The organism is Oleiphilus sp. HI0043 (genome assembly GCF_001634935.1).
The window spans coordinates 1-56,083 of the sequence record NZ_LWEY01000113.1 but is presented as its reverse complement, the minus strand read 5'-3'; the positions used below and the strand labels follow the sequence as shown (position 1 = coordinate 56,083).

General features: G+C 45.4%; 56 protein-coding genes, 1 rRNA gene and 1 other RNA gene. 47 read left to right on the top strand and 11 right to left on the bottom strand.

Annotation, left to right across the window (positions count from 1 at the left end; translation table 11 throughout):
* The first annotated feature begins 80 nt into the window (after nt 1-80).
* A 5S ribosomal RNA gene (rrf, locus tag A3729_RS02395) occupies nt 81-195 on the top strand.
* Between the two features lie 260 nt (nt 196-455).
* On the opposite strand, the gene A3729_RS02390 is transcribed toward rrf, so the two are convergent.
* The gene (locus A3729_RS02390; RefSeq protein WP_197475491.1) at nt 456-1,016 is read right to left on the bottom strand and encodes an acyl-CoA thioesterase; all 561 of its coding nucleotides are present in this window, start codon (nt 1,014-1,016) and stop codon (nt 456-458) included.
* Between the two features lie 103 nt (nt 1,017-1,119).
* A complete protein-coding gene (locus tag A3729_RS02385; RefSeq protein ID WP_068516429.1) occupies nt 1,120-2,115 on the bottom strand; it encodes a putative solute-binding protein in 996 nt (331 codons plus the stop codon).
* A gap of 322 nt (nt 2,116-2,437) precedes the next feature.
* Between A3729_RS02385 and A3729_RS02380 the strand changes: the two genes are divergently transcribed.
* From A3729_RS02380 to A3729_RS02325, 12 genes are all read left to right on the top strand, one after another.
* Nucleotides 2,438-3,985: a 2-isopropylmalate synthase gene (locus A3729_RS02380; RefSeq protein ID WP_068516426.1), complete on the top strand. Its 1,548-nt coding sequence runs from the start codon at nt 2,438-2,440 to the stop codon at nt 3,983-3,985.
* A 5-nt stretch (nt 3,986-3,990) separates the two neighbouring features.
* A complete protein-coding gene (locus A3729_RS02375) occupies nt 3,991-4,821 on the top strand; it encodes a hypothetical protein (RefSeq protein WP_068516424.1) in 831 nt (276 codons plus the stop codon).
* A gap of 1 nt (nt 4,822) precedes the next feature.
* Nucleotides 4,823-5,284, top strand: a complete 462-nt coding sequence (rimI, locus tag A3729_RS02370; protein ID WP_082880447.1) for a ribosomal protein S18-alanine N-acetyltransferase — start codon at nt 4,823-4,825, stop codon at nt 5,282-5,284.
* Nucleotides 5,285-5,391: 107 nt separating this feature from the next.
* Nucleotides 5,392-6,972, top strand: a complete 1,581-nt coding sequence (gene prfC / locus A3729_RS02365) for a peptide chain release factor 3 (protein ID WP_068516418.1) — start codon at nt 5,392-5,394, stop codon at nt 6,970-6,972.
* The gene (locus A3729_RS02360) at nt 6,973-7,758 is read left to right on the top strand and encodes a TatD family hydrolase (RefSeq protein WP_082880417.1); all 786 of its coding nucleotides are present in this window, start codon (nt 6,973-6,975) and stop codon (nt 7,756-7,758) included.
* A gap of 194 nt (nt 7,759-7,952) precedes the next feature.
* The gene (gene rplM / locus A3729_RS02355) at nt 7,953-8,381 is read left to right on the top strand and encodes a 50S ribosomal protein L13 (protein ID WP_068516415.1); all 429 of its coding nucleotides are present in this window, start codon (nt 7,953-7,955) and stop codon (nt 8,379-8,381) included.
* Between the two features lie 12 nt (nt 8,382-8,393).
* Nucleotides 8,394-8,786, top strand: coding sequence for a 30S ribosomal protein S9 (rpsI, locus tag A3729_RS02350; RefSeq protein WP_068507251.1), 393 nt, complete (start codon nt 8,394-8,396; stop codon nt 8,784-8,786).
* A 298-nt stretch (nt 8,787-9,084) separates the two neighbouring features.
* Entirely contained in the window at nt 9,085-9,678 is a 594-nt protein-coding gene (gene petA, locus A3729_RS02345; RefSeq protein ID WP_068516412.1) for a ubiquinol-cytochrome c reductase iron-sulfur subunit, read from the top strand.
* Entirely contained in the window at nt 9,678-10,889 is a 1,212-nt protein-coding gene (locus A3729_RS02340; RefSeq protein ID WP_068516409.1) for a cytochrome bc complex cytochrome b subunit, read from the top strand. Before petA ends, A3729_RS02340 begins: the two co-directional genes overlap by 1 nt.
* Nucleotides 10,889-11,647, top strand: coding sequence for a cytochrome c1 (locus A3729_RS02335; protein ID WP_068553551.1), 759 nt, complete (start codon nt 10,889-10,891; stop codon nt 11,645-11,647). The genes A3729_RS02340 and A3729_RS02335 overlap by 1 nt, the downstream gene beginning before the upstream one ends.
* Before the next feature lie 168 nt (nt 11,648-11,815).
* On the top strand, nt 11,816-12,445 hold the full coding sequence (locus tag A3729_RS02330; RefSeq protein WP_068516402.1) for a glutathione S-transferase N-terminal domain-containing protein: 630 nt from the start codon (nt 11,816-11,818) through the stop codon (nt 12,443-12,445).
* Between the two features lie 32 nt (nt 12,446-12,477).
* Nucleotides 12,478-12,885, top strand: a complete 408-nt coding sequence (locus A3729_RS02325; RefSeq protein WP_156490427.1) for a ClpXP protease specificity-enhancing factor — start codon at nt 12,478-12,480, stop codon at nt 12,883-12,885.
* A 28-nt stretch (nt 12,886-12,913) separates the two neighbouring features.
* Here the strand turns inward: A3729_RS02325 and A3729_RS02320 are convergent, their stop codons facing one another.
* From A3729_RS02320 to A3729_RS02310, 3 genes are read right to left on the bottom strand one after another with little or no spacing between them, the layout of a single operon-like run.
* Nucleotides 12,914-13,507 (bottom strand): SIS domain-containing protein, encoded by a 594-nt coding sequence (locus A3729_RS02320; protein WP_068633073.1) that lies wholly within the window; start codon nt 13,505-13,507, stop codon nt 12,914-12,916.
* Between the two features lie 42 nt (nt 13,508-13,549).
* Nucleotides 13,550-13,912, bottom strand: coding sequence for a YraN family protein (locus A3729_RS02315; protein ID WP_068507997.1), 363 nt, complete (start codon nt 13,910-13,912; stop codon nt 13,550-13,552).
* 4 nt (nt 13,913-13,916) lie between these two features.
* Nucleotides 13,917-15,740 carry a penicillin-binding protein activator gene (locus A3729_RS02310; protein ID WP_068516394.1) on the bottom strand — a complete coding sequence of 608 codons (1,824 nt, stop codon included), beginning with the start codon at nt 15,738-15,740 and terminating at the stop codon, nt 13,917-13,919.
* 56 nt (nt 15,741-15,796) lie between these two features.
* Between A3729_RS02310 and rsmI the strand changes: the two genes are divergently transcribed.
* The 19 genes from rsmI to lpxC all read left to right on the top strand — a co-directional run bounded on the left by rsmI (nt 15,797) and on the right by lpxC (nt 36,281).
* On the top strand, nt 15,797-16,633 hold the full coding sequence (gene rsmI / locus A3729_RS02305) for a 16S rRNA (cytidine(1402)-2'-O)-methyltransferase (protein WP_068633074.1): 837 nt from the start codon (nt 15,797-15,799) through the stop codon (nt 16,631-16,633).
* Nucleotides 16,634-16,761: 128 nt separating this feature from the next.
* Nucleotides 16,762-17,436: a hypothetical protein gene (locus A3729_RS02300; RefSeq protein WP_068633071.1), complete on the top strand. Its 675-nt coding sequence runs from the start codon at nt 16,762-16,764 to the stop codon at nt 17,434-17,436.
* Between the two features lie 56 nt (nt 17,437-17,492).
* Nucleotides 17,493-17,859: RNase P RNA component class A (gene rnpB / locus A3729_RS02295), an RNA gene on the top strand.
* 298 nt (nt 17,860-18,157) lie between these two features.
* Nucleotides 18,158-18,601: a division/cell wall cluster transcriptional repressor MraZ gene (gene mraZ / locus A3729_RS02290; protein ID WP_068516386.1), complete on the top strand. Its 444-nt coding sequence runs from the start codon at nt 18,158-18,160 to the stop codon at nt 18,599-18,601.
* A gap of 31 nt (nt 18,602-18,632) precedes the next feature.
* Complete coding sequence (rsmH, locus tag A3729_RS02285; RefSeq protein WP_068553776.1) at nt 18,633-19,574, top strand: 16S rRNA (cytosine(1402)-N(4))-methyltransferase RsmH; 942 nt, start codon at nt 18,633-18,635, stop codon at nt 19,572-19,574.
* 13 nt (nt 19,575-19,587) lie between these two features.
* The gene (gene ftsL / locus A3729_RS32055; protein WP_197470004.1) at nt 19,588-19,989 is read left to right on the top strand and encodes a cell division protein FtsL; all 402 of its coding nucleotides are present in this window, start codon (nt 19,588-19,590) and stop codon (nt 19,987-19,989) included.
* Between the two features lie 24 nt (nt 19,990-20,013).
* Nucleotides 20,014-21,735 carry a penicillin-binding protein 2 gene (locus A3729_RS02275; protein WP_068516380.1) on the top strand — a complete coding sequence of 574 codons (1,722 nt, stop codon included), beginning with the start codon at nt 20,014-20,016 and terminating at the stop codon, nt 21,733-21,735.
* A gap of 1 nt (nt 21,736) precedes the next feature.
* Complete coding sequence (locus A3729_RS02270) at nt 21,737-23,266, top strand: UDP-N-acetylmuramoyl-L-alanyl-D-glutamate--2,6-diaminopimelate ligase (RefSeq protein ID WP_068633069.1); 1,530 nt, start codon at nt 21,737-21,739, stop codon at nt 23,264-23,266.
* Complete coding sequence (gene murF, locus A3729_RS02265; protein WP_068633067.1) at nt 23,259-24,650, top strand: UDP-N-acetylmuramoyl-tripeptide--D-alanyl-D-alanine ligase; 1,392 nt, start codon at nt 23,259-23,261, stop codon at nt 24,648-24,650. The genes A3729_RS02270 and murF overlap by 8 nt, the downstream gene beginning before the upstream one ends.
* Complete coding sequence (gene mraY, locus A3729_RS02260; protein WP_068633065.1) at nt 24,650-25,732, top strand: phospho-N-acetylmuramoyl-pentapeptide-transferase; 1,083 nt, start codon at nt 24,650-24,652, stop codon at nt 25,730-25,732. The genes murF and mraY overlap by 1 nt, the downstream gene beginning before the upstream one ends.
* An 8-nt stretch (nt 25,733-25,740) precedes the next feature.
* Complete coding sequence (gene murD, locus A3729_RS02255) at nt 25,741-27,084, top strand: UDP-N-acetylmuramoyl-L-alanine--D-glutamate ligase (RefSeq protein ID WP_068633063.1); 1,344 nt, start codon at nt 25,741-25,743, stop codon at nt 27,082-27,084.
* The gene (gene ftsW / locus A3729_RS31260) at nt 27,081-28,298 is read left to right on the top strand and encodes a putative lipid II flippase FtsW (protein ID WP_231872175.1); all 1,218 of its coding nucleotides are present in this window, start codon (nt 27,081-27,083) and stop codon (nt 28,296-28,298) included. The genes murD and ftsW overlap by 4 nt, the downstream gene beginning before the upstream one ends.
* On the top strand, nt 28,291-29,373 hold the full coding sequence (gene murG / locus A3729_RS31255) for an undecaprenyldiphospho-muramoylpentapeptide beta-N-acetylglucosaminyltransferase (RefSeq protein ID WP_068633061.1): 1,083 nt from the start codon (nt 28,291-28,293) through the stop codon (nt 29,371-29,373). Before ftsW ends, murG begins: the two co-directional genes overlap by 8 nt.
* On the top strand, nt 29,366-30,883 hold the full coding sequence (gene murC, locus A3729_RS02240) for a UDP-N-acetylmuramate--L-alanine ligase (RefSeq protein ID WP_082865279.1): 1,518 nt from the start codon (nt 29,366-29,368) through the stop codon (nt 30,881-30,883). Before murG ends, murC begins: the two co-directional genes overlap by 8 nt.
* A complete protein-coding gene (locus A3729_RS02235; protein WP_068516364.1) occupies nt 30,880-31,851 on the top strand; it encodes a D-alanine--D-alanine ligase in 972 nt (323 codons plus the stop codon). Before murC ends, A3729_RS02235 begins: the two co-directional genes overlap by 4 nt.
* Nucleotides 31,852-32,673: a cell division protein FtsQ/DivIB gene (locus A3729_RS02230; RefSeq protein WP_068515626.1), complete on the top strand. Its 822-nt coding sequence runs from the start codon at nt 31,852-31,854 to the stop codon at nt 32,671-32,673.
* A gap of 90 nt (nt 32,674-32,763) precedes the next feature.
* Complete coding sequence (gene ftsA, locus A3729_RS02225; RefSeq protein ID WP_068516361.1) at nt 32,764-33,999, top strand: cell division protein FtsA; 1,236 nt, start codon at nt 32,764-32,766, stop codon at nt 33,997-33,999.
* A 73-nt stretch (nt 34,000-34,072) separates the two neighbouring features.
* Nucleotides 34,073-35,239 carry a cell division protein FtsZ gene (gene ftsZ, locus A3729_RS02220; RefSeq protein ID WP_068516357.1) on the top strand — a complete coding sequence of 389 codons (1,167 nt, stop codon included), beginning with the start codon at nt 34,073-34,075 and terminating at the stop codon, nt 35,237-35,239.
* 130 nt (nt 35,240-35,369) lie between these two features.
* Nucleotides 35,370-36,281 (top strand): UDP-3-O-acyl-N-acetylglucosamine deacetylase, encoded by a 912-nt coding sequence (lpxC, locus tag A3729_RS02215; RefSeq protein ID WP_068512462.1) that lies wholly within the window; start codon nt 35,370-35,372, stop codon nt 36,279-36,281.
* 50 nt (nt 36,282-36,331) lie between these two features.
* Here lpxC and A3729_RS02210 read toward each other — a convergent pair whose 3' ends face one another.
* On the bottom strand, nt 36,332-36,805 hold the full coding sequence (locus A3729_RS02210; protein WP_068512459.1) for a DciA family protein: 474 nt from the start codon (nt 36,803-36,805) through the stop codon (nt 36,332-36,334).
* 175 nt (nt 36,806-36,980) lie between these two features.
* Between A3729_RS02210 and A3729_RS02205 the strand changes: the two genes are divergently transcribed.
* The 9 genes from A3729_RS02205 (at nt 36,981) to moaA (ending at nt 46,535) form a co-directional block, all read left to right on the top strand.
* Nucleotides 36,981-37,913, top strand: a complete 933-nt coding sequence (locus tag A3729_RS02205) for a M23 family metallopeptidase (protein ID WP_068516356.1) — start codon at nt 36,981-36,983, stop codon at nt 37,911-37,913.
* 73 nt (nt 37,914-37,986) lie between these two features.
* Nucleotides 37,987-38,487 (top strand): type I-F CRISPR-associated endoribonuclease Cas6/Csy4, encoded by a 501-nt coding sequence (gene cas6f / locus A3729_RS02200; protein WP_068633059.1) that lies wholly within the window; start codon nt 37,987-37,989, stop codon nt 38,485-38,487.
* Nucleotides 38,488-38,591: 104 nt separating this feature from the next.
* The gene (gene vapB / locus A3729_RS02195; protein ID WP_068553782.1) at nt 38,592-38,816 is read left to right on the top strand and encodes a type II toxin-antitoxin system VapB family antitoxin; all 225 of its coding nucleotides are present in this window, start codon (nt 38,592-38,594) and stop codon (nt 38,814-38,816) included.
* Nucleotides 38,817-39,233: a type II toxin-antitoxin system VapC family toxin gene (locus tag A3729_RS02190; RefSeq protein ID WP_068553783.1), complete on the top strand. Its 417-nt coding sequence runs from the start codon at nt 38,817-38,819 to the stop codon at nt 39,231-39,233.
* A 595-nt stretch (nt 39,234-39,828) separates the two neighbouring features.
* A complete protein-coding gene (gene secA / locus A3729_RS02185; protein ID WP_068633057.1) occupies nt 39,829-42,564 on the top strand; it encodes a preprotein translocase subunit SecA in 2,736 nt (911 codons plus the stop codon).
* Nucleotides 42,565-42,600: 36 nt separating this feature from the next.
* Nucleotides 42,601-43,833: a bifunctional glutamate N-acetyltransferase/amino-acid acetyltransferase ArgJ gene (gene argJ / locus A3729_RS02180; protein ID WP_068516350.1), complete on the top strand. Its 1,233-nt coding sequence runs from the start codon at nt 42,601-42,603 to the stop codon at nt 43,831-43,833.
* A 91-nt stretch (nt 43,834-43,924) separates the two neighbouring features.
* A complete protein-coding gene (locus A3729_RS34325; protein WP_082865281.1) occupies nt 43,925-44,965 on the top strand; it encodes a Nudix family hydrolase in 1,041 nt (346 codons plus the stop codon).
* 49 nt (nt 44,966-45,014) lie between these two features.
* On the top strand, nt 45,015-45,503 hold the full coding sequence (moaC, locus tag A3729_RS02170; protein WP_068516348.1) for a cyclic pyranopterin monophosphate synthase MoaC: 489 nt from the start codon (nt 45,015-45,017) through the stop codon (nt 45,501-45,503).
* Between the two features lie 24 nt (nt 45,504-45,527).
* Entirely contained in the window at nt 45,528-46,535 is a 1,008-nt protein-coding gene (gene moaA / locus A3729_RS02165; protein ID WP_068516344.1) for a GTP 3',8-cyclase MoaA, read from the top strand.
* A gap of 16 nt (nt 46,536-46,551) precedes the next feature.
* Here the strand turns inward: moaA and A3729_RS02160 are convergent, their stop codons facing one another.
* Entirely contained in the window at nt 46,552-47,172 is a 621-nt protein-coding gene (locus A3729_RS02160; protein WP_068633055.1) for a class I SAM-dependent methyltransferase, read from the bottom strand.
* 238 nt (nt 47,173-47,410) lie between these two features.
* On the opposite strand from A3729_RS02160, the gene ribA reads away from it, so the two are divergent.
* Complete coding sequence (ribA, locus tag A3729_RS02155) at nt 47,411-48,028, top strand: GTP cyclohydrolase II (RefSeq protein WP_068508589.1); 618 nt, start codon at nt 47,411-47,413, stop codon at nt 48,026-48,028.
* Here the strand turns inward: ribA and dxs are convergent.
* From dxs to A3729_RS02140, 3 genes are all read right to left on the bottom strand, one after another.
* Complete coding sequence (gene dxs, locus A3729_RS02150) at nt 48,025-49,947, bottom strand: 1-deoxy-D-xylulose-5-phosphate synthase (RefSeq protein WP_068516339.1); 1,923 nt, start codon at nt 49,945-49,947, stop codon at nt 48,025-48,027. The genes ribA and dxs overlap by 4 nt on opposite strands.
* A gap of 96 nt (nt 49,948-50,043) precedes the next feature.
* Complete coding sequence (locus A3729_RS02145) at nt 50,044-50,949, bottom strand: polyprenyl synthetase family protein (protein WP_068516336.1); 906 nt, start codon at nt 50,947-50,949, stop codon at nt 50,044-50,046.
* 32 nt (nt 50,950-50,981) lie between these two features.
* Nucleotides 50,982-51,230: an exodeoxyribonuclease VII small subunit gene (locus A3729_RS02140; protein ID WP_068515370.1), complete on the bottom strand. Its 249-nt coding sequence runs from the start codon at nt 51,228-51,230 to the stop codon at nt 50,982-50,984.
* A gap of 291 nt (nt 51,231-51,521) precedes the next feature.
* Here A3729_RS02140 and pomA point away from each other — a divergent pair, with 291 nt between their 5' ends.
* From pomA to A3729_RS02125, 3 genes are read left to right on the top strand one after another with little or no spacing between them, the layout of a single operon-like run.
* Nucleotides 51,522-52,280 carry a flagellar motor protein PomA gene (pomA, locus tag A3729_RS02135; RefSeq protein WP_068516334.1) on the top strand — a complete coding sequence of 253 codons (759 nt, stop codon included), beginning with the start codon at nt 51,522-51,524 and terminating at the stop codon, nt 52,278-52,280.
* Nucleotides 52,281-52,340: 60 nt separating this feature from the next.
* Complete coding sequence (locus A3729_RS02130) at nt 52,341-53,336, top strand: flagellar motor protein MotB (RefSeq protein WP_068553495.1); 996 nt, start codon at nt 52,341-52,343, stop codon at nt 53,334-53,336.
* Nucleotides 53,337-53,376: 40 nt separating this feature from the next.
* Nucleotides 53,377-53,985 carry a PilZ domain-containing protein gene (locus A3729_RS02125; RefSeq protein ID WP_068516205.1) on the top strand — a complete coding sequence of 203 codons (609 nt, stop codon included), beginning with the start codon at nt 53,377-53,379 and terminating at the stop codon, nt 53,983-53,985.
* A 23-nt stretch (nt 53,986-54,008) separates the two neighbouring features.
* Here the strand turns inward: A3729_RS02125 and A3729_RS02120 are convergent, their stop codons facing one another.
* Nucleotides 54,009-54,803: an NRDE family protein gene (locus A3729_RS02120; RefSeq protein WP_068516208.1), complete on the bottom strand. Its 795-nt coding sequence runs from the start codon at nt 54,801-54,803 to the stop codon at nt 54,009-54,011.
* A gap of 68 nt (nt 54,804-54,871) precedes the next feature.
* Here A3729_RS02120 and A3729_RS02115 point away from each other — a divergent pair, with 68 nt between their 5' ends.
* Together A3729_RS02115 and lgt are read left to right on the top strand one after the other, a co-directional pair.
* The gene (locus A3729_RS02115) at nt 54,872-55,657 is read left to right on the top strand and encodes a sulfite exporter TauE/SafE family protein (RefSeq protein WP_068516211.1); all 786 of its coding nucleotides are present in this window, start codon (nt 54,872-54,874) and stop codon (nt 55,655-55,657) included.
* 33 nt (nt 55,658-55,690) lie between these two features.
* A partial coding sequence (lgt, locus tag A3729_RS02110) for a prolipoprotein diacylglyceryl transferase (protein ID WP_068633053.1) occupies nt 55,691-56,083 on the top strand: 393 nt, incomplete at its 3' end.

Below are 56,083 nucleotides of genomic sequence, written 5' to 3'. Positions count from 1 at the left end.
GATTAAATTAGCTATTACTTGCTATTGTTAAAGACGCAGAATTAAGTGTTGTTGATGAAGTATCAGCAACCGAAGTTTTGCCTGACGACCATAGAGCTTTGGAACCACCTGATCCCATCCCGAACTCAGAAGTGAAACGAAGCATCGCCGATGGTAGTGTGGGAGGTCCCATGTGAGAGTAGGTCATCGTCAGGCTTCTATTAGAAACCCCAGTAGGTCGTCCTACTGGGGTTTTTTATTGTCTGGTGAAAAGGCAAATTTAGAAAAAATATGAAAAAACCTTGGAGATATACGTCTTCAAGGGTTTTTTGTTAATAGTTATAGCTCTGAATTAAACTTGCTACTATCTGACCGTGTTAGTAAGTAAATCAGGTGCCGCTGCTTATTATGTAGGTGTTCACGCTGGCTGTTGTAAGCAACACGCGTAAAACAGAGTTTTTATACCGGCATGGTATTTAGCTTTGCCGGTATTTCTCGAACTCTACGTTGATCTGCTCTTCAGTCATATGTTCCGTATTACTGATCCACTTATCGTGAATCTCTTTCAGCCGCAGATCATGTTCTTTACGAAGCTCCCTTCTTACTTTTGCTGCAATATAGCGCTGTTTTTGCTTATCTGCTTTAAAGTCGAGTGGCGGAACTTCTGTGGGCTTTCCATCCTCACCCATTGCTACCATAGTAAAATAGCAGCTGTTGGTATGGCGCTTCTCGTGAGAGTGAATATCTTCAGCAACGACTTTGACGCCTACTTCCATTGACGTGCGTCCGACGTAGTTTACAGAAGATAAAAAGGTGACGAGTTCGCCAATTTTAATCGGTTGGCGAAAGTTAACTTGGTCTACAGAAAGGGTGACGGCGTAATGGCCGCTATAGCGTGATGCGCAGGTATAAGCGACCCGGTCTAGTAGCTTTAATAGTGCGCCGCCGTGTACGTTACCTGAAAAGTTAGCCATTTCAGGTGTCATTAGCATAGTGAATATTACTGGCTCATTAGTGCCATATTGAATGTCAGACATAAGTTTGCTCCTCTAATGGTGCTATTGTAGACCTAAAGAGAAGCACTGATAATAAAAAAGGCCCCTTAAAAGGAGCCTTTTTATAATCTGCTAAGCTATTAGCCTATTCAGGAGTTGCACACTCACTTGCAGATGGGTTTTCAGCACAACGGATTTTCCAAAGCAGCTTGAGCGCTTTAGGGTCCATTTTACCTTCAGCTTTAAGTGCTAGACGAATGTCACGGCTAAACTTAACTAGCTCTTTTTTAGTCTCTTCGTTAGTTTTGATCCAGTACTTAGCTGGTATTTCTTTTTCGGCATCAGCAACTAGTTTATTGATAGCTTTCAAGCGGCCAACAACGTATTTACGCATTTTGTTACCAAAGTCTGCTGGGAAGTTGTCTTTCTTGGTGATTGTTTGAAGCATGCCGTAATATAGACGGTAGTCAAGAATGCCACCTTTGTCGCCAAGGCCGTGGTATAGCTCAAAAGTGTTGTAAGCTAGTGCTGGCATGAAAAGGATATCAATGTTGCCGTTGTTGAACTGGCCAGAGAACGTTGCCAAAGAAGTGCCTACAGGTGATGCGCCGGCCATGTTAGCAAGCTTGTGAGTCTGTGGGTCTTCATTAAGAACTGAAATCTTCTTGCCGCTGAAGTCTGCAACTGTATTGATGTTCTTATCGTTTACGAACGCGAACATAGAGCCAACAGGCCATGCAGCAACTGCTTCATATTGACCGTTTGTCATGATTTTGCCAGCCTTAGGGCTTGCAAGAGTAGCAAGAATTTTACCAAGACCAGAGTCGGAAGTGATACCGCCAATTGCATCAAGTGTCCCTGCGAAAGGAACAAATTGACGTGATAGGATTGCACTCAAGTGAGCGCCGTCACATACACCAGCTTTGAAGTCGTTAGCAGCAACTTTTTCATCGGTATAAGCGATAAACTCAAGATCTAAACCCCATGCGATAGCTTTTGGCTTTAAATCTGAATAGAAAGTCATTACTGGGCCGTTCTTCCCTACTGGATCCCATGTACAAATTGTTTTCTTTTCTAGCGCTGACGCTAGCGTACTAAAAAGAAAAATTACTGCGGTAAATAGTATTTTCTGTGCCGTCATCTTGACGTATCCCCAATTAAAATTACAAGTTCAAAGCGAAGCGCGAATTTTCGTCTATAATCGCGAGAAGTTCAATGGTCTTTGCTTTATTTGATAGACCAATTCGCAATATCGAGCATATGATAGTTTACTAGGTTGTTTACTCTAGACACTCTATAGGCTCGCTACTCTGTAGAGATATCGAAATAACGTGAATTCTTACTGACTGAGCATTGTTTAACTTAGGTCTTGTCGCTATAGTTAGCGGTTTGATTTAATAAGCTGCAATGTATTGTATTAGCTTAGATAAACTCTTTAGGATATTGATTTAGGAGCACGGCGAATGTCCGATAAAAATAAGCTTGTTATCTTTGATACGACCCTACGAGATGGCGAGCAAAGCCCCGGTGCATCGATGACCAAGGCAGAGAAATTGAGAATTGCTCGTGCACTTGAGAAGATGCGTGTTGATGTTATTGAAGCGGGGTTTGCGATTGCAAGTCCGGGCGACTTTGAGTCGGTTAAATCTATCGCTGATACAATAGTAGATTCTCGAATATGTTCTCTATCCAGGGCATTGGATAAGGATATCGATCGTGCTGCTGAAGCTTTAAGAGGAGCAAATGCGTCGCGTATTCACACCTTTATAGCAACCTCCCCGATCCATATGAAGTATAAGCTTCAAATGGAGCCAGATGCAGTTGTCGAGCAAGCTGTGCGAGCAGTAAAAAGAGCGCGAAGCTATACAGATGATGTCGAGTTTTCATGTGAAGATGCTGGTCGTTCAGAGTTGGATTTTCTTTGTCGTATTATAGAGCAAGCGATTAATGCTGGTGCTTCCACAATAAATATCCCGGATACGGTGGGCTATGCGATTCCCGAGCAGTTTGGTGAAACCATAAAAAACCTTATCGAGCGAATTCCAAATTCAGACAAAGCTATTTTCTCGGTTCATTGTCACAATGATCTCGGCTTAGCTGTTGCAAACTCTTTGTCTGCGGTAACCAATGGTGCACGCCAGATTGAATGTACTATTAACGGATTGGGTGAGCGAGCCGGAAATGCTTCTTTGGAAGAGGTTGTAATGGCAGTTCGTACACGATCTGACTTGTTTGACCTATCGACAAATATCGACTCTACACAGATCGTGCCTTGCTCGCGGTTAGTGTCGACGATTACCGGCTTCCCGGTTCAGCCAAATAAAGCAATTGTTGGTGCAAATGCGTTTGCGCATGAGTCTGGCATTCACCAGGATGGTATATTGAAGCATCGAGAAACTTACGAAATTATGAAGGCTCAAGATGTTGGCTGGCATACTAATAGTCTGGTTCTAGGTAAACACTCTGGCAGAAATGCATTTCGTTCCAGAATAGAAGAGCTTGGAATTTCATTGGAGTCTGAGACTGAGTTAAATCAGGCGTTTGCAGCATTTAAAGAATTGGCAGATAAAAAACACGAGATATTTGATGAGGATCTGCATGCATTGGTAAGTTCGACTAAATCTCTAGATCAGGTCGATCTCTATTCCTTGGTTTGTTTGTCAGTGTGTTCCGAGACAGGTGTTGTGCCTGTCTCAAAGGTTACTTTGCTCGTCGATGGAGAGGAAAAGTCTGCTGAGTCAGACGGTAGTGGCCCGGTTGATGCAACCTATAAGGCAATCGAGAAGATAGTTAACTCGGGTGCTGCGCAGCAATTATATTCTGTAAATAGCATCACAAGTGGAACCGACTCTCAAGGGGAGGTAACGGTTCGGCTAGAGAAAGACGGGCGTATTGTAAATGGTTTAGGTGCAGATACCGATATTGTCATTGCTTCTACAAAGGCTTATTTGCATGCGCTTAATTTACTTGAACGTCACGATCCACGGCAGCACCCGCAAGGCGATGTATAAGTAGTATGTTGGCGCTATCCGATAGGCAGTCGCACCTCTGTGCGATGGGGGTTCACCAGTGGTATGCCCGAACAAAGCTTTCCGGAGCTGCGCTGACGCCTGAAACGGTCCTCTTTCAGCCCGCGATAACAGATTTTGGTGAGTCAGAGTTAAAGCATGCTCCGCAGGATTCAGTTGCGCCAGAGCGCAATGTTACTGAGAGTTTGGCTGCAGTAGAGAGAGCTCACTCTGCCATGGATATTCTTAAAGCGGGTGGGCTTCGTCCTAACGGTGCTGAGGAACCGGTTCAAGAGAGTCTTGAGTCGCGAGCACCTGTAGGAAGACAGCAGTCAGATTCTGAAGGTGTTGATATTAGTGCTTTGCCTTCATTATCTGGTGATCGCGCCTTAGATAGTTTTTCTCTGGTTCTATATAGAACCAGTCATGGTTTGATAATTTCTGAGTCTTTGGAACCGGCAAGTCATCCAGTAGAGCTGACTCTGCTAAAAAATATAATTAAATCAAAAGCAGGCATGCATGACCTGCATGATAAGCCAGAATTCCAACAGCTGTTCAGTTGGCCGGTGTTCCGCTCTCTTAACTTGCAAAGTAAGCAAGGGGGGGATTTACCTGTTCTGCTGGCAAGTTGGATCAACTCCCATTGTGCTGAAGATGTAAAGAGTGTTCTGTATTTTGGGGCGGCGTATCCGCAGCTGAAGAAATTCTACGCCGAGCTAGTTTCATCCAGACCCGCTCTTAGCTTTAACGTTTTTAGTCATTCCCTGGCCGACATGCTTCGTTTCCCGCAGCGCAAGTCAGACACCTGGGTAGAATTGTGTGCTTACTTTGGTGAGTAAGTTGACTTCAATTTCCTTTCGAGACTTATGTAAAGCAGATTTAGACGCGGTCTTAAATATTGAAAGACGAGCCTACCCTTTACCCTGGAGTCAAAAAATGCTCGAGACCTCTCTAGGCAAAGATGACTGTTTTGGCGTAGAGCGGGCAGGGGTGCTTATTGGTTATGCTTTTGTTTCATATGTATTGGATGAAGCGCACTTGCTGAATATATGCATTGATCCTGCATATGCGAGAAAAGGCTTTGGTCGAAAGCTTCTTCAATACACGGTATCTAAAGCGATACAGAAGCAAGCAAATGTATTTTTTCTTGAGGTCAGAGAGTCGAATCGCCAGGCAATCGACTTATATTTCTCTGAAGGATTTAATGAGGTTGGTGTGAGACCAAATTATTATCCTGCTGCTCAAGGAAAAGAAAATGCCGTATTAATGACACTAGAGTTATCGGTCGACCTTCAAGTCTAAATTTTTCTCTTGCTGCGAAAAAATACTCAGACGTTTATAATCACAGAAATTTTTATTAAGGCTGGTTTTCGGACTGGCATGCCGAAATCTTAAGGTAAGTATTCTTAATGTCACAAATAACAGATGAAATCTCCACGCGTAGAACCTTTGCGATTATTTCTCACCCTGATGCGGGTAAGACCACCATTACTGAAAAAGTCCTGTTATTTGGCGCGGCGATTCAAAAAGCCGGTACCGTGAAAGGGAAGAAAAGCGGTCAGCATGCAAAGTCTGATTGGATGGAAATGGAAAAGGAGCGTGGTATCTCGGTAACGACCTCGGTGATGCAGTTTCCATTTAATAAATGTCTGGTTAATTTGCTTGATACGCCGGGGCACGAAGATTTCTCGGAAGATACTTATCGAACCTTAACTGCGGTTGACTCTAGTTTGATGGTGATTGATTCAGCCAAAGGTGTAGAGGAACGTACAATCAAATTAATGGAGGTTACGCGTCTTCGTGACACGCCTATTGTAACCTTTATGAATAAGCTCGATAGGGATATTAGAGATCCGATAGAGTTAATGGACGAAGTGGAAGACGTTCTAAAGATTGCGTGTGCACCAATCACCTGGCCTATTGGCATGGGTAAAGAGTTTAAAGGTGTTTATCACTTATATAAGGATGAGACAGTCCTTTATCAGACGGGGCAAGGTCATCAGATTCAGGATTCAAGAGTAATAAAAGGTCTCGATAATCCAGAGCTGGAAGAGGCGATTGGGCATTATGCAGAAGAACTTAGAGATGAAATTGAATTAGTTAAAGGTGCATCGCACGAGTTTGATCATGAGCTATTTTTAGCAGGCGAACTGACGCCGGTGTACTTCGGTACCGCTCTGGGTAATTTTGGTGTAGACCATATGCTTGAAGGCTTAACTGAGTGGGCGCCTGCGCCGCAATCACGAGCGACGAATGTGCGCCAGGTTGAGGCCGAAGAAGAAAAGTTCACAGGCTTCGTTTTTAAAATTCAGGCAAATATGGACCCAATGCATCGAGACAGAATCGCATTTATGCGCATTTGTTCGGGAAAGTATAAGAAAGGAATGAAGTTAAAGCATGTTCGCACAGGTAAAGATGTGCGTGTTTCAGATGCGGTGACCTTTATGGCAGGTGACCGAGAACATGCAGATGAGGCTTATGCAGGCGATATTATTGGTTTGCATAATCACGGGACGATTCAGATAGGTGATACCTTTACTGAGGGTGAGCAGCTTAAGTTTGCGGGCATTCCAAACTTTGCGCCTGAGCTTTTTAGACGAATTCGTTTGAAAGATCCTCTGAAGATGAAGCAGCTTAACAAAGGCTTGATTCAATTGTCTGAAGAAGGCGCTGTTCAGGTGTTTCGTCCGCTGAAGTCAAATGACTTGATAGTTGGTGCCGTCGGGGTGCTTCAGTTCGATGTCGTAGTGCATCGATTAAAGGCTGAATATAAGGTCGATGCTATGTATGAGCCGATCAGCGTTGCGACGGCGCGCTGGGTGTCGTGTGATGACCCGGTCAAACTAGAGGCGTTTAGAAAGAAATGCTTTGATAATTTAGCTTTGGATGGGGGGGATAACTTGAGTTATATCGCGCCAACGATGGTGAATTTACAGTTATCTGAAGAGCGCTACCCTGAAGTGCAGTTTAGAAAGACGCGAGAGCACTAATTGCAGAATGAGGTGATAGGTCCGGAGCTTTACGATACTCATTGTCATTTAGATTTTGTTGAGTTTGAGGGGCGGCAAGAAGCCCTGCTTGAAAGTTGTCGCCGGGCAAGTGTAACAAAGTTGATTATCCCATCGATTGATCGTGGATCATGGGAGGGGGTGCAAGGCTTATCGCTTGGCCATCCTCAGCTAAGTTATGCCTTAGGGTTGCATCCTCTTTTTATAGCTAGGCATTCTTTAGGCGATATTAGCAGGCTTGATGCGTGCTTATCCCAGCGGCCTGAGGGGCTGGTTGCTGTTGGCGAGATAGGGCTTGATGTAACGGCAGCAGATATGGCTCTGCAGTACAGCTTGTTTGAGGCGCAGTTGGCGCTTGCAAGTGATCATGGTTTGCCCGTTATCATGCATGCTCGAAAAACGCATTCCCAGATACTGTCCGCATTAAAGAAGTTTCCAGGGAAGGGGGTGATTCATGCCTTCTCCGGAGGCAAGGACTTGCTCGATCAGTATGTCGCCAAAGGGATAAGCATCGGTGTAGGTTGCGTTATTACTTGGCCAAGTGCCACGCGAACCCGATCCGCTGTTGCGACAGCCCCTTTGGGTAGTTTGTTGTTGGAGACGGATAGCCCGGATATGAGAGTTTCCGGGTTGAGGCGAGAGTTTGGTTGTCCTTCGGATATTCGTCAGGTTTTTTCGGCGCTATGTAATATTCGCTCTGAAAGCCCTGAAATCTTGGCTGCAGCCTTGAGAGATAATGCCGAAGAAATTTTTTATGCGGGGCAATGAAAGAAAAACTAAATTAGTTCTGGATTAATTGTGTTTAATTATATTATACTGCGCGCCCTAAAATTATCGGTGTAGCTTTGCGAGTACAGCCCCGTCTCAATATGTGAAACCGCGATAATTCGTGACATCCGAATGGCGAAATTGCCATCGAACTTGGATTTTGTAAAGGCTCATTGGAGCTAAAGGCGGAATAAATGAAAACGTTAAGTGCAAAGCCAGAAAGCGTAAAGCGTGACTGGTATGTAGTAGATGCTACAGGCAAAACACTTGGTCGCTTATCAAGTGAAATTGCGAGCCGTTTAAGGGGCAAGCATAAGCCAGAATACACACCTCATGTTGATACAGGTGATTACATTGTTGTTGTTAATGCAGAGAAAGTTGCAGTAACAGGTAACAAGGCTAAAGATAAGATTTATCACAGACATACTGGTTATATCGGTGGTCTTAAGTCGATTTCTTTCGAAAAATTGATCGATAAAGCTCCTGAGCGTGCTATTCAAGGTGCGGTTAAAGGCATGTTGCCACGCGGACCTCTAGGTCGTGAAATGTTCAGAAAGCTAAAAGTGTATGCTGGTGATGTTCATCCTCATACTGCACAACAACCGCAAGTTTTAGATATTTAACGGAAGGCGATTATGTCAACTACATATAATTATGGAACTGGTCGTCGTAAAACTTCTGCGGCGCGCGTATTTCTAAAATCTGGTGGCGGTAATATTGAGATCAATGGCCGTGCACTAGATCAGTTTTTTGGTCGTAAGACTGCTCAGATGGTTGTTCGTCAGCCTCTAGAGTTGGTAGAGATGGCCGATAAGCTTGATGTAAAAATCACTGTAAAAGGTGGTGGTACAACTGGTCAAGCTGGTGCGATTCGTCACGGTATTGCTCGTGCTCTAATGGAGTATGACGAAACGTTGCGTCCAGCACTGCGTGAAGCAGGTTGGGTTACTCGTGATGCGCGTGCAGTAGAGCGTAAGAAGGTTGGTCTACGCAAAGCGCGTAAGAAGCCTCAGTTCTCAAAGCGTTAATACGCCTTATTCAAGAAACGCTTGTCGGTTATGCTGGCAGGCGTTTTTTTTTATGTTAATCCTTATTTTTATTAGGGATATTGTAGCGAAAGTTGTTGAAGCGGCAGGTCAATTTAATTACTATCTGTGGGTTTTGAAGTGCGCGGTCTAAAATTTTAGTCTAGTGTCGATAAGATAAAGTGATTGGGCGTTATTTACGCAGGTATAAGTTACTTATACTGGGGTAGATGTTGCTGGGTCATCATAACTAAACTACTACGTAAATATTGGTACGTAGTTAATATTGGGAGATGCCTATATGAGTGATGGCGACGTTAATGCTGGCCGACGCCGATTTTTAATCGGTGCTACCTCCGTTGTTGGTGGGGTAGGGGCAATTGGAGCAGCGGTTCCGTTTGTTGCGTCTTGGAATCCAAGTGCAAAAGCAAAAGCTGCCGGTGCGCCAGTTAAAGCAAGCATTGGAAAGTTGGAGCCAGGTCAGAGAATGACTGTTGAGTGGCGAGGTAAACCTGTTTGGGTTATTCGTCGAACTCAAGAGATGCTTGATAATATTGAAAAGCTGTCTGATGAGTTGCGAGACCCTCAGTCTGAGTTACCTCAGCAGCCTGAATATATTAAAGGGGTGTTTAGATCTTCGCGCCCTGAGTATGCAGTCATTGTTGGTATCTGTACTCACCTAGGTTGTTCTCCACAATTCGTGCCAGAAGTGAAGCCTCAAGAATTTGATGCTAACTGGGTAGGTGGCTTTTTCTGTCCTTGTCACGGTTCTCGTTTTGATTTGGCAGGTCGAGTCTATAAAGGGGTTCCAGCACCTAAGAACTTGGAAATTCCTCCTTATAAGTACCTGGATGATGCAACGGTAGTTATTGGTGTTGATGAGGAGCAGGCATAATGCAAAAGCTAATTAACTGGATTGACGAGCGCCTCCCTGTTGTTGAAGCATTCGAAAATCACATGAGTAAATACTACGCGCCAAAGAACTTTAATGTTTGGTATATTTTTGGTGTGCTTTCAATGGTTGTTTTGGTTAACCAGCTTCTTACTGGTATTTGGTTGACTATGAGCTACAACCCAAGTGCTGAAGGTGCGTTTGCATCGGTTGAGTACATTATGCGTGATGTTGAATATGGCTGGTTGCTGCGTTACTTGCACTCCACCGGCGCTTCAGCATTCTTTGTTGTGGTTTATCTGCATATGTTCCGTGGCTTAATGTATGGTTCATATAAGAAGCCTAGAGAACTTATCTGGATCTTCGGTATGACGATCTATTTAGCTTTGATGGCTGAAGCATTTATGGGTTATTTGTTACCGTGGGGCCAGATGTCTTACTGGGGTGCTCAGGTTATCGTAAACCTATTTGGCGCGATCCCTTACATTGGTGAGGATTTGTCCTTGTGGATTCGTGGTGATTACCTGATTTCAGGTATCACGCTAAACCGCTTCTTTGCTTTGCATGTCGTGGCATTGCCTATCGTTATTTTGGCATTGGTTGTTCTGCATGTATTAGCTTTACATACTGTGGGTTCGAATAACCCAGATGGTATCGAAATAAAGCAGAATAAAGACGAAAACGGTATTCCAAAAGACGGTATTCCTTTCCATCCTTTCTATAGTGTGCACGATATTGTCGGTATTGTTGTTTTCTTGTTTGTATTCTGTGGTGTTGTCTTCTTCTTCCCTGAGATGGGTGGTTACTTTATCGAGAAGCCAAACTTTGAACCAGCAAACCCGCTGAAAACGCCTGATCATATTGCTCCTGTTTGGTACTTTACTCCATTCTACGCAATGCTTCGTGCTGTACCTGATGCATTCTTGGGTGTGGTTGTGATGGGTGCTGCAATAGCAATTCTGTTTGTCTTGCCTTGGCTGGACAAGAGCCCTGTTAAGTCTATTCGTTATAAAGGCTGGATCAGTAAAGTTGCGCTAGCGTTGTTAGTCGTATCATTTTCTATACTCGGTTATTTAGGTGTTGTTGTTGCGACGCCTGAAAGAACGCTATGGGCGCAGATTTTGACTGCTGTGTATTTTGCCTACTTTTTATTAATGCCTTGGTATACAAAGATTGAAAAAACCAAGCCAGTTCCAGAGAGGGTGACAGGATAATGAAACATTTATTAATTGCGGTTTTCTGTTCTGTTATTTCTTTAGGTGCTTTTGCTGCAGGTGGACCTGCAGCGCCTATGGATCACATCAAAACAGACATTTCAGATAATGAGTCTTTACAGAATGGTTTATCTTTATTTGTGAACTACTGTTTTGCTTGCCACTCAATGAAGTACGCTCGTTATGAGCGTGCTGCTGATGATTTAGGAATTCCTCATGATATTTTTGAAGAAAATATTCTCGTAGGTGATACCAAGATCGGCCAGTTAATGGAAATTTCCATGGCTGAAGATCAGGCAAAGGTTTGGTTTGGTAGTGCTCCGCCTGATTTGACTTTGAGTGCTCGTTTGCGTGGTCCTGATTGGATATATAACTACTTGCGTGGATTTTACGCCGATTCAAAGCGCCCTTATGGTGTGAATAACGTAATTTTCAAAGATGTGGGTATGCCGCACGTACTAGCTGGTTTGCAGGGTGTTTGTGCTGTCGCGCCAGAGTTAGGTGTTGAGCCTGTTGTTGATCCATTAAGCGGAAATATTGTTAAGAGTAGTGGTTGTTCTGAATATGCGACAGAAGGAAGCTTGAGTCCTGCTGAATATGACGAAGCGATCTATGATCTGGTTAACTTTTTAGAATATGTTGGTGAGCCTTCTAGGCTTCAAAGTGAGGCACTTGGCCGAAATGTTCTTATATTCCTAGCGTTTTTGTTTGTTTTTGCATACTTCTTGAACAAAGAGTATTGGAGAGATATTCACTAGTTAGCTAGAAAGAAGAATAAAAGCCGTCCATGTGTAGGCATGGAGGGCTTTTTTTGTTTCTATCCAAGAGAATTTTCACGACTGGCTTGTAAATCGTGTATAATTCTGCCCAAATTTAAAACTGTGCTATCAGTGCAGTAAATCTGATTTAAAGGTTGAGGTAAGTATATGGGTGTTGTGACCAAACGTTCGTCCATGACGTTTTTTTCTGATGGTGAGAGCCATTACAGTCACCGGGTAAGAATAGTCTTAGCGGAAAAAGGTGTCGCAGTTGACGTTGTTAACGTTGACCCAGATAACAAGCCTGCTGAGCTTTCTGATCATAATCCATACAATGACTTGCCTACTTTGGTTGACCGCGACTTAGTACTTTATGAGTCGGATATTATGATGGAGTACTTGGATGAGCGCTTTCCGCACCCTCCTTTGTTGCCAGTATATCCGGTTGCTCGAGCGCAAAGCCGCTTGATGATGTACCGAATCCGTAAAGATTGGAGTCGTCTGGCTGATGCAATTCTTGCTGATCCGCATGCTGCGAAGGCGAATGAGTATCGTAAGGAATTGAAAGAAAGCCTGATTGCTACAGCGCCGATTTTTTCAGAAATGCCTTACTTCATGAGTGAAGAGTTTACCATTGTCGATTGCTGTGTTTCTGCCTTGTTGTGGCGTTTACCGGTAATGGGAATTGAGTTAGATGATGTCCAGGCAAAACCGATTTCGAAGTATATGGATCGTATATTTCAGCGTGAGTCCTTTCAAGCTAGCTTGTCTGAACTAGAAAAAGAAATGCGACACTAAGTCGCTAAATAATGAGTAAAGGGGTGAGCGGAATGACTCCAAGTCGGCCATATCTGGTTCGAGCACTAAATGATTGGATTTTGGATAACGACATGACGCCGTATATCGTCGTTGATGCCGGTATCCAGGGTGTAAGTGTCCCAGAAGACTATGTCACGAATGGGCAAATTATACTCAATATTAGTCCTGGTGCGGTTAATGAGCTGTTAATTGATGGAGAGGCTATTAGTTTTCGAGCGCGTTTTGGTGGCGTTCCGATGCAGGTCTACGTTCCTATCGTAGCTATTATGGCGATTTACTCAAAAGAAAATGGACAGGGTATGGTGTTCGGGGCTGAGCCTGGTGCACCAGAGCCGCCGAGTCCGAATGACCCACAAGATGAAGGGAAGAAAGCGGCAGAACACCTGCCTCATAAGCCTTCTCTAAAGATAGTTAAATAAAGAGAAAGCCTGTTCTAGGCTTTCTTAACTAAAATGCGCCACCAAAAAGTTGATTTTCGATTTGGTGGCACATGGCATTAACTGCCATAAGTTGAGCTTCCATCGCTCGCGCTATCGAATTGGTGTTTAGCTGGATTTCAACATCCTGTCCCTGCTTTATCGCAGAAATTTTCCCATCTTTATGACCGATAAGTGTGATTACCTTGATGTCCTTTTCGTGCGCGGTTTGAATTGCTTGAACAATATTGCTGCAGTTGCCATCGATAGATAGTGCAATCAGGGTGTCTCCTTCGAAACCAATGGCTCTAATTTGCTGGGCATAGCTAAGGTTGTAATTGCCGTCCTTCGCAATAGCAGAAATAGTTGTGGAATCGATAGAAATATTGATCGCAGGAAGGCTTGGGCGTTCGAATTCCTGTTGGTTCATTAAGCAGGTTGTTAAAAGGCTTGCGATTGGTCCAGATAGACCGTTCCCGCAAATAATCAGTTTTTTATCGCTCAGAAGTGTCTGTGTAATTAGGTCGCAAGCTTGCTCCAGGTTTTCACTAAGTGCTTCAAGGTTTGCTGCGGCAGAATCAACAGCTTCACATAGGTAGTTTGATAGTGGTGATAGTTCGGACATTTCTAGTTAACCGTTTTAGGTGATTTAGGTAATAAACTGAGCTCAATAAGATGCATCGAATGCAGCTTTGTGCCAATGAATTTGCTCGGATAAGCTGTTCTCTTTCTGGCTGATAGATATAACATCAAATCGGCATGGCATATTCCATAGCTTTTTGTGAGAAAGGAATATGCTTGCAGTCTTAATAATCTTCTTTTGCTTGTGTGGGGTCACGGTTTCAGCTGCGATGCCATAGTTATTTCTTGCTCGATATCTGACTTCAATAAAGACTAGGGTATTCTTATCTCCCATAATTAAATCAATCTCACCAAACTTGGACCGATAATTGTTCGTTATGCTTTTCAGTCCTTGGGTGCGAAGGTATTTCTCGGCGATCTGCTCATAAGCAAGTCCTTTGCTAAGCATTTCCTTACTCCTTAATGGTAACTGCCTTTCCTTTTCTAAATTTTGCCCATTCTAATTGGCGATTAATAATGCCCTGCTCATCCATTGATAGCATGCCGGTGTGGCCTTGCATCTGGCTGCCTCGAACTTCGTGCAATAGCTGTAGTCTTGGGGCGATATTATAGCTGTCGGCTCCTAGCGCATAAAAGCGGCTATATTGCTCTGTTGACTCGGGGATAGCATGATTTATCTGGCTTTTGATATCTATTGTACTGCTAAGCATCCAGGGCATTTCGATAAACTCGATACCGTCCAGGTCTCTGTTGTCGTTGTTGTCAGATATGTTATGAATTTGAGAGCTGGCGAATACTGGCAGGTCGGCAGCGTAATGGTAGGCAAAGAGAGGTTTGATTTGACGTGCTATTTCGGGTTTGGCAATCATGACAAGTGCGTCGATATCTTGCCTTCTTCTGGGTAAAAACTCGAGCGCTGTGTTAGTGATTTTTCGAATTTTTCGCTTTCGATTCTGGCTGTCCTCAGTGCCGAGGAGGCGGGCGACGCTCGAAGCGAGAGATTTCTGATTTTTGTAAAATACGCTATCGATAACGACCCCGTCTAATGAAGAGAAGCTTTCTACAAAGCTATCGTATATGCGAAAGCCAAGATTATTCTCTGGCAGTATGATGCCGACCCGTTTCAGTGATTTGTCGTGTAGGCGTGTAGCAAGTTGTCTGGCCTCGGTCTCAGGTGCTAGACCAAGTTGGTATAGCTTATCTGAACCTGCGTTAGTCGCTGGAAGATAGTTTAAGGCGAGAGTTGGCGTGCTAATAATATCTAAGGAGTTCAGCGCTTTAAGAGAAGCTTTGTCTAGAGGGCCGATAATTAGGCTGCCTGTCTCAGGTGCTTGATTGTACAGTGACAAAATGTCTTGCGTTGCTGTGTCGAAAAAACGAACTTGTAGTGGTTCGTGGTTTGGGTTTTGTTTATTGCTGGCATAGTGTTGAGCCATGAAGCCGTCACGAATAGCTTTTCCAGCCAATTGAAGTGGCCCGCTTAAGGGCAGGGCAAGTGTTATCGAATCGGGGCGAGTGTTTGGGAGTTGTTTTAGAATGCTTAGCTCGTGAGGCGGATTCAGGCTGGCAGGATGGCTTGGCCACAGCTCGTTCCATGCCTGAAATGCATTATATTGGGCATCCAGGCTGATCTGATTTAGCTGGATTGTTCGAGCTAGATCTAACCACGCTAATGCGTCAGGGTTGTCGCCTGTGTAAATGTATTGGCTTAGGTCGGCTGTTTCAGTTGAGCGGAGTAGGTGCCAGATTTGCTCGTCTGTGTCTTGGTGATGCTCTGGATTAATTAGGCCGCGATGATCGATTAAGGTGATCGCCGCTTCAATAGTTAAATCTGTGATTTCATAAGCTTGAGATAATAAGTGCGAAAGCTCGATTTGCTGGTCGACATTCATGCCAGATAAACCAAGGTTCGGGATTAGCGGCAGTATTTTCTCAATGCGTGCTTTGTTCTTATTGCTTGTCGCTAACTTTAAGGACATTAAAAGATAGTCTTGAGCGTCAGCTTCATTGAGGTGCTCTATTTGAACTGACCCTAGTGCAGCATCGCTCTGTGCGTATAGGTTATTTTCCCAATAAGATTGTGCGGCTTGAAAAAATAGCTTGGATTGTTGTTTTGGGGAGGTGGACTTTAGTGCTAGTGAAATCAGCTCTTCCGGTTGTTTTGGAGCGGGAGATTCGACCTTTGTTAGTTTGCTTTGGTTTACTTTAGGCGATGTGCCACAGGCAGATATAATGACAGACAGGCAGACAATAATAGAAAAGTGAAGTGCTTTCATAGCGGGGTCTATGCTTAAATGTAGAATGTTCCGTATTTTATAGTGAGGTTGTGTTCTTGGAAAGTGCCATTTACATTGTTGCGACGCCAATAGGAAATTTGTCAGATATTACTTTGAGGGCAATTGAGGTTTTGAAAGCTGTTGACGTTGTTGCTGCGGAGGATACGCGGCACACAAGAAAGCTTTTGGAGCACTACGGTATTGCTACAAAAATGATATCCCTGCACGAGCACAATGAGTCTGAGAAAAGTGCTTATATCATTGGCTTGGTCAAAGAGGGGCAGTCGGTGGCGCTCGTTTCAGATGCCGGTACGCCGCTGATTTCTGATCCGGGGTATACATTAGTTTTGAGAGCCAAAGAAAGTGGGGTTCTCGTCAGGCCCATACCAGGCGCTTCTGCACTGATTGCTGCTTTATGCGCCAGCGGCGTTGCAAGTGACACGTTTATCTTTGAAGGCTTTCTGCCTGCTAAGAAAAAGGCTAAAGAAGAGGTGCTGCAATCTTATCTTGCTGAGCGGCGCACAGTTATATTTTATGAATCGCCTCACCGGATTTTGGTCACGCTTGAGGCTATGTCCGACGTGTTGGCAGGGCGAAAACTTTGTGTGGCTCGAGAACTAACCAAGCGATATGAGACGATTAAGTACGGTGAGGTGTCTGAAGTTCTGGCTTGGATGAAGGCTGACGAAGATCAAACTAGAGGAGAGTTTGTGTTGGTGCTTGAAGGTTCACAGGAAGAGCCTCTGAGTGTGAGTGATGAGCAAAAGCTCAAGCTTCTAGCGCGTTTGCTTCTAGAGCTGCCGCCAAAAAAGGCAAGTGCTGTCGTGGCGGATGTTGTGGGCGGAAGTAAAAAGGAAATATACAACCTGGCTTTAAGTTTGAAAGAGAAGTGATTGTAAAACCGACGACCGGTTTGCAATTTTGAAGGAATGATGTGATTCGATGTGCTTAGTAGATTGCGAAGGTATTCTTAATCGTGCAAAATATAAGCAAATAATTATCTAACGGATGTAGAGTCATAATGGATAGACTGTTCCGAAATATTTTTCTCCCAGTATCATTTTTGGGCTTGGCGACGGCTTTTCCTGTGCATGCTTTTGAGTTGCTTTCAGAAGGAGCGATGGGGACGGTTTCGGCTGTGTCAGCAAACTCGGCTGAAGATATTGTTAATATAGCTGGTCCTACAGCCGCGGGCTTGACGGTTGATGACGATTATGAAGTGCTGCCTTTTCAGACCGATATCACAATTGAGGATGCTAACCCAGATGAGGTGACTGACGTGCTTGAGTTTGCTTTGACTCAAGAGGTTGAGTCGTGGGCAAGTAATCTCACTATTCAAGACTCTCTAGTTGGAGCTGATACCTCCGCTGATGTGAGTTATGTGGATGAGCTTCCGCCTTCGTCTTTTGAAGATGCTGTTTTCCTTGTTCGAGATGATGAGTTTGATAGCATTGTTTTCGATTCCGATAGTGATCAAGAAGACAATACTAGCTACGAGTTAAGTCGTATAGAGCAAACTGTAACTGTCTTGGAGCAAAACCTGGGCTCGATTCGTTATATCGTTGAGAGGCAGGTAGACTTTGCAGCCACAATTGCTCCTCCGGATCGCGAGGGGCAGGAAGCGTCAATCGGCAGTGGCTATATCTCTGATCTAACGAGTATTAGTAATGTTCGCATTGCTACGGTTCGAGATTAGTTATATTTATCTATTCTTTTCTTGAATTATCTGTATTTCCGTAATACTGTTATTCCTGAGTTTGCCAGGCAATCGCTGCTTAGCTGAGTTTTCAGCATGAGGAGAGGAAAGTCCGGGCTCCACAGAGCAGAGTGCCAGGTAACCCCTGGGGGGCGAAAGCCTACGGAAAGTGCAGCAGAAAGTGAACCGCCTAAGTTCTAGCCTTGGCTAGGAACGGTAAGGGTGAAAAGGTGCGGTAAGAGCGCACCGCATGACTGGCAACAGTTCATGGCGATGGTAAACCCCTCTCGGAGCAAAACCAAATAGGAATTCGTTGGCGTGGCTCGCGCTGAATTCGGGTAGGTTGCTTGAACTAAATGGTGACGTTTAGTCTAGATGAATGATTGTCCACGACAGAACCCGGCTTATCGGCAAACTCTTTACTTTTCCTAGTTAAAAAAATCCCCATTTCTTGTCTTTTAATAAGAAAAAAATCTTACTCTTAAAGTGGTTTCTTAAGTTTTCACGCTATCTTTTTGTTGTTAAAAGATAAGAGTCTCTCTGTGCCTTCCGATTTTGCCTATATCTCTCTAAGTTATTGTGTTTTTTGAGTATTTTTCCCTTTGGCTACCCGTCTATTTTGCTTGATTTGTGGAGTTCTAGTTCCTATAGTGGGTAAAAGTAGAAAAAAGTGGTTAATTTTGGGTATTTTTCAGTTTTTTGTGGGTTTCGAGGCGTAATTTTGTTTTTAGGTAGTCACGCAATCAATATGGATGCTAAAGGTCGCATGGCGATTCCGACTAAGATTCGGGAATCGTTGGCGTCTTTTTGTGATGGCCGTATTGTTGTGACTGCGCATACTGAGGAGCGCTGCTTGCTCGTCTACCCAGAAGATCAATGGAAAGAGATATTGCCTCAAATTGAAAGCCTGCCAAGTTTCAACAAGATTGCGCGACGCACTCAGCGTTTGTTGATTGGTTATGCGACGCCTTTGGAAATGGATGGGAATGGGCGAATTCTTGTGCCGCCAACACTTAGAGAGTATGCAAATCTCGAGAAGAAGTTGATGTTGGTGGGTCAAGGAAAGAAGTTTGAGCTTTGGAGTGAAGACAGTTGGTTTAATTGGTTAGATGAAGCAGATCAGGATGATGATATTCCTGAGCAAATGCTGAATTTGTCTCTGTAATGTATATGTTGATTGAATTGGACACATTGGTATGAGTTGTGAGCAACATATGCACGAGACGGTGCTATTACAAGAAGCAGTTGACTTATTGGTGACGAATTCTTCAGGTGCCTATGTTGATGCAACCTTTGGTCGTGGTGGGCATAGCTCAAAAATACTAGAAGCTTTGGATAAAGATGGCTCGTTGATCGCTATTGACAAAGATTTGGAAGCAATATCTGCGGCACAGAGTCGATTTGTTGATGAAGAGCGATTTTCGATTGTGCACGGCTCCTTCGCAGATATTCGTGAGCATTTGAGAGTTTGTGGGCAAGAGAAAGTTTCGGGCGTGTTAGCGGATTTGGGTGTGTCATCTCCGCAGCTTGATAATGCTGAGAGAGGCTTCAGTTTTATGAATGATGGTCCGCTAGATATGCGGATGGATACCACGCGCGGAGTGAGTGCCGCACAGTGGATCAAAGAGGTCGATGAGAAAGAGATGGTTCAGGTATTTTTCGATTATGGCGAAGAAAAGTTTGCTAGGAAAATAGCTAGAGGTATCAAAGAGGCATTGCTGGGTCAGGAAATTGATACGACTGCAAAACTGTCGAAAATAGTGAAGGACGCGAACCCGTCTTGGGAAAAACATAAGCACCCGGCGACCAGGGTGTTTCAGGCTATTCGAATTAAAGTTAATGATGAATTGAGTGATTTAGAGCGATTGCTGGACGAAGCAAGTGAGAGTTTAGCAGTCGGTGGCCGTTTAGTTGTTATTAGCTTTCATTCACTCGAAGATCGTATTGTTAAGCGCTTTATGCGTGAAAAAGCAAAAGGTGATGCGCCTCCGCCGGGGGTGCCCGTTTTTGAAAAAGATATTGTTCGAGGCTTTAAGCTAGTTGGAAAGGCGATTAAACCGAGTAAAGCAGAAATAGAAAATAACGTTCGGGCGCGTAGCGCTGTAATGCGAGTGTTGGAGAGAGTTTCTGATGAATAGGCTTATGTTGTTAATGTCTAGATTGACGTCGGTAGTTCGCCACGGTGAACGCGGCGTTGAGGCGGTGCGGGAAAACTCTTCAGAGATGACGGTGATGGAGCGAATGGCTTTGGCCCTAGATGGCTTGCTTCATTTGTTAAGGCAGGTTTCCTTTAAAGGTTTTGTGGTGACCGGCATGTTGTTACTGATAATCGTCTTGTCAGCAATTGGTGTTGTGTACTCTTCTCACTTGAGTCGGCAGCTATTTGCAGAGCAAGCAATTTTGCTAGAAAAAAATGATCAGCTTCAGCTCGAGTGGGCGCAATTGTTATTAGAACAAAGTGCATGGAGCTCGCCTAATAGAATTGAGTCAGTGGCGCGCGAAAGCTTGGGTATGGAAGTGCCAGAAACTGAAAAAATCCAGTTAATTTACTAACTATAAATAAAAGAGTGCTGATTAGTGAATCGCTCAAAAGACATTTCTAAAAGCAATTTAGCCTGGCGGTATTGGTTTCTGCTGGGCTTTTTGGCTTTGTGTGGTCTCGCACTTTTTTATCGTGCGATAGACTTGCATGTTTATGAGCAGGCATTTTTAGCAGAGCAGGGTGATGCACGTACTATTCGCTTTGAAACGCTGGATGCTCATCGTGGCGTAATTATGGATCGCCATGGTGTGCCTTTGGCGGTTAGCGCTCCGGTTGAAACGGTTTATGCAGATCCTCGTTATCTGAACTTGAATGTTGCCCAAGCTAAAGCCTTGGCTGAAGCGCTTGGACAAAGCTATGAGAAACTGGCCGACAAGCTAGAGCGCAGCAAAAATAGGCACTTCATCTACCTTAAGCGAAAAATGGCGCCTCATGAAGTAAGCAAAGTGCTTGCTTTAAATTTAGATGGGATCTATAGCAAACGAGAATACAAGCGATACTATCCAGCGGGTGAAGTGGCTGCTCATGTTGTCGGTTTTACTAATATTGATAAGCACGGCCAGGAGGGGATTGAACTCTCCTATGATGACTGGCTAAGCGGCGAACCGGGAAAGCGCAGAGTCCTGAAAGACAGAAAGCAGCGAGTGATCAAAGATTTTGGTGCTGTAAAAACAGCTAGCCCAGGAAAGGATATTCGTTTGAGTCTAGATATGAGGATTCAATATCTGGCTTATCGAGAACTCAAGGCTGCCGTCGAGACTCATAAAGCGAAAGCCGGGTCGATAGTCGTACTCGACATTCACTCAGGCGATGTTTTAGCGATGGCAAATCAGCCCTCCTATAACCCAAATAATCGTAGCAATATAAATGTTGCGCATTTGAGGAATCGAGCGATCACCGATGTATTTGAACCGGGCTCGACGATGAAGTTAGCAACGATAGCCGCGGCATTAGAGACAAACAAATACACACTGAATACCCGCCTGGATACATCTCCGGGTTATTTGCGTTTAGGGCGTAAGTCAATTCGAGATCACAGAAACTACGGTGAGCTAAGTGTCCTTAATATTATTGCCAAAAGTAGTAATGTTGGAACCAGTCGTATAGCGCTGGATCTTAGTGGTGATGTCGTTTGGGATATGTTTAGCCGGCTTGGTTTTGGGCAGGGAACGGGAATTGGCTTTCCTGGAGAGAGTATAGGTTCTTTGCCAGACTCTTCGCATTGGCAGCCAATTGAAGTTGCAGCCATGTCTTATGGTTACGGTCTGAATGCTACCGCACTGCAACTTGCCCAAGCTTATATGATATTAGGGAATGGTGGTGTAAAGCACCCTTTGGGTCTTGTTTATCGTGAAGAGCATTACCCAGGAGAGCAGATTTTGAGCTCGGATGTTTCTGATTCCTTGAGAAAAGCTATGAAGGCTGTTGTTGCCAAGGGTGGAACAGGAACGCGAGCGCAATTGCCAATGTATGAAGTCGGAGGCAAAACGGGCACTGTTCACAGTGTAGGAAGCTCGGGTTATGAAGAGAGCCAGTACAAAGCGCTGTTTGCCGGCGTCGCGCCAATAGATAAACCCGAAGTCGCCATGGTGGTAGTGATCGATGGTCCGCAAGGTGCGGAATATTATGGTGGTGAGGTTGCGGCGCCAGTTTTTTCACGAGTTGTGAATGGCACGATGCGCTTGCTTGATGTCAGCCCCGATAAAGAAAGTTCAGCCTTGTCTTCTGGCAAATCAATTTTAGCGAGCAGAGGGTAGTATGCAAAATATCTATGCTCACTCATTGGTTGATTTGCTCCGAGGTATTTGTAATGTGCCTGCAGCGCTGGATACACGAGTTTCAGGTATTTCGATCGATAGTAGAAAAGTTCAAAAAGGTGATGTGTTCATTGCGATTGCTAGTGATGAAGCTCAGCTTGAGCTGTACGTTGCAGAAGCTATTGAACGCGGTGCAAACGCAGTACTACGCGATGGAAATACTAACTGCCGAATATATGAAGATAAAGCAGCGATAGAGATCTGCTTGCAGGGCCTTCGCCAGAGTATGGGAGAGATAGCGGCTCGCTTCTTCTTTAGGCCAAGTGAAGAAATTAAAGTAATCGGTGTCACCGGTACGAACGGCAAGACCTCAGTAGCAAACTACCTTGCCTCTTACATATCCCAAGGACCGCATAAGTGTGGCGTGATGGGAACCTTGGGTTATGGCTTGCTTGGTGAGGAGACGGAAGCTCTGGTTGCGACCGGTTACACGACACCCGATGTGATCGAGGTGCATCGGCATTTGGCTAATATGCGTGACGCGGGTGCAAAGTTTGTAGTGATGGAAGTATCTTCGCACGGCTTATGTCAGAACCGGGTAGATGGCGTCCAGTTTTATGGAGCAGTGTTCACCAATTTGACTCGTGATCACTTGGATTACCATGGTTCAATGTCCGACTACGCGCAAGCCAAGCAGAAGCTATTTCAGAACACGAGCTTGGCCTTTGCAGTACTAAATCGAGATGATGACCTGTTCAGCGATTTTAAAGCCGCTGTTACGCCAGGCACAAACATTACGAGTTATGCGGTTTCAAGTAAAGCTGCTGATGTTGCGGTATTGACGAACGAGCTTTCGTCATCGGGTATACACGCATTGATCAAGGCTTCAGTAGGTCAGGTAATGATCGACTCCCCATTGCTGGGCGAATTTAACTTAAGCAATTTGTTAGCTGTGCTTGCAGCTGCCACGGCGATGAACGACCTCGAAAGCGTTGAGTCGCGAGTTAAAAAGATTAAAGCGGTTGATGGCCGTATGGAAGTGCTTCGGTCTGTGAATCAACCTACAGTCGTAGTTGATTATGCACATACACCTGATGCTTTGGAAAATGTACTTAAAACGCTAGCGCCTCTTTGCAGTGGCTCTCTAAGGGTGATATTTGGTTGTGGTGGTGACCGTGATCAAGGAAAACGCGCCGAGATGGCAAGAGTTGCCGAAGCGCTTGCAGATGACATTGTCCTCAGTGATGACAATCCACGAGGAGAATCACCAGAAGCGATCATCGCAGATATTTTAGCGGGCTTTGCGCAGCCATCGAAGGTGGAAGTGATACACGAGCGACGAATGGCAATACAGAAAATGCTCGAAAAGTCAGTAGCAGATGATGTCATTCTTGTGGCGGGTAAAGGTCATGAAACGTGGCAAGAAGTGAAAGGTCAGCGCCACTACTTTAGTGATATCGAAACTGTGCGTGAATTGATTTCGGGAGCAGCTGTTCTTCCTAAGGCGCTAGAGGAGGTCATTAATGATTGATGTCATGACTTTCTCCTCTTTGGCTAAAGCTTTGCCGGGTACTTTATTGGGTGATGATACGGGCTTTACTTGCCTATCTATTGATTCACGTACCGTTAACGAAGGTGATGTTTACTTGGCCTTAAAGGGCGAAAGATTTGATGGGCATGAATTTATTGTTGATGCGCTGCGAAAGGGCTGTGCAGGTGTTATTGGCGAACAAGATTTAGCAAGTGTATCGCAGTATATCGAAGATGAGGGGATGACAGCCAAACAGATTTCATATTTACAAGTTAACGATACTGACAAAGCGCTTGCTTCAATTGCTTCACTTAATCGACAGAGGTTTTGCGGAAAGTTAGTTGGTTTGACGGGGTCAGCAGGCAAAACCAGTACTAAGAATATGTTGAAAGCTGTTTTATCAGAATACGGCAAGACCGCGGCAACGAAGGGTAATTTCAATAACGAAGTGGGTGTGCCGTTAACTTTGTTAGACATAAATGCTGAACACCAGTTTTCAGTTGTGGAAATGGGAGCGAGAGCGAAAGGTGATATTGCCTATCTAAGCAATATGGCCCGACCAGATGTTGCAATGGTTTTGAATGCTGGCAGCGCTCACATTGAAGTATTTGGTGATTACGAAGCGATCGTCGAAGGCAAAGGAGAAATTTATGACTCCTTAAGCGCTGACGGCGTTGGAATAATAAACTTCGATGACCCAGCCTATATGACTTGGTTAGAGCGCTTGGGAGGAAGGCAAAGTTTGTCTTTCTCACAGGAAAGTGAAAATGCGGATGTCTTTGCAAGTGATGTTGAATGTGAAGCCGAAGGAAGCTGCTTTACATTGAATTATCACGAAGAGAGCGTAAGGGTTGGTTTGCCTGTGCCAGGTTTGCATCAAATCCAAAATGCTCTCGCAGCAGCGACTGCTGCAATTGCTGTTGGATGCGACTTGGAAGGTGTAGCAAAAGGCTTGGCAAAGGTTGAGTCGACAGAAGGGCGTATGAACACAGCTTTCATTAATGACATCACTTTATTAGACGACAGTTACAACGCAAATCCGGCTTCGATGAAAGCAGCCCTTAATGTCTTGTCTATGCAGGCGGGGTATCGAATTGCCGTGCTGGGTGAAATGGCTGAACTTGGTGCGCATGCGCATGACGCGCATATAGATGTAGCGACTTATGCGCTTGAATTAGGAATCGAAGAGTTTTGCTTGATAGGGCAATACGCAAAACAGATGAGTGAAAGTATTGGTGAGAATGCATTGGTTTTTGAAGACAAAGCCTTGCTTGCAGAGCACCTAGTGAAAGATCAGCACAAAAATAAGATCGTGATGATCAAAGGGTCCAGAAGCGCAGCAATGGATGAAGTTGTAAATTTAATTAAGAGAAGAGTTCACTAATGCTGTATTGGTTGTCATCCGTTTTATCTGAAACATTTGGGTTCTTGTCGGTGTTTCAGTATTTAACCTTGCGAGGAATCCTAGGGGTTTTAACTGCCCTGATGATTTCCTTATGGGTTGGCCCGATGATGATCAAGAAGTTGAGCCATTATCAAATTGGTCAGTCTGTAAGGGACGATGGTCCTCAGTCTCACTTAAGCAAAGCGGGTACGCCAACGATGGGCGGTACTCTAATCATTGTTGCTGTGGCGATTAGTACTTTGATCTGGGGAAATCTGGGTAACAAATATGTCTGGATTACACTATTCGTGACACTGTCATTCGGTGCGATTGGTTGGGTAGATGACTATCGAAAAGTGGTTGAAAAGAACTCTAAAGGTTTACCAGCGAAAGCAAAATACTTTTGGCAGTCAGTTTGTGGTGGTGCTGCGGCATTGCTTTTGTACTTTACAGCAGATCTACCTCAGGAGACCGCGTTAATTGTACCGGTATTTAAGGATTTTGTTTTTGATTTAGGGCCCATGTTCATCGTCTTAAGTTACTTCGTCATCGTTGGGACAAGTAATGCCGTCAACCTGACGGACGGTCTTGACGGCTTGGCGATTATGCCTACGGTTCTCGTGGCGGGTGCCTTAGGTATTTTTGCGTATGTATCAGGTAATAGTGTGTTTGCGGAATATCTACATATCCCTTATCTGCCAGGTACGGGTGAGTTAATCGTTTTTTGTGGTGCCTTGTTAGGTGCCGGTTTGGGCTTTCTTTGGTTTAACACCTATCCCGCTCAAGTATTTATGGGGGATGTTGGCGCCTTAGCGTTGGGTGCCGCCTTGGGTGTTGTCGCTGTGATGGTAAGGCAGGAAATTGTTTTATTCATTATGGGGGGCGTATTTGTGATGGAAACCGTATCGGTCATTCTGCAGGTCGCTTCGTTTAAATTGACCGGGCGCAGAATATTTAGAATGGCTCCCTTGCATCACCATTTTGAATTAAAAGGTTGGCCAGAGCCTCGTGTAATCGTACGTTTCTGGATAATCACCGTGGTATTGGTATTAATTGGTCTTGCGACCCTGAAAGTTAGATAAGGCAAGCTGTGAATACAATTGTGACAGATAAGAAAGTCGTTATTGTCGGTCTTGGTAAGACCGGGCTTTCGTGCGTGCGCTTTTTAGCGTCGCAAGGCTGTCAGCTATGTGTCATGGATAGCCGTGAAGAGCCGCCCGGGCTTGAAGGCTTGCATGCTGATTATCCGAATGTTCAATGTATAACAGGTGGCTTTGACCAAGAGCTTTTGTGCTCAGCAACTGAAATCATTCTGAGCCCGGGAATTGCCCTGGCAACACCAGAAATCCAGGCCGCTATCAAAAGCGGTGTGCGAGTTCGAGGTGATATCGACCTGTTTGCTGAAGCCGCTAAGGCGCCGATTGTTGCGATTACCGGCTCTAATGGTAAAAGTACCGTCACAACTTTGCTGGGTGAAATGGCAGAGCAGGCAGGGCTAAATGTTGGTGTTGGTGGAAACCTAGGGACCCCAGCACTTGAGTTACTAGATAACTCAAGTGAGCTATATATTCTAGAACTATCCAGTTTTCAGCTAGAGACGACAGATCATTTAAGTGCAGAAAGCGTTGTTATGCTAAATCTCTCTGAAGATCATATGGATCGCTATGAGAGCAAAATTGCATATTTACAGGCTAAGCAACGTATATTTTTTGGCGCTAAAAAAGTCATTGTTAATGATGATGAGGTGCTCAGTCAGCCCTTACAAGCTGAAGGAATGGAGCTGCTTCACTTTGGCTTGAATAGAGCAGACTTAAATAAGTTTTCCTGTATGGACATTGATGGCCAGCGTCATCTAGTGAAGGGCTTTGACAGTATTTTGCCCGTAAAAGATTTGAAGATCTGCGGCGAGCATAATCTTTCGAACGCGCTAGCTGCTTTGGCATTAGGAACATCTGTTGGCTTGCCTATGGATGCGATGGCGAATGCTCTGAAAAGTTATAAGGGGCTACGTCACCGTTGTCAGCATATCAGGTCTGTAGACGGTGTTGATTATATCAATGACTCAAAAGGAACGAATGCGGGTGCAGCCCAAACAGCCATTAGCAGTATTGGTGCGAATTTAGATGGAAAGGTACTGCTAATTGCCGGAGGCGATAGTAAAGGTGCTGATATTTCCGGCTTGCTCGAGCCTATGCAAAAGTTTGGGAAACTGGCGCTGCTATTTGGACAGGATGCGGAGTTAATAGAAGCTGTTTTAAAAGATAAGGTTGAAACGCTTCGTGTTGCTAACCTGGAGCAGGCAGTTCAACAAGCCAAGGCTCGGGCAGAAGAAGGTGACGCTGTGTTGTTGTCTCCAGCATGCGCAAGTTTCGATATGTTCAAAAGTTACGAGCAGCGAGGCGATATGTTTGAGCAGGAGGTTTTGGCCTTATGACACTTTCTATCGCTAGAGCTGGCATGCCTGGATTGCTGCAAAGCAAAGACTCGCTTCGCATTGAGCCACGTACAGATCATGTCATGTTGTTCGTTAGTGTTCTATTGCTGCTGACTGGCTTGATTATGATTGCATCGGCTTCGGTAGATATTGCGGATGCCAGAAATGGAAACCCATTTCACTATGTGATTCGCCACGGCATTTTCATTGTCTTGGGTTGTATCGCCGGCGTATTTACTTACCAGTTGCCATCTTCGTGGTGGCAGAAGACTGGCTGGCTTGCGCTGAGTTTGTCTTTACTAATGCTTTTGGTGGTCATTCTCCCAGGCGTTGGTAAAACAGTTAATGGCAGTACACGCTGGATTAGTTTAGGTAGCTTGAATTTTCAGCCTTCTGAATTGGCGAAGCTTTTGTTGGTGGCTTATCTCGCAGGCTATTTAGTGAGACGTTTAGATGAGGTGCGTACAACATGGTGGGGCTTTGCAAAGCCGATGTTGGTCTTGGCTTTGGTTGCCTTATTGCTGCTTAGTGAGCCGGACTTAGGTTCTACCGTTGTAATTGGTTGTGCCTTTCTGGGAATGATTTTCCTCAGTGGTGCGAGATTAGGGCAGTTTATTATTCTGATTCTAGGCTGTTTAGCATCTGTGGCCTTACTGATTTATTCGCAGCCCTACAGATTAAAGCGTTTAGTGGGCTATACCGATCCTTGGGCAGATCCCTATGGTAGTGGATATCAGGTGATTCAGTCTTTGATCGCATTTGGGCGTGGGGACTGGTCGGGCGTAGGTTTAGGCAACAGTATTCAAAAGCAATTTTACTTGCCCGAGGCTCATACCGATTTCGTTTTTGCCATTATGGCAGAAGAGTTTGGTTTGATTGGTACATTGCTTGTTGTTTCGTTGTTTGTCGTTTTGGTCTACAGATCCTTACGCATAGGCTATTTGGCAGAAAAGAAAAAGCAATTATTCAGCGCCTATTTTGCCTACGGCATTGGCATCTTATTCGCGGTTCAGTCTTTTATAAACATAGGCGTCAATATGGGCTTGCTACCGACTAAAGGCCTGACGCTGCCATTGGTAAGTTATGGCGGTAGTAGCCTGATTGTGAGTTGTATGTGTATAGGCGTGTTGTTAAGAATTCACCGTGACCTGATGGCGATTGAAGATGAGCCAGACTCAGAACAGACCAAAGACAAGGAGCTTATCCATGCGTGATAAAACATTCCTTGTGATGGCTGGTGGCACTGGCGGGCATGTATTTCCAGCCTTAGCAACGGCAAAGAAACTAATGAGCCGCAATGAAAAAGTTGTTTGGCTAGGTTCAGTCGGTGGTATGGAAGAGCGAGTAGTGCAAGACGCTGGAATCCCTTTTTACGGTATTTCCGTCAGTGGTGTTCGCGGTAAAGGCATATTAAGCAAAGCTTTAGCACCCTTGAAGATCGCTAAAGCCGTTTTCCAGGCTTTATTAGTGCTTAGGAAAACAAGACCCGATGCCGTGTTAGGTATGGGAGGCTTCGCTTCTGGGCCTGGTGGCTTGGCGGCAAAACTCTTGGGTAAGCCTTTATTGGTTCACGAACAGAATGCCGTAGCAGGAATGACCAATAAAGTACTCGCGAAAATGGCAGATTCAGTGATGTCAGCTTTTCCTGAAGCCTTTGAAGATGCGAGTAAAGTTGTGCTGACTGGCAACCCATTGAGAGATGAAATCTGCGAGTTATTTTATTCAAGCAAAGACAGTGTTTCGAAATCTGGGCCGATCAGAGTGCTGGTGTTGGGTGGGAGCCTTGGAGCTGCCAGACTAAACGAAGTGCTCCCTGGTGCGATGAGCTCTTTGGGGGCAGAAATTAGACCGGAAATTTGGCACCAGACAGGGCGTAATAAGTCCGAAGGCGTGGCTGCAAGTTATGAAAAGTATGGTGTCAAAGCTCAGGTAAGTGAGTTTATTGATGATATGGCCGCAGCCTATCGCTGGGCTGACTTTGTGATCTGTCGAGCCGGTGCTTTAACCATATCTGAACTATGTGTGGCGGGCTTGGGAGCGATCCTCATCCCTTATCCTCATGCGGTCGATGACCACCAAACGCTCAATGCCCAGTATATGACCAAGGGCGGTGCGGCATGGTTATTAGACCAACAGGATTTGAGCGAGTCGACCTTGAGTGAGGTCTTGGCTCCTTTATTTAGTAAACCCGAGAGAATATCGATTTTGTCCGAGGCAGCAAGAAAATTAGCCAAAGCAGACGCAACAGAGAATGTAGCCAGTGAATGTAGGAGAGTCTGCTATGCCTGATAAACCAAATGCGAGTGTACTAAAGCATGCAGGAAGCATGGTATTGAGTGAAATTCCAGAGATGCGCCGTATCAGTCTGATCCATTTCGTAGGTATTGGTGGCGCGGGCATGTGCGGAATTGCAGAAGTGCTACGTAACCAGGGTTACCAAATCTCGGGTTCAGATTTAAATGAGTCAGCAGTGACAAAACGACTCGCTTCATTAGGAGTGAAAATCTATTTTGGGCATGATGCGGAAAATGTCGCACAAGCCGATGTAGTAGTGGTTTCTTCTGCGATTGATGAAAACAACCCGGAAGTGGCTGCAGCCAGAGAGCACCGTACGCCAATTGTTCCGCGAGCAGAAATGCTGGCTGAAATAATGCGTTATCGTCACGGTATCGCGATTGCGGGAACGCATGGCAAAACAACTACAACCAGTTTGATTGCATCGGTACTCGCCGAGGCAGGTTTAGACCCTACGTATGTGATCGGTGGTCGCTTAAATAGCGCGGGTACCAATGCAAGTCTGGGTGGGTCTCGATACCTGGTTGCTGAAGCAGATGAGAGTGATGCGTCATTCTTGCACCTTACACCGATGATTTCAGTGGTTACAAATATCGAAGCGGATCATATGCATACCTATGGTGGCGACTTCTCAAAGCTTAAACAGACCTTTGTAGACTTCCTTCATAACCTGCCGTTTTACGGTGCTGCGGTGATGTGTGTAGACGACCCAGTAGTAGAAGAAATAATGCCTCAGGTATCACGTGCCGTCCTTACTTATGGTGTGTCAGAAAGTGCGGATTATCGGGCGCATAATATTCGCCAAGACGGTATGCACAATCGCTTTACCGTACAGAGACCGGCGGGTATGAATGACCTGGATATCACGCTACAAATGCCGGGGCATCATAATGTTCTGAATGCACTGGCTGCTATCACTGTGGCGAGTGATGAGGGTGTTGAAGATGCCGCAATTCAAAGAGCCTTGGAAAGTTTCCAAGGGGTAGGGCGTCGTTTTCAGGTGTATGGCGACTACGCTGTTCAACGACAAGATACTGAAGCGAAGAGCGCTTCAAAAGTTATGTTGGTTGATGATTACGGGCATCACCCAAGTGAGGTGGAAGCGACACTCCAGGCGATTCGTGCGGGTTGGCCAGACAAACGATTGGTCATGGTTTTTCAACCGCATCGTTATAGCCGTACCAGTGACCTATATGAGGACTTCGTAAAAGTTCTCGCCAAGGTGGATGTGTTGCTCTTGATGGAAGTTTACCCCGCTGGCGAGACACCAATTCCAAGTGCTGATAGTCGCGCATTGTGCCGCAGTATTCGTCAGCGTGGTGGTGCTGAGCCAATTTATATCGATGGTGGTCACCAGGTAGATGAGGTAGTGCCGAACCTGGAAAAACTTTTGTCCACAGTGCTTCAAGACGGCGACTTATTACTTACTCAGGGGGCGGGTAGCGTCGGTCAGATAGCTATTCGTTTGTCGGAAGATGGCGAGTTGTTGGAGGCTTGTTCATGAGTTCAGTGGCGGACAAGCTAGGTAAAGTTGCCGTTATTATGGGAGGAACCTCGGCGGAGCGCGAGGTGTCTCTGAAAAGTGGTCAGGCTGTCCTGGATGGCTTGCTGCGTAAAGGTGTTGATGCCTTCAAACTGGATTTTGGTGGAGAGATTGAAGACCTGGTCAAACACATGCCTTTTGACCGGGCATTCTTAGCGCTTCATGGACGTGGTGGTGAAGATGGCACGATACAGGGTGTTTTAGAGACCCTGAATATTCCGTACTCCGGTAGTGGTGTAATGGGCTCTGCCATTGGCATGGATAAGACACGAACTAAGTACCTTTGGCAGGGGATGAATTTACCGACACCTAAGTTTAGTTATGTAGAGAAGTTGAACCCGGAAATGCTCACCCGCCTGGTTTCATTGATGGGTTTCCCGTTGGCAGTTAAACCTTCTCGTGAAGGGTCATCGATTGGTGTGTTTAAAGTAAATAATCAGACACAGCTGGAAGCCGCAGTAAGTAAGGCTCTGGAAATGGATGAGCAAGTGCTTTTGGAGCAGTGGATAGAAGGTGATGAATATACAGTTGGCTTGTTGAATGGTTCGCCATTACCGGTAATTGGCTTAAAAACCAGCCATACCTTTTATGACTATGAAGCGAAGTACGAGTCAGATTCTACACAATATTTATTACCCTCAGGCTTATCTGATGAAGAAGAGCAGAGTCTGGGGAATTTGGCGGAAAGAGCATTTAGTGCCTTAGGCTGTTCTGGCTGGGGGCGTGTCGATGTAATGCGCGATAGCAAAGGGCGCTTTTGGTTGTTAGAAGTTAACACCATACCAGGAATGACCAGCCATAGTCTGGTTCCTATGGCCGCGAAAGCTTCAGGTTTAGAGTTTGATGATTTGCTACTGGAAATACTGAAGTCAGCAGTGACAAACAAGCGCTTAAGCAAGAACAATAATAATGATAAAGGGGATAGTTAGATGGCACATAATGCTGCAATTCATGTAATGGGGCAGGGCGCTCAGTTGGCAGAAGGAAACGCTGTACGTGAAGAGACTGTTTTGGTGCTCAAGCGTGTTCTAACTGTGACGCTAATTTGTTTAGCGCTACTTGTATTACTGACTAAAAGAGACAGTCTGATACAAGTAGTTGACCACCCTATCTCATCGATCAAGGTAACAGGCGCGTTTTCTTATCTGAACGAAAGTGAAGTGACACAAGCGTTGAGTGGTTTAGTCGGCGCCGGATTTATAGCGACTGACTTAAAAGACGTTCAAACACGAGTAGAGGGCTTGGCCTGGGTTAACAGTGCGACTGTGAGTAGAGTCTGGCCGGGCGAAATCAAGCTGCTAATAAATGAACAAGTTGCGGTGAGTCAGTGGAATGACGGAGCGTTGCTCAATGCAGAAGGTGTTGTCTTTAAGCCTGCTGAACTAAGAAGTGATTTATTGGTTTTACCGCAACTGATCGGCAGTGAGCAGTTCAGTGCGTCGAAGAAAAATATGATGTATTCAACGCTCGGAGTACTACAGCAAGGCCTTAAAGAGTATGGCTTGGCTATTAGAGCGCTGGAATTGAAACCTAGAAATGTCTGGAATATGACCTTGAGTAATGGTGTGGCGGTCGCAATGGGTGAAATTAAGCTACAAGATCGCGAAGGGCAGCAGAACCTTGAAGCCAAGCTGGAACGAGTTGGTAAGGTTTTCAGCTCCAGAGCAAATATTGACGTGGCGAATATTAGCCGAATCGACGCTCGCTACCCGAACGGTGTAGCGATCAAGTGGCGATCCGGTAAAAAGTAAGAATTAGGAATGTGTTTGTGAGCCGGGCATCGGATGGCCTTAGGCTTCGCGAAAGCAAAGTTGGTACAAAAGTAACGTGGGAACACCAGAATGGCTGGCTCATTAGAAAATGAATTTACCGTGGGGTTGGATATTGGAACCTCCAAAATTGTTGCAATTGTTGGCAAGAAGAATAGTGAAGGACAGATCGAAATAGTTGGTATCGGTTCGCACCCTTCTCGTGGCTTAAAGAGAGGGGTTGTTGTCAATATTGAGTCAACAGTTAACGCAATTCAACGAGCTGTCGAAGAGGCTGAGCTGATGGCAGGGTGCCAGATTCACTCTGTCTATGCAGGAATAGCCGGGAGCCATATTCGCAGTATGAATTCGCACGGCATTGTTGCGGTTCGAGATCGAGAAGTTGTTCAGGCCGATATTGATCGTGTTATCGATGCTGCACAGGCTGTGGCAATACCAGCAGACCAGAAAGTGCTGCACATTCTCCCTCAGGAGTTTGTGATTGATAGCCAGGAAGGCATTAAAGAGCCTTTGGGTATGTCTGGTGTGCGTCTAGAAGCAAAGGTGCACTTGGTGACCTGTGCGGTTAACGCAGCTCAGAATATAGAAAAGTGTGTGCAGAAGTGTGATCTGGACGTTGATGACATTATTTTAGAGCAGTTGGCTTCAAGCTATGCGGTGCTCACTGACGATGAGAAAGAGTTAGGTGTCTGTGTTGTGGATATTGGTGGTGGAACAACCGACATCGCAATATTTACCGGTGGTGCGATTCGTCATACCGCAGTAATCCCGATAGCGGGCGACCAGGTGACGAATGATATTGCCATGGCACTGCGTACACCGACACAAAACGCGGAAGAGATAAAGATTAAATATGCCTGTGCCTTGACGCAATTGGCCGGTGCAGAAGAAACCATAAAAGTGCCTAGTGTTGGGGATCGCCCACCACGAGACTTGTCTCGGCAGGCATTGGCTGAGGTGGTTGAACCTCGCTATGAAGAGTTATTTACCTTGATACAGTCAGAGTTACGTAGAAGTGGCTTTGAAGATGTAATTGCCGCCGGGATTGTGTTAACGGGCGGGACGTCAAAGATGGAAGGCGTTGTTGAGTTAGCAGAAGAGATATTCCATATGCCTGTCAGATTAGCATCCCCGCAGGGTGTATCTGGTTTGGCGGATGTCGTCAATAATCCGATGTATGCAACGGGCGTTGGTTTATTGATGTATGGACTGAAGCAGAGGACAACGGATAGTGAGCCGATGATGAGGTCTGAGGGAGGCGAAAGTTTTATGGAAAAAATAAAAACATGGTTTACCGGCAACTTCTAAAAATTGCCTACAAAAACCAACAATACAAAGCAGCAACTAGCAGATTGAAAATATAATATTAGGAGAAAGAGTGATGTTTGAACTCGTAGAGAATGTTTCACAAAACGCAGTAATAAAAGTCGTTGGTGTCGGCGGTGGCGGTGGTAACGCAGTGCGCCACATGCTATCTGGCGATGTAGACGGTGTAGAGTTTATTTGTGCAAATACAGACTCACAAGCTCTAAAAGATCTAGAAAACAAAGCAGTTATCCAATTGGGTAGCACAATTACTAAAGGCCTTGGTGCAGGCGCGAATCCTGAGATTGGACGTCAAGCGGCTTTAGAAGATAAAGAGCGCATTGCGGAAACCCTAAAGGGTGCTGACATGGTATTTATTACTGCCGGTATGGGCGGCGGTACAGGTACGGGTGGAGCACCGATTGTGGCTGAAGTAGCGCGTGAATTAGGTATTTTGACGGTTGCTGTTGTGACTAAGCCTTTTCCTTTTGAAGGCGGCAAGCGTATGAAAATCGCTGAAGCAGGTTTGCAGGAACTGGCTGAGAATGTTGATTCCTTGATCACGATTCCAAATGAAAAACTGCTATCAGTTTTAGGTAAAAATACGACCTTGCTTGATGCATTTGGTGCAGCGAATGACGTACTTCAAGGGGCTGTTCAAGGTATTGCGGATCTAATTATCCGCCCAGGTATGATCAACGTTGACTTTGCAGACGTAAAAACAGTTATGTCTGAAATGGGCATGGCTATGATGGGTACCGGTTCAGCATCGGGTGAAGAGCGAGCTAAGGAAGCTGCAGAGGCTGCGATTAGAAGCCCGCTGCTAGAAGACATTAACCTTCAGGGTGCGCGTGGTATCTTGGTTAACATTACTGCGGGTGTTGACTTGAACTTGGGTGAGTTCTCGGAAGTGGGTAATATTGTAGAAGAATTTGCTTCAGACTCAGCAACAGTTGTTGTAGGTACGGTTATCGATCCTGAGATGACAGATGAACTAAAAGTAACAGTTGTTGCAACAGGTTTGTCAGCTGCAATGGATAAGCCGGTTAAGGTTGTTGACAATACGCCGACTAAAAAGGACGGTACGCTAGATTACGGTGAATTGGAGCGCCCAGCTGTAAGTCGCCGTCGTCCAAGCGTTGACCGCGTAGGTAATGCTGCGGTTGATACGAGCAAAACTGATGCGGCTCCAAGTGTTGATTACTTGGATATACCAGCATTTTTGAGGCGTCAAGCGGATTAATTATCCGCGCCTAATATTACATCTTGATGAATAGTTGAACGTTTTAGTTGGGAAATTCGGCGCATTCTGTTATTATGCGCCTGTTTTTTGACCAGTTCAGCAATTTATAAAGGTTGATAGAAATCAAAATATGATTAAACAGCGCACATTAAAGAATACAATTCGAGCCACTGGAGTGGGTCTTCATTCAGGTAAAAAGGTGTATTTAACGCTTATGCCTGCACCGATCGACTCAGGGATTGTGTTTTGTCGTACCGATTTGTCTCCAGCTGTGGAGATAGAAGCGCGTGCGGAAAACGTAGGTGAGACTTTGCTTTCAACAACGCTTGTTAAAGACGGCGTTAAAGTAGCGACTGTAGAGCATTTGCTTTCAGCCATGGCTGGTTTAGGTATTGATAACTGCCGTGTTGAGTTAAGTGCTGAAGAAGTACCCATTATGGATGGTAGTGCTGGTCCTTTTGTTTTTCTAATCCAGTCTGCGGGAATTGAAGAGCAAGAAGCGGCTAAGAAGTTTATTCGCATCACCAAAGAAGTGACGATCGAAGAAGACGGTAAGAAAGCGACGTTTGTGCCTTTTAATGGCTTCAAAGTTGGCTTTTCAATTGACTTTGATCACCCTGTTTTTCATCAGGGTACTCAAGATGCGGCGATTGATTTCTCGAGCACCTCGTTTGTAAAAGAAGTAAGCCGTGCCCGGACTTTTGGTTTTATGCGTGACTTTGAACGTTTGCAAGCAATGAATCTAGCTCAAGGCGGTAGTTTCGATAACGCAATTGTTGTTGATGACTACAAGGTCTTGAACGAAGATGGTTTGCGTTATGACGATGAGTTCGTAAAACACAAAATTTTGGATGCTATCGGCGACTTATACTTATTGGGCAATAGCTTGATTGGTGAGTTTAAAGGTTACAAGTCTGGTCATGACTTGAACAACAAGTTGCTGCGAAAACTCATCAAGGAAACCGATGCTTGGGAAGTGAATACTTTCGAAGACGCAAGTACAGCTCCAATTTCATATATGAAGCCAGTGTTAGCTGCTTAAGTGGCTGCATAAGAGAAAACCAGCGAGCCGGATATATTGATACTAATCTGCTAATCAGTATGTCTGGCTAACTGAAGTAAAATCTTTTTTAGTTTCAAATCATCAGTATGCTCAGCTTCTTCTCTTAGAATCTGGGCATTTTTTTTGCTTAAGTGTTTAGGTGTACTTGGCGTATCAATGGGTGCTTTGTTTGAAAATGCCCCTTTGGGTCGCACTTTGATTTTGATCTGCTCTATTCTCTCTGGGTGAATTTTTGCATTGAGCATAGATATCACCTGCTCTTGAGAGAAACGGAATTTGGTCATGAGCGCTGCAGACGAGCAGGTGAGGGTGAGCCTGCCTTGGCTAAAGGCGTTTATTTGAAACTTGCCTTTAAAAGCGCTTGGCAAGGTTTCGTCAAACAGAACTTCCAGCGACTTTCGGCTGGCGGCCTGTTTAATCAGAGACTGAAGATTGTTTGATTTCGCACTCAGTCTTTTCAAGCTGATTTTAGGGGCAAACTTTTGCTGCTTTGGTTGTCTCATAAACTTAAAAGTGTGACAGGCTAAATTGGCTTTGCTAAGTTCGGCGTGACAAGGCTCAAGAGCAAAGCGACTAGCGCTTGCAAAGAGCTTGATGCTTGGTCAAACTAGCGCAAATTGAGTCATGGAATGACATCATGGAATAGGGATATGCTAAAAGAACGATATAAGAAAAGCTATGAATATTATTTTTGTTGGTCGAAACCACGGAAAGTCTAAAACTTATCAGTTAGGAAATAAGCAGCTCGTCATTGTTGGTGCGCTATTTGTTTTTCTCATGGCCGTACTAGTGTTTTCGGGCTACCGTCTACAGACCTGGGTGGCCGGAGAAGCCGAGTCGACTTTAGATAAAGAAATAATTGTTGGTTGGCAGCAAGATATCAACGCACAAAAGAAACAAGTGACCAGGATTAAGCGAGCAGCTCAGGAAAAGGTTGATGCGCTAACCTTAAGAATGGGTGATATGCAGGCCAGACTGTTACGCCTTGATGCGCTTGGTCAAAGACTGACAGAAGTAGCGAAGCTAAAGAATGGCGAATTTGACTTCAGTGCGAGCCCTGCGCTAGGTGGCCCCACCGATGCAAAGCTGGGCGAGTCTTACGTGCTGCCAGGCATTGTTGAAAGTCTTGATCAGATTGACCGACAACTTACTGATAGTGAGCAGCAGCTAGAAGTGATTGACGCGCTGTTTGTTAGCCGCAAAACCCAAGAAGAATTATTTATTGCCGGCCGCCCCATTACCTGGGGATGGATGTCCTCAGCCTATGGCTACCGAACAGACCCTTTTTCAGGAAAGCGTGCCTGGCATGCCGGAGTAGACTTCGCAGGTAAGGAAGATAGTGACATCATCGCCGTTGCCTCGGGCGTCGTTACATACTCAGGTGACCGCTACGGTTACGGTAACTTAGTTGAAGTCAACCATGGTGGAGGCTTCACAACCCGCTATGCTCACTGTAAAGAACTCAAAGCAAAAGTAGGCGATATTGTCGACAAAGGCCAAGTGCTCGCATCAATGGGCAGCACCGGCCGCTCAACCGGCCCTCACGTGCACTATGAAGTACGCAAAAACGGCAAAGTCATTAACCCCAAGAAGTATATTCATCGTCGTTAGTAGTGCTTAGCTACAGGAACCCGGTATTAGTATCACCGAGCTAACTAAGTTTATATAGATAGGTGTGTTGATCATGGACGTCAGCGTTGATGCAAGGGTAAAGTTTCAGTTTATTGAAGTGTTATTGCAATGGGAAGGCAAGCTAACGACGCGGAAACTGATAGAGCAATTCGGTATCTCCCGTACTAGCGCTCAGAAATGGATCACCGAATACCGAAGCGCTGTTCCTCAAAACCTAGATCTCTATGACAGCAATGAAAAATGCCATCGTCCTAGTGATCAATTTCAACCTTGCTTTACTTCCGGAGAGCTTGAAGAATACCTTAGCTTTTTTGATGGTGGCTGGGTCAGCTCGCACTTGCAACTGATAGCGCCTCCAGTCAGAAATATCAAGCAGTATAAAGCCAAAATGTTTAACCAAAGCCTAGATAACCCATATGTTGAGTTAGTCGGTGGTTCTAATGGGGAAAAGCACAGACGTTTTATTGAGTTTGGCCCGGTAATGAATGAGCCTGTCTCAGGGAGCTTTAATCAGTTTGGCCTCTCAAAAAACGCAACCGTCCCCTGGTTTTAAACCCGTCGAATTAGGCGGGTTTAAATCGGCATATGCTTTACATATGCTTGTGCTGGGTGTAGCCTGATACTTAAGCAGTAGCTGTTATCGAGAGGAGAGTACTTATGAGAACCGTATCTATCTTTAAGAATGGCAAGAATCAGGCGGTTCGTCTTCCTAAAGACATGGAGTATGAAGGAGTGAGTGACCTGGAAATCGTAAAGGAAGGCGATACCATTATTCTTCGCCCTTCCAAGCCCAGCTGGTTGTCTTTAGCCGATACTGAGAAAGCGGATGACGATTTTCTGATTGAACGTGAAGATGTGATTGAAGACCAAGGACGGTTTTAAATGAAACAAACGTATATGCTGGATACCTGTATCTGCAGCTTTATCATGCGAGAGCACCCTGTTGTGGTGCTTAAGAAGCTACAAACCGTGTCAGAAAAGCATTGGATTGTTATTTCTGCAATTACCTATTCTGAAATGCGCTACGGTGCAATTAGTCGAAAAGCATCTCCAAAGGTCAATCAGTGGATTGATCAATTCATCACTAGGCTTGATGCTATCCTCCCTTGGGATGAAAAAGCAGTAGATTGTTCTGCGTTGGTTAAAAAGCAATTGAGTGAACTGGGCACACCTATCGGAGCAAACGATATAGCCATTGCAGGTCATGCGATGGCGGCGGGAAGTATTGTTGTGACAAATAATACTCGTGAATTTTGTCGTGTTGTGGGTTTGCGGGTTGAAGACTGGGTTGATTCTTAGTTTTTAATTGAAAATACGAAAATTTTCTGCTCTTTAACAAATTAATAAAATCAGTAAGTTACAACGTAGGTGGTTTTTTTGATGTTTTGGACCAAATTAACCTTACTTATTGTTGTAGCTAATTTTTTTCGCGTTAAACTACTGTTCACTGCCGCATAGGCAGCTTAGAAGTTTTAGGTGAATGGGGCGCATTGCCTGTTTATATTTACTACCGCACAGGTAGCATAGTAAGACTTCACTCGCTGTCGCCGAAGCCTTATCGAGTATTCACAATATTTAAAGGTAAAGCTTTTAGTTAACTAGAGCCTCAACCTCCAAAAACCTGACCCATTTCGCTATTTATCGACTTTTCTTTTGTTTTTCTCTTCTCTGCCCTTGTATTACTTCATCTCATACCCATTTTAGCCTTTGAGCCTGGTTTCAATTCACTGTAGACTTGAACTTATTTTTTCAACAATAATCAGGGATCGCTGTTTCATCTTTGGCTTATCACGCCGAACGTGACCATTAGAAATCAATGTGCGGGCGCATTCTATAGAATAGCGCTCTGTCTGCAGAGCTCTCAATTAACAAGATACGAATATAGAAGATCATTATGTTTTCATCAGCAATGACCAAGATTTTTGGTAGTAAGAACAAGCGCGAACTCAAGAGAATGAGAAAGGTCGTCACGAAGATAAACGCTTTGGAAGAGGATCTTTCCAAACTAGATGATGAAAGCTTAAAAGCTAAAAGTGCAGAGTTTAAGAAGCGAGTTGGTGAGGGTGAGAGCCTGGATCAGATTTTGCCTGAAGCTTTTGCAGTGTGTCGTGAGGCTGGTAAGCGTGTCTTATCTATGCGTCATTTCGATGTTCAGTTGATTGGTGGTATGACGCTGCACGAAGGTCGAATATCAGAGATGAGAACTGGTGAAGGTAAAACGCTGGTAGCAACCTTGGCTGTATACCTTAATGCTCTGGAAGGTAAGGGTGTGCACGTTGTGACCGTGAACGACTACCTTGCAAAGCGTGACTCCAAATGGATGGAGCCACTCTATAACTTTTTGGGCTTAAGTGTTGGTGTTGTCTATGGTGGCCAGCAGCCAGATGAAAAGAGAGCAGCTTACCAGTCAGACATCACCTATGGTACTAATAACGAGTTTGGTTTCGATTACTTGCGTGACAATATGGCCTTCAATCTTGAAGGTAAGTATCAGCGTGGTCTGAACTTTGCGATTGTCGATGAAGTTGATTCGATCCTGATTGATGAAGCGCGTACGCCTTTGGTTATATCTGGCGCAGTTGAGGACAGTTCCAAGCGTTATAAGCAGATTAATGCTTTGGTACCGATGCTGAAGAAAGCGGAGGTAGGTGAAGACGATAAGCCTATTGATGACGGTCACTTCACAATTGATGAAAAATCGAAAAATGTCGATTTGACTGAAGCGGGTCATACCTATCTTGAAGGACTCTTAATTGAGCATGGCGTGCTGGAAGAGGGCGATAGCCTTTACGCTGCGACTAACCTGAACATACTGCACCACGTCTATGCCGCTTTGCGTGCGCATTACCTATATGTGAAAGATGTCGATTATATCGTTCAGAATAAGCAAATTGTTATTATCGATGAACATACCGGCCGAACCATGGCTGGTCGTCGTTGGGGCGAAGGTTTGCACCAGGCGATAGAAGCTAAAGAGAATGTTGCAATTCAGGCTGAAAGCCAGACTTTGGCTTCAACCACCTTCCAGAACTTCTTCCGAATTTATTCGAAACTGGCTGGTATGACGGGTACGGCGGATACCGAAGCATTCGAGTTCCAGCAAATTTATGGTTTGGATGTTGTCGTTATTCCGACAAACAAAGAGATTCAGCGAATTGATCATAACGACCTGATCTATCTGACGCAGGAAGAAAAATACCAAGCGATCATTGATGAAGTAAAAGCTGTGGTTGCGCAAAAGCGCCCGATACTAGTGGGTACTGCATCTATTGAATCATCTGAATTTTTGTCTGCATTACTTAAGAAAGCAGGCATTAAGCACAGTGTATTGAATGCGAAGCAGCATGCTCAAGAAGCTCAGATCGTTGCGCAAGCCGGTTTGCCGGGTGTTGTAACCATTGCGACGAACATGGCTGGTCGTGGCACGGATATTGTTCTGGGTGGTAATTGGGAAGCTGAAATTAAAGCATTGAAAGACCCAAGTGATGACAAGATCGCTAAAATCAAAGCTGACTGGGAAGTACGAAATAAAGCCGTACTTGAGGCAGGCGGGTTGCATATTTTGGGTACCGAACGTCACGAGTCTCGTCGAATCGATAACCAGCTTCGTGGACGATCTGGCCGTCAGGGTGACCCAGGTAGTACCCGTTTCTTCTTGTCTTTAGAAGATAACTTGATGCGTCTGTTTGCCTCGGATCGTGTACGTAACATCATGCAAGCCTTGGGTATGGACAAAGGTGAGGCCATCGAGCACAAGATGGTGAGTAATGCGATTGAAAAGGCTCAGCGTAAAGTAGAAGGCCGTAACTTTGATATTCGTAAGTCCTTACTGGAATACGATGATGTGGCGAACGATCAGCGTAGTGTGATTTATGAGCAGCGTAACTCGGTGATGGAGTCTGATGATATTTCAGATATCGTTGCAGCGATTCGCGAAGAAGTTGTTGATGATACGATCAGTCGCTTTATTCCACCGCAAAGCCTAGACGAGCAGTGGGATATCGCCGGGCTTGAAAGCCATCTTGACTCAGAGTTTGCGGTTAAACTCCCCGTACAAGAATGGTTGGATAGTGACGATAGCTTGCACGAAGAAACCTTGCGAACCAAGATTATTGAAGAGATCGTTAAAGTTTACAAAGAGAAAGAAGAGACGGCGGGTGCGCAGTCTATGCGTAACTTCGAGAAACAAGTGTTTCTACATATTCTTGATACGCTTTGGAAGGAGCACTTGGCATCAATGGATGCATTACGTCAGGGTATCCATCTACGCAGCTACGCTCAGAAAAACCCTAAGCAGGAATACAAGCGAGAAGCATTTGTTCTATTTGAATCGATGCTGGGCAATTTGAAAAATGACGTGGTACGTGTGACCAGTCACGTGAAGATTCAGACTCAAGACGAGGCTGAAGAGCTAGAGCGACGCAGACAGCAAGAGCTAGAACAGCAATTGGGCCGGGCAAAGACTGAACATGCAGATGCCAATGCAGCCGGTAGTGAAGGTGGCTCGGCTCCGGCGGCTGAAGAAAAGCAGGCCCCTGTGACGCGAGAAGGCCGTAAAGTAGGGCGTAATGAGCCTTGCCCATGTGGCTCGGGCAAGAAGTATAAGCAGTGCCACGGTAAGGTTTCATAGCCTTACTGTTAGTAAATATTTTAATTGGAAGGAATTATGGCTGTTGGTAAGGGTGATTTACCTGCCTTTTTTGACATAGACGGTGCGCGTATCGGTGTTGTTGAGGCTGGTATCAAAACAGAGGGTCGTAAAGACCTGGTTTTGATCGAGCTGGCTCAGGGGAGCACCTGTTCAGGCGTTTTTACAAAGAATGCTTTTTGCGCTGCACCGGTTCAGCTCTGTAAAGCGCACTTGGCGACAGGTAGCTTTGCTCAGGCTTCAAATGCCTATTTAGTGGTGAATACCGGTAATGCCAATGCAGGCACGGGTAAGCAGGGTATGGATGATGCTTTGCAAAGTTGTGCTGCTATAGCTGAACAGTTTGGTGTTGCGCGAGAACAAGTGTTGCCCTTTTCAACCGGTGTTATTGGTGAAAAACTGCCTATAGAGAAGATCGTAGCGGCAATTCCTCAGGCTAAAGTTCAGTTAAAAGGTGATGCTTGGGCCGATGCGGCCGAAGGTATTATGACAACCGATACTCGACCCAAGGGTGTGTCGACTGAAATTAGCTACGCAGGCGAGACTGTTCGTATTAATGGCATCAGTAAAGGCGCGGGCATGATTAAGCCAAACATGGCAACCATGCTGGCCTATGTCGGATGTGATGCGAGCGTGCCTCAAGCTTTGCTAGATGAATTATTGCAGGAGCTTGCTGAGGCCTCATTTAATCGAATTACTGTCGATGGCGATACCTCGACAAACGATTCTTGTATTCTGTTTACGACAGGCAAGTCAAAAGCACCTTTGATTGATAAGTCTCATGCTGATTTTCCAGCCCTTAAAGACGCCTTAAGTGATGTCTTGGTCGAGCTGGCGCAATTGATCGTGCGTGATGGCGAAGGTGCCACCAAGTTTGTAACGGTTCAGGTTGAGCAGGCTAAAAGTACTGAAGAAGCACTTGAAGTGGCTTACACCATTGCTCATTCTCCTTTGATTAAGACCGCCTTATTTGCCTGCGATCCGAATTGGGGTCGTATTCTGGCCGCCTTGGGCCGGGCTTCGATTGAGGCGTTTGATTTGAGCTTGGTCGAGATATACTTGGGTGATGTCAGGATTGTTCATCAAGGCGAGAAGTGTGCCGAATATACTGAAGAGCGCGGTCAGGCAGTGATGGATCAAGAAGAGATCACCATACGTATCGACTTAGCGCGTGGCAGTGTTGAAGAAACGGTATGGACAACTGATTTGTCTCACGACTATGTGACGATTAATGCCGAATACCGGACTTAAGCTTTATTTCTAGATAAAGCATACACTTTTTTGAATTATTATCTGGCTCATAGCTGTAAAGCTTATGGGCCGTTTTTTTGTAAAGGGGCTTATGTCGTCATCAAAAATAGTTCATGTGGCCGTTGGCGTCATAGAGAGAACATCTGCTGCCGGTGCCCGAGAGATCCTGATTTCTAAGCGTCCTGATGAGGTTCATCAAGGCGGCTTATGGGAGTTTCCAGGCGGCAAGGTCGAAAGTGGTGAAACGCTTCCTGTTGCTTTAGCCAGAGAACTGGAGGAAGAACTTGGCCTGGTGTTCGATCCTGAAGAGGCTGGCGCACTGCGACCGTTGATTCAGATTTCTCATGACTATGGTGACAAGCAAGTGCTGCTCGATGTCTGGCTGGTGTCCAAATTCTCGAAAGCGCCAAGCGATGGTCTTGGCCGAGAAGGTCAGCAAGTAAAGTGGGTTGAGTGTGGGGATTTATCAAAATACAGCTTCCCTGATGCTAATGTGCCTATCATCACCGCCTGCCAACTTCCAGAGCAATATATAGTTACGCCTACCTACCCAAATTTGGATAGGGCAAGAAAAGAAGTAGAAGTTTTGTTCGAAAAATGTCCAGGCATGATACTCTTAAGGCAGCCAGATTTAAGTATTGATGAGTATTTTATTTGGCTGGATGACTTGCTGGCGACGATTCCCGGTTTAGGGCAGAGCCTAATGCTGAGTGCGCACCTTGAGTTGTCTTTTGATGCGGAGGCTTCGGCGGAGCTGCTAGGTGAATGCTTGCTTCGTTTTGAGCAATACAAAACGCGTGTTAGAGGTGTTCATTTGCCGACTTATGTGGCGAAGCGTTGTCATGTTAGACCTTTTAAAGAAAACTTTTATTTAGCGGTGTCCTGCCACTCTTTAGATGAGCTGGCACATGCACAAAGTATTCGGGCAGACTTTGCAACATTGTCACCGGTGCAGGAAACAGCTACTCACCCTAATGCCATCGCAATTGGCTGGTCTAGCTTCAGTGCCTGGCTTAAGTTAGCGACGCTGCCAGTGTATGCATTAGGGGGAATGAGCCCTGCTGATTTACCTCGTGCTTTTCAGGCAGGAGCGCAAGGTGTAGCAGGTATTGGTGCGTGGTCTAAAAGATAGCAGCTTGGTCTGATAGAATGAGTCATTAGAGTCTGGGAAAGAGGTAAGTATGTCCGACAATCTAACGCACCTGAATGAGCAAGGTGCAGCGCATATGGTAGATGTGGGTGAAAAAGAAGTTACCCACCGTATTGCACGCGCAGAAGGTTACGTTTTAATGAAGGAAGAAACCCTTCGGATGATTACCGAAGGTCGTCACAAGAAAGGTGATGTATTCGCGACCTGCAGAATAGCCGGAATTATGGCGGCAAAGAAGTGTTCGGAGCTGATTCCCTTGTGTCATGCCTTGAACCTCAGTTCTGTAAGCATAGAGATTGAAGCGCTAGGTCTCGAAGAGGGTGAACCCCGGGTAAGAATGACGGCCCAGTGTAAGCTTGATGCCAAAACGGGTGTTGAAATGGAAGCCTTAACGGCCGTGAGTGTCGCCTGCTTGACTTTGTATGATATGTGTAAGGCGGTTGATAAAGGTATGGTGATCGATCAGGTAAGATTACTCGAAAAGAAAGGTGGCCGTAGTGGTCACTATTTGGCATCGTAAAATTGAACTATTGAGTGAGAGTCGATGAGTATTAATAGCAATCAGTTAATTGACAAGTTTGGCCGTCGCGTTAGCTACGTGCGTATGTCTGTGACTGATCGCTGTGATTTTCGCTGCGTCTATTGCATGGACGAAGAAATGACCTTTGTTCCGAGACAAAAAGTCCTGACTTTGGAAGAAATGCACCAAGTTGCTGAGGCCTTTGTCGAGCTAGGTGTCGGAAAGATACGTTTAACGGGTGGTGAGCCTTTAGTTCGAGCAAACGTAATGTCCTTGTGCGAGTCGGTAGGCGCCTTGCCTGGTTTGGATGAGCTGGTGATGACGACAAATGGTTCACAGTTATCAAAAGTCGCGAAGTCTTTGCTCGCCTCGGGCGTAAAGCGTTTAAACATAAGTCTGGACACTCTAAAGGCTGACAAGTTTAAAGAGTTAACTCGCGTTGGTGATCTTGAAAAAGTGCTTCAGGGAATCGATGCAGCAATTGACGCAGGCTTTGAGAAGATCAAATTGAATGCTGTGATTATGAAGGGTCGGAATGCCGACGAAGTAATCCCCCTGATACGTTTTGCAGTGAGCAAAGGCATTGATATTAGCTTTATCGAAGAGATGCCCTTAGGCGTTATCTCGGAACATAGTCGCGAAGAAGCTTTTTGCTCGAATCAAGAGCTTAAAGAAATTATCAGTGAGGTTTGGCCGCTTCAGGTAGTGTCGACCGGCAATCGCTCCGATGGCCCGTCGCGTTATTATCAATTGCCCGGAGAAAAGACTCGCATCGGATTTATCTCGCCTCATAGTCATAACTTTTGTGGTGACTGTAACCGGGTGCGAGTGACTGCTGAGGGTTTACTTTTGCTATGCTTGGGTAATGAGCATGCGGTTGACTTGCGTGCCGTCTTGCGTGCCCACCCCGGAGACAGAGAGCGTCTGAAGCGAAGCATTATCGAGGCAATGGACCTTAAGCCAGAGCGTCATGAGTTTAACTTGTCTGAAGAGCCTCAAATTGTTCGCTTTATGAATATGACAGGTGGTTAAGCTCCTAAGTCCGAATTTATAGTTTTCGAGCTTCACCTAGATAAATATAGCCTGCGAACTTTGGTGCTTTAGGAGCGTAGAAGCGCTCAATCATTACAATTTCGAACCCGCCTGCTTGAATGAGCTTATCAATCGGGCGGTTCAGGTTACAACCTCCTGCAACACAGCCCCAGGGTTTGTTTAAACGGTGTTGCCATTTCTCAACTTTTGGTTCAGGCGCTAGGCCATGCTCACTAAATAGAAGCTTACCCTCAGGCTTGAGTACTCTATGCATTTGCTGAAGGGTTTTTTGGTAGTCGGGGATTGTGCATAAGGTGAAGGTTAGCAGGATGGTATCAACGCAGTCGTCTTCAAGCGGAATCTCTTCACCAGGTAAGTCCAGCCATTTTACTTCAATATCGGACTTTGCCACCTTAGCTGCGGCCTTTCTTCGCATTCCTTCAGAGGGCTCTAGGCCCCATACAAAGTCGATGTTCTTACTGTTGTAGAATTCAAGGTTGGCGCCAGAGCCCATGCCAATTTCGAGAACTCGTCCGGTGCATTTCGGTACTATTCTTTTACGGAGTTTCTGAATAGGGGGAGAGGTGCAGGCAGCATTGATCAGATGTGGAAGAATACGCTCTTCGTATAGGTTCATTTTCTTAGTTCTTATTATCTTTGGGAGGCTAATTAGAGCAGCTGCTTTCGGGGCTTTCAAGTTATGTAAGTTTGAATTCACTAATTTGTCGCGGAAAAGACCGTTTCAATTTACATTCGAGTTAAGCTCGCTTGTCAGAATGTGATACAATGCGCGCCCTGCAGGTCTTATAGCTTGTTTGGATGCTTGCTTGTAAGCCCTTAGTATGCCTTTTTAGTTTGTGCCAAGAGGATCGTCTGTGAAAGTTCGCTTTATTGAAACATGCCGTTTACCAACGCCTTTTGCCGTGTTTGATATGCATGGCTTTGAAGAGGTGGAGTCTGGTCAGGAGCATGTTGTATTGACCTTAGGGGATATCTCAAACGGTGCTCCTGTATTAGCGAGAACGCATTCTGAATGTCTCACTGGCGATGCCTTGTTTAGTATGCGTTGCGACTGTGGTTACCAGTTAGAGCAGGCGATGCAAAGCATTGCTGATGAAGGTCGTGGTGTATTGCTGTACTTACGTCAAGAGGGTCGTGGTATCGGCTTATTAAATAAGATTCGTGCCTACCAGTTACAAGACCAAGGTGCTGATACGGTTGAGGCCAATGAAAAGTTAGGTTTTGCGGCAGATCTCCGAGATTACACGATTTGTTATGACATGCTCGCACATTTGGGTGTTAAGGAGCTGAAGCTGATGACCAATAACCCACGAAAAGTAAAAGCTTTGCAGAGTGGTGGAGTCTCGGTTGTCGAGCGAATTCCAATTCAGGTTGGCCGTAACCCGCATAATGACGGTTACCTTTCGACCAAGGCTAGCAAATTAGGCCATTGGTTGCGCGACCATCAGGACGATGATGCGCCAGCGGACTAACTGGCGTTTTCGATTGCTTTTCGGTTGCTAAGCGCCAAGATGCTCTGTTCAATTCCTTCTGCATCTAAACCGCACTGTTTAAGCAGGTCTTGAGGCTTACCGTGAGCGACAAACTTATCGGGAAGGCCTAGATGAATGACCTGCGAAACAAGTCCTTGCCCGCGTAAGTATTCAGACACGCCGCTTCCTGCGCCGCCGGCGATCACATTTTCTTCCAAGGTGACCAAGGTCTCGTGCTTATTCGCCAGTTCATCAATCATTTGCGTATCGAGTGGTTTGATAAAACGCATGTCCACGAGTGTTGCATTGAGCTTTTCGGCAGCAGCTTTCGCCGGTTCCAGCAAAGAGCCAAATGATAGAATGGCTATTTTCTTTCCTTCGCGAATTGCTTTGGCTTTGCCTAATTCCAAGGCTTGCATCTCTTTTTCAATTTCTGCACCCGGGCCTGTGCCTCGTGGGTAGCGCACGCAAGCTGGGCCTTCATATTGGTGGCCTGTGTAGAGCATTTTCCGAAGTTCATTTTCGTCCGAAGGCGCCATCACAACTAGCTTGGGAATGCAGCGTAAGAAGGATAGGTCGAAACTTCCGGCATGCGTTGCGCCGTCTTCACCAACCAGGCCAGCCCGGTCTATGGCAAACAAAATATCCAGGTTCTGGATGGCGACATCATGAATGAGCTGATCATATGCGCGCTGTAAGAAGGTTGAGTAAATTGCGACAACAGGCTTCACTCCTTCACAAGCCATGCCTGCTGCCAGTGTTACGGCATGCTGTTCGGCGATGGCAACGTCATGGTAGCGCTCAGGGTAGAGTTCGGAAAAACGAACTAGGTCGGAACCTTCTCGCATCGCTGGCGTAATACCGACGACCCGACTGTCTTGTGCGGCGATATCGCAAAGCCACTGGCCAAAAACGTTTGAGTACTTGGGTTGGCTGGCAGGCTTATTTTCAACAGGGCTTACTTTGGGTTTTGCTTCTATTTTGTTGATTGCGTGGTAGCCAATCGGGTCGATTTCTGCTGGTGCGAAGCCTTTCCCTTTTTTGGTGACAATATGAAGGAATTGAGGGCCTTTCAGCTCCTTCATGTTTTCTAATGTTTTGATTAAGGTTGGCAAGTCATGACCATCGATAGGGCCAATGTAGTTAAAGCCTAATTCCTCAAAAAGCGTACCGGGTGCAACCAAGCCTTTGACGTGCTCTTCAGTTTTCTTGGCAAACTCCATTAGGCCGGGAGTGCTGCTCAGAATTTGCTTGCCGCCATCGCGCATCTGATTGTATGTTTTTCCTGACAGAATTCTCGCCAGATGGTTCTTCAAACCGCCTACGTTGTCCGAAATCGCCATGTCATTGTCATTTAAAATAACTAGCATGTCAGGAGCGATATCTCCGGCATGACTCATTGCTTCAAATGCCATGCCTGCTGTTAGAGCGCCATCGCCAATCACTGCGATAGACTTGCGAGAGCTGGACTGCATTTTTGCAGCCAGAGCCATGCCAAGAGCTGCACTGATTGAGGTGCTAGAATGCCCGACACCGAAGGTGTCGTATTCACTTTCTTCTCTTGCGGGAAACGCCGCAGGGCCGTCATGTTGGCGAATTTTTAATATTTGCTCGCGTCGGCCTGTTAGAATTTTATGAGGGTAAGCTTGGTGTCCAACATCCCATACGACACGATCTTCAGGGGTGTTAAATACGTAATGCAGTGCAACCGTAAGTTCGATGACGCCTAACCCGGCACCAAAGTGACCACCTGATTGTCCGACACTGTATAGCAGGTAGGCTCGCAGCTCATGGCTAAGCTGGGCCAGCTGTTCTTCCGATAGTAAGCGCAACTGAAAAGGTTCATTCACCTTGTCCAGCAATGGCGTATTGGGTCGTTGCAAAGGAATTTCTTGAAAGATCGGAAAAGTTGTATGCATTGGCTATAAATTACAGATAGATAGTAAGGGTCGAAGTATAACAGAAACCTTAAAGGGAGGAGTGCAGTTTTTACGACTTAATCGACGTTACACCTCTTACTTTATTCTGGAAATAATATAGTCACTAATCGCTGTAAGTTGCTGAACATTTTTGTCGCCGAGATTACTCAGCGCGTTGATAGACTCTTGGTGTAGCGCTATAAGTTTTTCTTTAGCGCCCTCTAAACCAAGCTGGGCAGGATAGGTCGGTTTGTTTAGCGCGATGTCAGCACCTTGGGTTTTTCCAAGTGTTTGGGTGTCACTGATAATATCCAGAATGTCGTCTTGAACCTGGAAAGCTAAGCCAATAGCCTGTGCGTAGTTGGTTAGCGCTTCATATTCTTGTTTCGTCACGCCTGACGGGCTGCTTAGCGCGCCTATTTGTACAGAGGCTTCAATCAGGGCACCAGTTTTATGTCGATGCATGTTTTCAAGCTGGCTCAGAGACAAGGTTTGCCCGACAGAGTTAAAATCGATTGCTTGCCCTAGCACCATTCCTCTGGCACCACTTGCTTTTGTCAGCAGCTGGATCATTTTGATCTGGCTTTCGAGACCAAAGTGTTTGGCTTGGCTGAGTAATTCAAAGGCCATTGCTTGTAAGGCATCACCTGCCAGAATAGCCGTGGCTTCATCAAACGCTTTATGGCAGGTGGCCTGACCTCTCCTCAAGTCATCATCGTCCATCGCGGGTAGGTCGTCGTGGATAAGAGAGTAGGCGTGAATAAATTCAATTGCACAGGCTGCATCCATTGCCTGCTCTGCCTGAACTGCAAAGCAGTTGGCTGTCGCTAAGGCTAAAATGGGTCGAATGCGCTTGCCTCCCATTAAGGTGCTATATCGGATCGCTTCGCCCAAGTGAGAGTTTGGCGCGCAAAACTGATCCAGGCGCACCTTAAGTGCTGTATTAATTTGAGACTGATATTCTCTCAGAAAGCTTGGGATACTACTTGAATTATCGTTCACGGTAAGAAGTCTTGTATTGATCGGGTCTTGGGCTAGGCGTCAGTATTGCTTTGCTCTTGGAGCGCATTTAACTCAAAGCCATTGTCGCTTTGAGTTAATACAGATACGCGTTGTTGAGCGCTCTTCAAGGTGTTTTGGCAGTCTTTGCTTAGCTTGACGCCTTGTTCAAAAGCGTCAAGAGATTGTTCCAAAGATAGCTGTCCTTGCTCCATTTTATTGACGATTTCTTCGAGAGCTTGTAGTGAAGTTTCAAAGTCATTAATTGAATCGGAAGAGGACATAAAAATCTCAACTAAAAAAGAGGTAAAAAACAGGAACTTTCAATTTTTCGGGCTACACTAATTGTAAATTAATATGTATTAGTGTGACTACTGCCAGGCGACATAGATCGTTTGATCACGTAAACCTAATCGAACAATTATACATACAGATGAAACTTCCTTGTAACAAAATCACGTAATTATTTTCTTTTTAGCGTGCTTGGAAGTGTCTTGAATTAATAGTCAATTTCAATAGTTGAAGGCATTAAGTGGCACATCTGTAAGATGGGAATTTTTTTCTAGGAGCGTTTAGTGGATTTAGCAACCCTCATTGGCTTACTTGGTGGCTTTTGTATCGTTGTATTTGCAATGACCCTGGGCGGCTCAATAGTTCTGTTTATCGACGTACCCTCGGTTTTGATCGTGCTAGTTGGTTCCTTTCTTGTTTTGATGATGAAATACAACCTTGGGCAGTTTCTTGGCGCAGGAAAGACTGCAGCCAAAGCGTTTATGTTCAAGTTGGAGTCGCCTGAAGAAGTGATTACTTTGGTCGTAGAGCTGGCAGATGCAGCTCGAAAAGGTGGTTTGCTATCGCTTGAAGGGAAGGAGATAAATAATGACTTTCTAGCGCGTGGTATTGCTCTCTTAATCGACGGCCATGATGAAGACGTTGTTAAAACAGTTCTGACGAAAGATAAGAATATGGCCGTTGCGCGGCATAAGGCAGGCGCAAGTGTTTGGTCTGCTCTAGGAGACCTGGGGCCGGCGATGGGAATGATTGGTACCTTGATCGGTTTGGTTGCGATGCTGTCCAACATGGATGACCCGAAGTCCATTGGTCCTGCGATGGCGTTAGCTCTATTGACCACGCTATATGGAGCGATGCTTGCAAATATGGTTGCTATCCCTTTTGCTGACAAACTGACTCTTAGAATGGAAGAGGAAGAGTTGATCAAGTCCATGTCAATCGATGCCGTTTTGGCGATTCAGGCTGGTCAAAACCCACGTGTTATTGAAGCTATGTTGAGAACCTACTTGTCTGAAGGCAAGCGAGAAACAGGTGAAGAATAGTTCTGGTTTATTAAGCAGCCTGTATGTTTTTAGTTTGATCTCTGAGGTAACAACTCGACAATGAGTGATGAAGAAGAAAAAGATTGCGATTGCGTCCCCGGGCTCCCCGCATGGATGGGGACTTTTGCGGATCTTATGTCCCTCCTTATGTGCTTCTTTGTTCTGCTATTATCGTTCGCAGAAATAGATGTACTCAAATTTAAGCGTTTAGCTGGTTCAATGCGTAATGCCTTTGGTGTTCAGAATCAGGTTGATGTTACGTCGATCCCGAAAGGAACCAGTATTATTGCTCAAGAGTTCTCTCCGGGAAAACCAGACCCCACACCTTTGCAAGTGGTGATGCAGCAAACGACTGACTCAGATCACCAGACTCTCGAAGTATTGTGTGAGGCTCAGATAGAGAAAGCCGTTGCAGAAGCTTGTGATGAGTCAACTGAAAACGCTCAGGATAAAAAGGCCCAAATCAGTGAGTTTGTTGCTCAAAAAATGATGGAGCTGGAAGAAGAGGCTGAAACCAAGGCAGAAGAAATTGCTGAGAAGCTCCAGACCGAAGTTGCCAAAGATATGGTGGAGCTGGAAACCCAAGGTCGTAAAATTATTATTCGAATTCAGGAAAAAGGAGCCTTTTCTTCTGGTTCAGCTCAGCTTCAGGATGAGTTTATTCCAGTGCTTGATAAGCTGATTGATATCCTCGAGTCAATTGAAGGTGATATCGCCGTGCAGGGGCATACTGATGATGTGCCGATTCAAACTGTTATGTTCCCATCAAACTGGGATTTGTCGGTCGCAAGGGCTTTGGAAGTTGCGCACGGGCTATTTGATGACGGCTACCTAAAACAAGATAGGTTTAGCATAACAGGCTTTGCGGATACTCGGCCGCTGGTGCCGAATGATACGCCTGAGAGTAGAAAGCGAAATCGCCGGGTAGAGATTATTCTTCAAGAGAAAACTGATAAGCAGGTGAAGGAAGAGCTGCGTGAAGAAAGCAAGACGCTGGATGCTAACTCTCAAGCAATTGATAACTTTTTCGAATTGGACCCTGACGAGATCTTCTAGAAAGGAGAGTGTGTGATGGGTTTATCTAGGGATAATATATATGGGTGTAAATTCAGTGACGCACGACAGTGAAAGAAGACGTTATTTTAGAGTGACGGACCTTGTTGGTCTTCGTTATCGCTTTCTTTCGGAGGGTGAAACTGATTTGGCGGTGCAAGCTCAACCGACTTCTCTGAAGTCTCTGCTGTCACAGATAGAGCACCAGATAGCAACAGATCTGACAGTACTGAAGAATTCCCAACCTGAAATTCATAATATTCTTGATCTTTTTAACCAGAAAATAAATTTGGCTTTTGGCCACGGTCTTGCCTCTGGCCAAGAAGAGGGTCTCGAGCAGTCTACTTCTGCTTGTCAGGTTAATTTGAGTGCTTGTGGAATCGCTTTCCCGCTTGAAGAAAGTGCTGCTTTGAATCAGCATGTTCATATAGAACTAACGCTATACCCCAGTAATACTCGATTGCAGCTCTTAGCAGCTGTTATTGCTTGTGATGCATTGGATGAGAGCATTGATGGCAAGCCCTGGCTTGCGCGCGCTGACTTCGTTAATGTCACCGAAATTGATCAGGAAACATTGGTTCAGCATGTCATTAAGCGCCAGGTTCAACAGCTAAAAGGTAATCGATCTGAAGATGACGGTAGCTTGCAATGAGCTAGAGTCTGTCGAGCTCTAGCTTAAAAAGTTATGTTTGTTATGTTGTCGTTAAATTTGCTGCTACCCTTCTGATACTGACGTTCAAGAAAGAAAGCTTTATTGATCTGCTCGTTCTTAGCCGTACCTAAAGTTTCTTTATCAATAATGATGACGCTGCTCGCACGAGTTCCATAGTTGGGCGTTCTAATAAAGGGGGAAGAGAGCACTTGCTCAAACTCTTGAGGGATGCCTGTCTGCGGCAGTTCTTCAGGCGATGCTTGTTCTTGGTTCTGTAGTGCCAACAGTAAGTGTCTAGCTGCTTCAGTGTTATCAGGGTTCTGCCGGGCCTGTTCGAGAGCTGTTTTGGTTTTTCGTACTTTTGGCCAAGGCGTATCTAGCAGGTGGTTACTTAAGCCATACCGTCCCGGCTTTAGGGTTTGACTACCTCTCGTCTGACCACGATTATGGCAATATACCAAGTCTGAGCCATCAAACAGAAGAGCGTTAAATCCGGCATATTCATCGCTTGAAATTTGAGCTGCAAACTCATTTGCAGAGCAGCTTGCTTGAAGGAAGCTTGAGGGAATTTCTCCACGAGATCGTTCGTATACTCTGGAGTCTGGCGCGCGATAATTTGTAATTGCAGCGAGGCGGCCACCTTTGGAAAGGGCTAACCAGGTGCCACCCATTTTTAAATCTCGGCCGCCAAATATGTCAGGGCTATCTTCCCAGAAATGAGCGTTAAGTGTAGGGCGGGCGTAGTACTCATCTCTATTTGAGGCGAGTGTCAGTATTCGTGCTTGCTCGGGCTGCCAATCAAAAACTATTAAACACATTGAAAGAATGACCTCAGAATGTAATACAGCTATCATACCATGCAATTATTTAGGGGTAGATACGGACTATGTTTATTGTGAGCTACTTGCTGGCGGGTATCTTTGCCGGGTTAACGGCAGGGCTCTTTGGCGTGGGTGGTGGTTTAGTCGTCGTGCCTATCCTGGTTTTTGTCTTCGAAAGCCAAGGTTTCCCCGCAGAAGTCTTGACCCATATGGCGATAGCAACTTCACTTGCGACCATAGTGTTTACCTCGATGAGCTCGGTATATAATCACCATAAGAGAGGCGCGGTTTTGTGGTCGGTGTTTCGGCCGATGAGTGCTGGTATTGCGCTAGGTGCGGTGCTTGGTGTATTAACGCTGGTGCAACTAGATGGCTGGATGCTGAAAAAGCTGTTTGGACTTTTTGCGGTGATTGTAGCGCTGCGAATGTTTATCAAATCCGCTAGCTTGCAGTCTTTGGCGATACCCGGAAATATCGCACTATCTATAATGGGCGTGGTCATTGCGTGGTTTTCTTCTATCTTCGGGATTGGTGGTGGAACACTTAGCGTTCCTTATTTGAGTCGGTATCGTATTGAGATGAAAGAAGTGGTGGGTACCGCCGCTGCATGTGGTTTACCCATCGCTTTATTTGCCACGCTCAGTAATGTGATGATGGGAAGTGATTTGCAAGGACGGCCTGAATGGAGTTTGGGATTGATCTACCTACCTGCTTTACTCGGAATATCTATTTGCTCTGTATACTTCGCGAGGGTTGGAACGCAGTTGGCGCATCGCTTGTCGCCTCTGTTACTGAAAAGATTGTTTGCAGGTTTTCTGCTATTAGTTGGTGTTCGCTTTCTAGTGACTTAGCTCTGTTTAATATTAAAAATTTAAGGAATTACAATGGCGTTGTCGTATCCCCAGATAGATCCGGTTGCTTTGGACTTAGGGCCAATTCAAATTCATTGGTATGGCTTAATGTATTTGATTGGTTTTGTGGCGGCTTACTTACTAGGGCAGAGACGAGCCCAACGACCTGGTGCTCCAATTGCCAAAGAGCAAGTCGGAGATATGATTTATTACTGCGCATTGGGGGTAATCCTGGGGGGGCGCCTGGGCTACGTATTCTTCTATAACTTCGACAAATTTCTCGATGACCCAGCTTGGTTGTTTAGAATCTGGGAAGGTGGAATGGCCTTTCATGGCGGCTTAATCGGTGTGATGTTAGCCATTGTTTTTTATGCACGAAAGATTGGCTGCACTTTTTTTCAACTATTGGACTTTATCGCGCCTCTT

Coding starts and splice junctions, on each gene's coding strand:
- A3729_RS02390 (WP_197475491.1), bottom strand. CDS start 1,016: ATGTCTGACATTCAATATGGCACTAATGAGCCAGTAATATTCACTATG.
- A3729_RS02385 (WP_068516429.1), bottom strand. CDS start 2,115: ATGACGGCACAGAAAATACTATTTACCGCAGTAATTTTTCTTTTTAGT.
- A3729_RS02380 (WP_068516426.1), top strand. CDS start 2,438: ATGTCCGATAAAAATAAGCTTGTTATCTTTGATACGACCCTACGAGAT.
- A3729_RS02375 (WP_068516424.1), top strand. CDS start 3,991: ATGTTGGCGCTATCCGATAGGCAGTCGCACCTCTGTGCGATGGGGGTT.
- prfC (WP_068516418.1), top strand. CDS start 5,392: ATGTCACAAATAACAGATGAAATCTCCACGCGTAGAACCTTTGCGATT.
- rplM (WP_068516415.1), top strand. CDS start 7,953: ATGAAAACGTTAAGTGCAAAGCCAGAAAGCGTAAAGCGTGACTGGTAT.
- rpsI (WP_068507251.1), top strand. CDS start 8,394: ATGTCAACTACATATAATTATGGAACTGGTCGTCGTAAAACTTCTGCG.
- petA (WP_068516412.1), top strand. CDS start 9,085: ATGAGTGATGGCGACGTTAATGCTGGCCGACGCCGATTTTTAATCGGT.
- A3729_RS02340 (WP_068516409.1), top strand. CDS start 9,678: ATGCAAAAGCTAATTAACTGGATTGACGAGCGCCTCCCTGTTGTTGAA.
- A3729_RS02335 (WP_068553551.1), top strand. CDS start 10,889: ATGAAACATTTATTAATTGCGGTTTTCTGTTCTGTTATTTCTTTAGGT.
- A3729_RS02330 (WP_068516402.1), top strand. CDS start 11,816: ATGGGTGTTGTGACCAAACGTTCGTCCATGACGTTTTTTTCTGATGGT.
- A3729_RS02325 (WP_156490427.1), top strand. CDS start 12,478: ATGACTCCAAGTCGGCCATATCTGGTTCGAGCACTAAATGATTGGATT.
- A3729_RS02320 (WP_068633073.1), bottom strand. CDS start 13,507: ATGTCCGAACTATCACCACTATCAAACTACCTATGTGAAGCTGTTGAT.
- A3729_RS02315 (WP_068507997.1), bottom strand. CDS start 13,912: ATGCTTAGCAAAGGACTTGCTTATGAGCAGATCGCCGAGAAATACCTT.
- A3729_RS02310 (WP_068516394.1), bottom strand. CDS start 15,740: ATGAAAGCACTTCACTTTTCTATTATTGTCTGCCTGTCTGTCATTATA.
- A3729_RS02300 (WP_068633071.1), top strand. CDS start 16,762: ATGGATAGACTGTTCCGAAATATTTTTCTCCCAGTATCATTTTTGGGC.
- rsmH (WP_068553776.1), top strand. CDS start 18,633: ATGAGTTGTGAGCAACATATGCACGAGACGGTGCTATTACAAGAAGCA.
- ftsL (WP_197470004.1), top strand. CDS start 19,588: ATGTCTAGATTGACGTCGGTAGTTCGCCACGGTGAACGCGGCGTTGAG.
- A3729_RS02270 (WP_068633069.1), top strand. CDS start 21,737: ATGCAAAATATCTATGCTCACTCATTGGTTGATTTGCTCCGAGGTATT.
- murF (WP_068633067.1), top strand. CDS start 23,259: ATGATTGATGTCATGACTTTCTCCTCTTTGGCTAAAGCTTTGCCGGGT.
- mraY (WP_068633065.1), top strand. CDS start 24,650: ATGCTGTATTGGTTGTCATCCGTTTTATCTGAAACATTTGGGTTCTTG.
- ftsW (WP_231872175.1), top strand. CDS start 27,081: ATGACACTTTCTATCGCTAGAGCTGGCATGCCTGGATTGCTGCAAAGC.
- murG (WP_068633061.1), top strand. CDS start 28,291: ATGCGTGATAAAACATTCCTTGTGATGGCTGGTGGCACTGGCGGGCAT.
- murC (WP_082865279.1), top strand. CDS start 29,366: ATGCCTGATAAACCAAATGCGAGTGTACTAAAGCATGCAGGAAGCATG.
- A3729_RS02235 (WP_068516364.1), top strand. CDS start 30,880: ATGAGTTCAGTGGCGGACAAGCTAGGTAAAGTTGCCGTTATTATGGGA.
- A3729_RS02230 (WP_068515626.1), top strand. CDS start 31,852: ATGGCACATAATGCTGCAATTCATGTAATGGGGCAGGGCGCTCAGTTG.
- ftsA (WP_068516361.1), top strand. CDS start 32,764: ATGGCTGGCTCATTAGAAAATGAATTTACCGTGGGGTTGGATATTGGA.
- ftsZ (WP_068516357.1), top strand. CDS start 34,073: ATGTTTGAACTCGTAGAGAATGTTTCACAAAACGCAGTAATAAAAGTC.
- lpxC (WP_068512462.1), top strand. CDS start 35,370: ATGATTAAACAGCGCACATTAAAGAATACAATTCGAGCCACTGGAGTG.
- A3729_RS02210 (WP_068512459.1), bottom strand. CDS start 36,805: ATGAGACAACCAAAGCAGCAAAAGTTTGCCCCTAAAATCAGCTTGAAA.
- A3729_RS02205 (WP_068516356.1), top strand. CDS start 36,981: ATGAATATTATTTTTGTTGGTCGAAACCACGGAAAGTCTAAAACTTAT.
- cas6f (WP_068633059.1), top strand. CDS start 37,987: ATGGACGTCAGCGTTGATGCAAGGGTAAAGTTTCAGTTTATTGAAGTG.
- vapB (WP_068553782.1), top strand. CDS start 38,592: ATGAGAACCGTATCTATCTTTAAGAATGGCAAGAATCAGGCGGTTCGT.
- A3729_RS02190 (WP_068553783.1), top strand. CDS start 38,817: ATGAAACAAACGTATATGCTGGATACCTGTATCTGCAGCTTTATCATG.
- secA (WP_068633057.1), top strand. CDS start 39,829: ATGTTTTCATCAGCAATGACCAAGATTTTTGGTAGTAAGAACAAGCGC.
- argJ (WP_068516350.1), top strand. CDS start 42,601: ATGGCTGTTGGTAAGGGTGATTTACCTGCCTTTTTTGACATAGACGGT.
- A3729_RS34325 (WP_082865281.1), top strand. CDS start 43,925: ATGTCGTCATCAAAAATAGTTCATGTGGCCGTTGGCGTCATAGAGAGA.
- moaC (WP_068516348.1), top strand. CDS start 45,015: ATGTCCGACAATCTAACGCACCTGAATGAGCAAGGTGCAGCGCATATG.
- moaA (WP_068516344.1), top strand. CDS start 45,528: ATGAGTATTAATAGCAATCAGTTAATTGACAAGTTTGGCCGTCGCGTT.
- A3729_RS02160 (WP_068633055.1), bottom strand. CDS start 47,172: ATGAACCTATACGAAGAGCGTATTCTTCCACATCTGATCAATGCTGCC.
- dxs (WP_068516339.1), bottom strand. CDS start 49,947: ATGCATACAACTTTTCCGATCTTTCAAGAAATTCCTTTGCAACGACCC.
- A3729_RS02140 (WP_068515370.1), bottom strand. CDS start 51,230: ATGTCCTCTTCCGATTCAATTAATGACTTTGAAACTTCACTACAAGCT.
- A3729_RS02130 (WP_068553495.1), top strand. CDS start 52,341: ATGAGTGATGAAGAAGAAAAAGATTGCGATTGCGTCCCCGGGCTCCCC.
- A3729_RS02125 (WP_068516205.1), top strand. CDS start 53,377: ATGGGTGTAAATTCAGTGACGCACGACAGTGAAAGAAGACGTTATTTT.
- A3729_RS02120 (WP_068516208.1), bottom strand. CDS start 54,803: ATGTGTTTAATAGTTTTTGATTGGCAGCCCGAGCAAGCACGAATACTG.
- A3729_RS02115 (WP_068516211.1), top strand. CDS start 54,872: ATGTTTATTGTGAGCTACTTGCTGGCGGGTATCTTTGCCGGGTTAACG.